52 protein-coding genes (1 of these 52 running past the window's edge) are annotated in these 57,671 nt (G+C 44.7%); 32 read left to right on the plus strand and 20 right to left on the minus strand.

The annotated features are described in order from the left end of the window. Window positions 1-211: 211 nt before the first annotated feature. The 3 genes from ACYVNW_RS16565 to ACYVNW_RS16575 are packed head-to-tail and all read right to left on the minus strand — an operon-like array spanning window position 212 to window position 3,157. On the minus strand, window positions 212-1,300 hold the full coding sequence (locus tag ACYVNW_RS16565) for an alginate lyase family protein (protein ID WP_460681030.1): 1,089 nt from the start codon (window positions 1,298-1,300) through the stop codon (window positions 212-214). A 14-nt stretch (window positions 1,301-1,314) separates the two neighbouring features. Beyond that, complete coding sequence (locus ACYVNW_RS16570) at window positions 1,315-2,523, minus strand: glycoside hydrolase family 88 protein (RefSeq protein WP_460681031.1); 1,209 nt, start codon at window positions 2,521-2,523, stop codon at window positions 1,315-1,317. A 10-nt stretch (window positions 2,524-2,533) separates the two neighbouring features. After that, complete coding sequence (locus ACYVNW_RS16575) at window positions 2,534-3,157, minus strand: NanQ anomerase/TabA/YiaL family protein (RefSeq protein ID WP_460681032.1); 624 nt, start codon at window positions 3,155-3,157, stop codon at window positions 2,534-2,536. A 284-nt stretch (window positions 3,158-3,441) separates the two neighbouring features. Here ACYVNW_RS16575 and kduI point away from each other — a divergent pair, with 284 nt between their 5' ends. From kduI to ACYVNW_RS16610, 7 genes are all read left to right on the plus strand, one after another. Beyond that, complete coding sequence (kduI, locus tag ACYVNW_RS16580; protein WP_460681033.1) at window positions 3,442-4,275, plus strand: 5-dehydro-4-deoxy-D-glucuronate isomerase; 834 nt, start codon at window positions 3,442-3,444, stop codon at window positions 4,273-4,275. Window positions 4,276-4,301: 26 nt separating this feature from the next. Continuing rightward, the gene (locus ACYVNW_RS16585; protein WP_460681034.1) at window positions 4,302-5,117 is read left to right on the plus strand and encodes an SDR family oxidoreductase; all 816 of its coding nucleotides are present in this window, start codon (window positions 4,302-4,304) and stop codon (window positions 5,115-5,117) included. A gap of 6 nt (window positions 5,118-5,123) precedes the next feature. Next, window positions 5,124-6,200 (plus strand): PfkB family carbohydrate kinase, encoded by a 1,077-nt coding sequence (locus tag ACYVNW_RS16590; protein ID WP_460681035.1) that lies wholly within the window; start codon window positions 5,124-5,126, stop codon window positions 6,198-6,200. Then, on the plus strand, window positions 6,197-6,856 hold the full coding sequence (locus ACYVNW_RS16595; protein WP_460681036.1) for a bifunctional 4-hydroxy-2-oxoglutarate aldolase/2-dehydro-3-deoxy-phosphogluconate aldolase: 660 nt from the start codon (window positions 6,197-6,199) through the stop codon (window positions 6,854-6,856). Before ACYVNW_RS16590 ends, ACYVNW_RS16595 begins: the two co-directional genes overlap by 4 nt. 30 nt (window positions 6,857-6,886) lie before the next feature. After that, window positions 6,887-8,239, plus strand: a complete 1,353-nt coding sequence (locus ACYVNW_RS16600) for an MFS transporter (RefSeq protein ID WP_460681037.1) — start codon at window positions 6,887-6,889, stop codon at window positions 8,237-8,239. An 86-nt stretch (window positions 8,240-8,325) separates the two neighbouring features. Beyond that, complete coding sequence (locus ACYVNW_RS16605; protein WP_460681038.1) at window positions 8,326-9,765, plus strand: phytoene desaturase family protein; 1,440 nt, start codon at window positions 8,326-8,328, stop codon at window positions 9,763-9,765. Between the two features lie 274 nt (window positions 9,766-10,039). Continuing rightward, the gene (locus tag ACYVNW_RS16610) at window positions 10,040-10,675 is read left to right on the plus strand and encodes a peroxiredoxin (protein WP_460681039.1); all 636 of its coding nucleotides are present in this window, start codon (window positions 10,040-10,042) and stop codon (window positions 10,673-10,675) included. Window positions 10,676-10,787: 112 nt separating this feature from the next. Here ACYVNW_RS16610 and ACYVNW_RS16615 read toward each other — a convergent pair whose 3' ends face one another. After that, complete coding sequence (locus ACYVNW_RS16615) at window positions 10,788-13,973, minus strand: S41 family peptidase (protein ID WP_460681040.1); 3,186 nt, start codon at window positions 13,971-13,973, stop codon at window positions 10,788-10,790. Between the two features lie 41 nt (window positions 13,974-14,014). Here ACYVNW_RS16615 and ACYVNW_RS16620 point away from each other — a divergent pair, with 41 nt between their 5' ends. Both ACYVNW_RS16620 and ACYVNW_RS16625 read left to right on the plus strand, forming a co-directional pair. Continuing rightward, window positions 14,015-15,310: a glycosyltransferase family 4 protein gene (locus ACYVNW_RS16620; protein WP_460681041.1), complete on the plus strand. Its 1,296-nt coding sequence runs from the start codon at window positions 14,015-14,017 to the stop codon at window positions 15,308-15,310. After that, window positions 15,303-16,058 carry a glycosyltransferase family 2 protein gene (locus tag ACYVNW_RS16625; protein ID WP_460681042.1) on the plus strand — a complete coding sequence of 252 codons (756 nt, stop codon included), beginning with the start codon at window positions 15,303-15,305 and terminating at the stop codon, window positions 16,056-16,058. The genes ACYVNW_RS16620 and ACYVNW_RS16625 overlap by 8 nt, the downstream gene beginning before the upstream one ends. On the opposite strand, the gene ACYVNW_RS16630 is transcribed toward ACYVNW_RS16625, so the two are convergent. The 10 genes from ACYVNW_RS16630 to uvrB form a co-directional block, all read right to left on the minus strand. After that, window positions 16,059-16,421, minus strand: a complete 363-nt coding sequence (locus tag ACYVNW_RS16630) for a DUF4870 domain-containing protein (protein WP_460681043.1) — start codon at window positions 16,419-16,421, stop codon at window positions 16,059-16,061. Window positions 16,422-16,517: 96 nt separating this feature from the next. Next, window positions 16,518-18,062 carry a SulP family inorganic anion transporter gene (locus ACYVNW_RS16635; RefSeq protein ID WP_460681044.1) on the minus strand — a complete coding sequence of 515 codons (1,545 nt, stop codon included), beginning with the start codon at window positions 18,060-18,062 and terminating at the stop codon, window positions 16,518-16,520. Between the two features lie 333 nt (window positions 18,063-18,395). Beyond that, window positions 18,396-18,890, minus strand: a complete 495-nt coding sequence (locus ACYVNW_RS16640; protein ID WP_460681045.1) for a hypothetical protein — start codon at window positions 18,888-18,890, stop codon at window positions 18,396-18,398. A gap of 8 nt (window positions 18,891-18,898) precedes the next feature. Continuing rightward, window positions 18,899-20,053: a zinc-dependent alcohol dehydrogenase gene (locus ACYVNW_RS16645; RefSeq protein WP_460681046.1), complete on the minus strand. Its 1,155-nt coding sequence runs from the start codon at window positions 20,051-20,053 to the stop codon at window positions 18,899-18,901. Between the two features lie 244 nt (window positions 20,054-20,297). Next, window positions 20,298-22,778: a YfhO family protein gene (locus ACYVNW_RS16650; RefSeq protein ID WP_460681047.1), complete on the minus strand. Its 2,481-nt coding sequence runs from the start codon at window positions 22,776-22,778 to the stop codon at window positions 20,298-20,300. Window positions 22,779-22,859: 81 nt separating this feature from the next. Continuing rightward, complete coding sequence (locus ACYVNW_RS16655; RefSeq protein WP_460681048.1) at window positions 22,860-23,159, minus strand: hypothetical protein; 300 nt, start codon at window positions 23,157-23,159, stop codon at window positions 22,860-22,862. A gap of 9 nt (window positions 23,160-23,168) precedes the next feature. Then, the gene (locus tag ACYVNW_RS16660) at window positions 23,169-23,423 is read right to left on the minus strand and encodes a DUF4834 family protein (RefSeq protein WP_460681049.1); all 255 of its coding nucleotides are present in this window, start codon (window positions 23,421-23,423) and stop codon (window positions 23,169-23,171) included. Between the two features lie 63 nt (window positions 23,424-23,486). After that, window positions 23,487-23,873, minus strand: a complete 387-nt coding sequence (locus ACYVNW_RS16665) for a hypothetical protein (protein ID WP_460681050.1) — start codon at window positions 23,871-23,873, stop codon at window positions 23,487-23,489. A gap of 27 nt (window positions 23,874-23,900) precedes the next feature. Then, window positions 23,901-24,563 carry a Uma2 family endonuclease gene (locus ACYVNW_RS16670; protein WP_460681051.1) on the minus strand — a complete coding sequence of 221 codons (663 nt, stop codon included), beginning with the start codon at window positions 24,561-24,563 and terminating at the stop codon, window positions 23,901-23,903. Window positions 24,564-24,648: 85 nt separating this feature from the next. Further along, on the minus strand, window positions 24,649-26,670 hold the full coding sequence (uvrB, locus tag ACYVNW_RS16675) for an excinuclease ABC subunit UvrB (RefSeq protein ID WP_460681052.1): 2,022 nt from the start codon (window positions 26,668-26,670) through the stop codon (window positions 24,649-24,651). 185 nt (window positions 26,671-26,855) lie between these two features. Here uvrB and upp point away from each other — a divergent pair, with 185 nt between their 5' ends. The 3 genes from upp to ACYVNW_RS16690 all read left to right on the plus strand — a co-directional run bounded on the left by upp (window position 26,856) and on the right by ACYVNW_RS16690 (window position 29,597). Then, window positions 26,856-27,503, plus strand: a complete 648-nt coding sequence (gene upp / locus ACYVNW_RS16680; RefSeq protein ID WP_460681053.1) for a uracil phosphoribosyltransferase — start codon at window positions 26,856-26,858, stop codon at window positions 27,501-27,503. Window positions 27,504-27,587: 84 nt separating this feature from the next. After that, entirely contained in the window at window positions 27,588-28,976 is a 1,389-nt protein-coding gene (locus ACYVNW_RS16685; RefSeq protein WP_460681054.1) for a TlpA family protein disulfide reductase, read from the plus strand. Window positions 28,977-29,159: 183 nt separating this feature from the next. After that, window positions 29,160-29,597 (plus strand): hypothetical protein, encoded by a 438-nt coding sequence (locus ACYVNW_RS16690; protein ID WP_460681055.1) that lies wholly within the window; start codon window positions 29,160-29,162, stop codon window positions 29,595-29,597. A 125-nt stretch (window positions 29,598-29,722) separates the two neighbouring features. Here ACYVNW_RS16690 and ACYVNW_RS16695 read toward each other — a convergent pair whose 3' ends face one another. Further along, the gene (locus ACYVNW_RS16695) at window positions 29,723-30,349 is read right to left on the minus strand and encodes a hypothetical protein (RefSeq protein WP_460681056.1); all 627 of its coding nucleotides are present in this window, start codon (window positions 30,347-30,349) and stop codon (window positions 29,723-29,725) included. A 200-nt stretch (window positions 30,350-30,549) separates the two neighbouring features. Here ACYVNW_RS16695 and ACYVNW_RS16700 point away from each other — a divergent pair, with 200 nt between their 5' ends. Further along, window positions 30,550-31,266: an Ig-like domain-containing protein gene (locus tag ACYVNW_RS16700; protein ID WP_460681057.1), complete on the plus strand. Its 717-nt coding sequence runs from the start codon at window positions 30,550-30,552 to the stop codon at window positions 31,264-31,266. A 29-nt stretch (window positions 31,267-31,295) separates the two neighbouring features. On the opposite strand, the gene ACYVNW_RS16705 is transcribed toward ACYVNW_RS16700, so the two are convergent. Continuing rightward, on the minus strand, window positions 31,296-31,505 hold the full coding sequence (locus ACYVNW_RS16705) for a hypothetical protein (protein ID WP_460681058.1): 210 nt from the start codon (window positions 31,503-31,505) through the stop codon (window positions 31,296-31,298). 72 nt (window positions 31,506-31,577) lie between these two features. Here ACYVNW_RS16705 and ACYVNW_RS16710 point away from each other — a divergent pair, with 72 nt between their 5' ends. The 3 genes from ACYVNW_RS16710 (at window position 31,578) to ACYVNW_RS16720 (ending at window position 33,889) form a co-directional block, all read left to right on the plus strand. Next, window positions 31,578-32,303 carry a YjjG family noncanonical pyrimidine nucleotidase gene (locus ACYVNW_RS16710; RefSeq protein ID WP_460681059.1) on the plus strand — a complete coding sequence of 242 codons (726 nt, stop codon included), beginning with the start codon at window positions 31,578-31,580 and terminating at the stop codon, window positions 32,301-32,303. Further along, the gene (locus tag ACYVNW_RS16715; RefSeq protein WP_460681060.1) at window positions 32,300-32,827 is read left to right on the plus strand and encodes a DinB family protein; all 528 of its coding nucleotides are present in this window, start codon (window positions 32,300-32,302) and stop codon (window positions 32,825-32,827) included. The genes ACYVNW_RS16710 and ACYVNW_RS16715 overlap by 4 nt, the downstream gene beginning before the upstream one ends. Before the next feature lie 210 nt (window positions 32,828-33,037). Beyond that, complete coding sequence (locus ACYVNW_RS16720) at window positions 33,038-33,889, plus strand: UDP-2,3-diacylglucosamine diphosphatase (protein ID WP_460681061.1); 852 nt, start codon at window positions 33,038-33,040, stop codon at window positions 33,887-33,889. A 25-nt stretch (window positions 33,890-33,914) separates the two neighbouring features. Here ACYVNW_RS16720 and ACYVNW_RS16725 read toward each other — a convergent pair whose 3' ends face one another. Next, window positions 33,915-35,435 (minus strand): ArnT family glycosyltransferase, encoded by a 1,521-nt coding sequence (locus ACYVNW_RS16725; RefSeq protein ID WP_460681062.1) that lies wholly within the window; start codon window positions 35,433-35,435, stop codon window positions 33,915-33,917. A 382-nt stretch (window positions 35,436-35,817) separates the two neighbouring features. Between ACYVNW_RS16725 and ACYVNW_RS16730 the strand changes: the two genes are divergently transcribed. The 13 genes from ACYVNW_RS16730 (at window position 35,818) to ACYVNW_RS16790 (ending at window position 49,199) form a co-directional block, all read left to right on the plus strand. Then, window positions 35,818-36,822 (plus strand): glycosyltransferase family protein, encoded by a 1,005-nt coding sequence (locus ACYVNW_RS16730; RefSeq protein WP_460681063.1) that lies wholly within the window; start codon window positions 35,818-35,820, stop codon window positions 36,820-36,822. 37 nt (window positions 36,823-36,859) lie between these two features. Further along, window positions 36,860-37,846, plus strand: a complete 987-nt coding sequence (locus ACYVNW_RS16735) for a DUF6427 family protein (RefSeq protein WP_460681064.1) — start codon at window positions 36,860-36,862, stop codon at window positions 37,844-37,846. 45 nt (window positions 37,847-37,891) lie between these two features. Further along, window positions 37,892-38,584, plus strand: a complete 693-nt coding sequence (gene purQ / locus ACYVNW_RS16740) for a phosphoribosylformylglycinamidine synthase subunit PurQ (protein ID WP_460681065.1) — start codon at window positions 37,892-37,894, stop codon at window positions 38,582-38,584. Window positions 38,585-38,589: 5 nt separating this feature from the next. Further along, complete coding sequence (locus tag ACYVNW_RS16745) at window positions 38,590-39,336, plus strand: type III pantothenate kinase (protein WP_460681066.1); 747 nt, start codon at window positions 38,590-38,592, stop codon at window positions 39,334-39,336. Further along, window positions 39,329-40,657 carry a hypothetical protein gene (locus tag ACYVNW_RS16750; RefSeq protein WP_460681067.1) on the plus strand — a complete coding sequence of 443 codons (1,329 nt, stop codon included), beginning with the start codon at window positions 39,329-39,331 and terminating at the stop codon, window positions 40,655-40,657. The genes ACYVNW_RS16745 and ACYVNW_RS16750 overlap by 8 nt, the downstream gene beginning before the upstream one ends. A 6-nt stretch (window positions 40,658-40,663) precedes the next feature. Further along, on the plus strand, window positions 40,664-41,239 hold the full coding sequence (gene lptC / locus ACYVNW_RS16755) for an LPS export ABC transporter periplasmic protein LptC (protein ID WP_460681068.1): 576 nt from the start codon (window positions 40,664-40,666) through the stop codon (window positions 41,237-41,239). 113 nt (window positions 41,240-41,352) lie between these two features. Continuing rightward, a complete protein-coding gene (locus ACYVNW_RS16760) occupies window positions 41,353-43,455 on the plus strand; it encodes a peptidylprolyl isomerase (protein WP_460681069.1) in 2,103 nt (700 codons plus the stop codon). 71 nt (window positions 43,456-43,526) lie between these two features. After that, on the plus strand, window positions 43,527-44,042 hold the full coding sequence (locus tag ACYVNW_RS16765; protein ID WP_460681070.1) for a DUF2480 family protein: 516 nt from the start codon (window positions 43,527-43,529) through the stop codon (window positions 44,040-44,042). 2 nt (window positions 44,043-44,044) lie between these two features. Then, the gene (locus tag ACYVNW_RS16770) at window positions 44,045-44,836 is read left to right on the plus strand and encodes a DUF3108 domain-containing protein (RefSeq protein ID WP_460681071.1); all 792 of its coding nucleotides are present in this window, start codon (window positions 44,045-44,047) and stop codon (window positions 44,834-44,836) included. A gap of 15 nt (window positions 44,837-44,851) precedes the next feature. After that, entirely contained in the window at window positions 44,852-45,415 is a 564-nt protein-coding gene (locus ACYVNW_RS16775) for a DUF3109 family protein (RefSeq protein WP_460681374.1), read from the plus strand. Window positions 45,416-45,472: 57 nt separating this feature from the next. Then, a complete protein-coding gene (gene rfbA / locus ACYVNW_RS16780; RefSeq protein ID WP_460681072.1) occupies window positions 45,473-46,342 on the plus strand; it encodes a glucose-1-phosphate thymidylyltransferase RfbA in 870 nt (289 codons plus the stop codon). Window positions 46,343-46,420: 78 nt separating this feature from the next. Then, entirely contained in the window at window positions 46,421-47,557 is a 1,137-nt protein-coding gene (gmd, locus tag ACYVNW_RS16785; protein ID WP_460681073.1) for a GDP-mannose 4,6-dehydratase, read from the plus strand. Window positions 47,558-47,576: 19 nt separating this feature from the next. Next, a complete protein-coding gene (locus ACYVNW_RS16790) occupies window positions 47,577-49,199 on the plus strand; it encodes a gliding motility protein RemB (protein WP_460681074.1) in 1,623 nt (540 codons plus the stop codon). A 110-nt stretch (window positions 49,200-49,309) separates the two neighbouring features. On the opposite strand, the gene ACYVNW_RS16795 is transcribed toward ACYVNW_RS16790, so the two are convergent. From ACYVNW_RS16795 to dxs, 3 genes are all read right to left on the minus strand, one after another. After that, window positions 49,310-49,699, minus strand: a complete 390-nt coding sequence (locus tag ACYVNW_RS16795) for a hypothetical protein (protein WP_460681075.1) — start codon at window positions 49,697-49,699, stop codon at window positions 49,310-49,312. Between the two features lie 253 nt (window positions 49,700-49,952). After that, entirely contained in the window at window positions 49,953-51,173 is a 1,221-nt protein-coding gene (locus ACYVNW_RS16800) for an erythromycin esterase family protein (protein ID WP_460681076.1), read from the minus strand. A gap of 81 nt (window positions 51,174-51,254) precedes the next feature. Further along, a complete protein-coding gene (dxs, locus tag ACYVNW_RS16805) occupies window positions 51,255-53,183 on the minus strand; it encodes a 1-deoxy-D-xylulose-5-phosphate synthase (protein WP_460681077.1) in 1,929 nt (642 codons plus the stop codon). 826 nt (window positions 53,184-54,009) lie between these two features. Here dxs and ACYVNW_RS16810 point away from each other — a divergent pair. The 3 genes in view from ACYVNW_RS16810 to ACYVNW_RS16820 are tightly spaced (at most 31 nt apart) and all read left to right on the plus strand, a layout consistent with a single transcriptional unit that may run on beyond the window. Further along, window positions 54,010-54,759, plus strand: a complete 750-nt coding sequence (locus tag ACYVNW_RS16810) for a segregation and condensation protein A (RefSeq protein ID WP_460681078.1) — start codon at window positions 54,010-54,012, stop codon at window positions 54,757-54,759. Window positions 54,760-54,790: 31 nt separating this feature from the next. After that, window positions 54,791-56,062 (plus strand): serine hydroxymethyltransferase, encoded by a 1,272-nt coding sequence (locus ACYVNW_RS16815; protein WP_460681079.1) that lies wholly within the window; start codon window positions 54,791-54,793, stop codon window positions 56,060-56,062. A gap of 16 nt (window positions 56,063-56,078) precedes the next feature. After that, window positions 56,079-57,671: the 5' portion of a PAS domain S-box protein gene (locus tag ACYVNW_RS16820; protein WP_460681080.1), read on the plus strand. Its footprint extends 1,539 nt past the window's final position; 1,593 of the gene's 3,132 nt are visible here — the first part of the coding sequence; its start codon is at window positions 56,079-56,081; its stop codon lies beyond the right edge, outside the window.

Here is a 57,671-nt window from a genome sequence, read left to right on the forward strand (position 1 = left end):
AATGGTACTGCCGTAACAGGTGGAAGAGTAGGTCGGCGCCATACCTTACAAACTAAACCCCCTTACTGAATAAGTATGGGGGTTTTCTGCGTTGTGGGGCGATGAGATGTTTCATAGAAAAAGGTGAACCAACACCGCCTATCTCAAATAGAGCCCAACAAAAAAGGGAGATGTGCATTTACATCTCCCTATTTTGTTGGCTTGTTGTTAATTATCGTTTGATTGTACTCAACAGGGCTTGCCACTGTTCATAAATATTGCCTCGAATGCTGGCCTCCTTAAGTACATCGGTGTATTTTTTGTCGAAATATGATGCTAAAGCCATAACCATTGCTCCGTTTTGAGGATTAAACGGTGTGCCTGCTTCATATCCTTTTTCGTGGTTTGCAGCGCGCTTACGGTCAAATTCCACCTTACTGTTTACAAACTCTGCATGTTGCTTTTTGCCGAGCATGTAAGGAATCATGAAATCAACAGACTTTTTGATGGAGGCACCTTTTGATGACGTATATTTAAAATAATTTTCTTTTGTAGCTCTATTGATGGTAGTTATCGCTGTTAGCAGCGGCTCCAAGTCGTAGGTATGATAGTGAAAGGCATCCCGTTCTTCAAAATCCAAACTTGTGCCATCTGCATTCAGGTTCACCTCAATTTGTTTCTTTAAAGCATCGGTTATAGTTACATCATATTTGTTTTGGTGTAAAGCATACGCAATCAGTGTGATGATTTTTATACGGTGAGAGTTCCAATTGTTAATGGCAGTTCCTTTGCTTCCTTTGGCATATTTGCTATTCACTTCACTATCAGCAATGCGGGTCAGCCACTCATCAACTAAGTGTTTCTCCTCGGGCGATACCTCTTTATATATCAGGTCATAGCCAACAAATAGAGCTTCTAATTTGGTTTCATCTATTGGGTCTCCGGTAGCCTCATTTACTTTCGCCCATGCTGTAAGATAAGTGATAGCTTTATCTAAGTACACTTTCTTCTCAGACAAGCGGTAGGCTAAAGCTAATGCATAAATTTTATCAGCATCCCTCACCGCTTTCAAACTGGCAGTTTTGGCCGGGTTACCTTCCAGCAAGCCTTGCGATGTTATTTTTGTAATCGGATTAGGTTCTTCCAGCAGTGCCTGGTCAGCAGTATGTTGGAAAGCTGTGTACAGCTTCGCCACCGCTGTATCTTTCCGGATGGCCGCTTTTAGTTTATGGAGTTCTTTGTTGGTTAGGCTCACTTGCTGCGCCTGAACACTAACCGTAAACAACAAACCAAAAGTGCTAAGCAGGTATCTTTTTTTCATAAAACATCTTACACCTAATTCATTACCACGGCTTGTTTATTCGCTAAACGGTGTTTACGCATCAATGCTTCTAAGTAGTAGTAATCAGCATAAATAATGGGCACATCTATTTCACTTTTTGCAGGTTTATGTCCGGTGCTGTGCAGTAGTAAAAAACCTTTGCTGCCACCCGGCGTAGCCTCATAGTTATTTTCCAGGCTTTTTACAATTTTATCAGCAGCAACTTTATAGGTTTTACCGTTTGTACTATAAGTGCTCAACTCATATAACGCAGCCGCAGCGATAGCCGCTGCCGATGCATCGCGCGGCTCGGTTGATTTATCAGGAACGCTGTAATCCCAGTAAGGTATCATATCTTTTGGCAGGTCTGGGTTGGTAAGTATGTAATGGGCAATATGTTCTGCTTGTTTCAAGTAAGCTTTGTTGTGGGTTTCGCGATAGCATAAGGTAAAACCATACAATCCCCAAGCCTGGCCACGTGCCCATGATGACTCATCAGCATAGCCCTGGTGGGTTTGACGATGCAATACTTTGCCAGTGGCCGGATCATAATCAACCACATGATAAGAACTGTAATCGGGCCTGAAGTGATTCTTCATGGTGGTATTGGCATGGGTAACCGCAATTTTATAAAAACTTGAATCACCGCTTAATTTCGAAGCTTCAAACAACAACTCTAGGTTCATCATGTTATCAATAATTACCGGGTAACCCCATTCGCGCCGGCCATCCCACGATTTAATGCAGCCCACATTTGGATTAAATCTCGTGCTTAATGATTTTGCCGCATTTATAATTACATCTTTATAGTGTGGATCGCGCGTTAACCGGTATGCATTGCCTGCGCTGCAATAGATCTCAAAACCTAAATCGTGCGTAGTTTTGGTATATTGCTCCTGTTCTATAGGGGTAGTGTATTGTTTGGCCATTGTTAGCCATTCTGGTTTTTTAGTAAATTCATACAAATACCACAGTTCGCCTGGAAAGAAGCCACTGCACCAATCGCGCGAATTAATCAGCACCAGTTCACCCTGGGTATTCAACGTACGCGGAACTACCAGATTGGATTTAGTAGCGGTTGTTTTGGCTGAGTCTACTTCTTTCAGCATCAGTTGGGTTTGCTTTTGGGCAAACGTATAAGCTTTACTGACATCAGGTTGTGCAAATGCATCTACGGTAATAGTGCTCAACAGGGCCGATGCAAACCAGTATTTTATGTTCATGAAAATATATTTAAGAAGCAACTTTAATTTTAACTACTAACTTTTTAACCACATCAAAGCCTTCCACTTTTATATTGGGCCGGTGCGCATCCTGCGGAAAAAATAGATAAAACGTTCCGGGTTGAGCTATATAGTAAGTGCCGGCATCACTGGTGTAATTCGCATTATCTTTAGCTGCATCATAAGGCACACTGATGTTAGCCTGAGGTACTGGGATAACGCCAATTTTTTCTTTGCCTTTAATTACATATTGCAGATCGATGTAATTTCTGTGCGATTCCCATTTGGCTTGTTCAGGCGTTCTGGATGGGTTTTCAGTAATCGATACGTAAGCACTATCACCCGCAATCGGGTATTTTCCGGGAGCCAGTTCTTCTAATTGATGATCACGCAAATAAGCGAACACCTTCTTCCATAGCGCCTCATTAGCGTGGTACTGCTGGTAAAATGTAATGGCATCTACACCTTTATATACTTGTAATGTATTGCCATTGCTCCACTTGCGGCTTTTTACCCATTGTTGGGCTTGTTTTAAAGTGGGGTTAAAGGCGGCATTTGATTGTGCTTTGGCCTTAAAGGTAATTGAGCCGACAATGATTACCGCAAGCAATAACCCTAATGATTTGTTTCTCATGAGCTAACAGGTATCTACACAGTACGCTTTTGTAAAAGCATACTTATTCTTGGTTAACCAAGTATACGCGCTAGTTTGATAAAACTCAACTCCCTTATTGACTATATTTACGAAAACGTTTGAATACTATAAGAAGAGTTAAAATATTAAAGTATGAATTGTAATTTAAGCTCCCTTCCCGATAACGTTTGCGTAGAAATAAAACGGGCATTGCTTTTGAATAAAGTGTGATAATTGTAGACTTGCTTTACCAAGATAAACTCTCATTCTTAAAAATTAACATATTGAAAGTTATACACAGCGTACATCCTGATGATTTTAAGGCCTACCCAACAGATGTTATCAGAGAGCGTTTTCTCATTGATAAATTGGTACAGCCTGAGCAACTGAATTGTACTTATACACACTACGACCGGATGATTATAGGAGCCGCTCATCCGGTAAACAATACCCTGCAACTGCCCAATTATTCTAACCTGCGCGCCGAATACTTTTTAGAGCGCCGTGAAATCGGAATCATTAATGTGGGAACGGGTGCAGGTAAAATTGTAGCCGATGGCCAAACGCACTCATTAAACAAGCTTGATTGCTTGTATATAGGTAAAGGTGTAAAAGAAGTTAGCTTTGCCAGTGCCGATCCCTTAGTACCTGCGGTGTTCTTCATCTTATCAGCACCAGCACATGCCAGCTACCCTACCCGGTTAATGTCCAACAATGAAGCCGCCAAGGTAAACGCCGGTTCACCTGAAACCGCCAATGCGCGTACCATTAATAAGTATATCCATCTGGAAGGCATACAAAGCTGCCAGTTGGTAATGGGGCTAACCATTTTGCACCAGGGCAGTGTGTGGAACACCATGCCGCCGCATACGCATGACCGCCGGATGGAGGCCTATTTTTATTTTGATTTGCCCGAAGGGCACCAAATATTCCATTATATGGGCGAAGGGCAGCAAACCCGGCATATATTAATGAAAAACTATGAGGCGGTAGTATCTCCGCCCTGGAGTATACATTCGGGCAGCGCAACGGCCAGCTACAGTTTTATCTGGGGTATGGCCGGCGAAAACCTGGATTACACCGATATGGATGCCTTAAGCATTTCAGATATTAAATAGGTTTTATTGATTTTCATTTCATCAGCGTGGAAAACAGATATTCATTACAGGATAAAGTAATTATTGTAACCGGTGGCACCGGTATTTTGGGCAATTCATTTATTAATGGCATTGTTGAGGCCGGTGGTACTGTAGGCATCTTAGGCCGTAACAAGGAAGTGGGCGAGCAGCGGGCGGCTGCCATTAATGCCAATGGCGGTAAAGCGCTGGCTTTAATAGCCGATGCCTTAAATGAAGAAGAATTAAAAGCAGCCCGAAACTTAATATTGGATACCTACGGCCGTATTGATGGCCTGGTTAACGGTGCCGGTGGAAATATGCCTGAAGGGGTGTTGCAGCCCGAAGAAGATATTTTTAGTATGAACCTGGAAGGCATGAAGAAAGTAATGGACCTCAATCTGTGGGGAACCATTTTGCCTACGCAGGTATTCGGCGAAGCCATTGCTAAAACAGGTAAGGGCAGCATCGTCAATATCTCTTCCATGAACTCTAAAAAGGCTGTAACTAAAGTATTGGGCTACAATATGGGTAAAGCCGCTATGGATTGCTATAACCAGTGGTTTGCTGTAGAGTTAGCTAACCGTTATGGTGATGCCATCCGGATGAACGCCCTGGCGCCCGGGTTTTTCTTAACCGAGCAGAACCGTAACCTGTTAACTAAACCCGAAGGCGGCTATACACCACGAGGCGAATCAGTAATCAGGCAAACGCCATTTAAACGTTTTGGTAGCCCCGATGAATTGATTGGCGCACTGGTTTGGCTGTTAAGCGACGCCTCGGCTTTTGTAACCGGCTCCATGATTTGCGTAGATGGTGGCTTTTCTATTTTTAGTGGTGTATAAAAAGTTTTGAGCGGTAAATCAATGGAGCATCCGGCAAATCAAAATTCGCAATTCAATAGCAATGGTAGCCTGAGCGGTAAAGTATTGTGTTTTGGTGAATTGCTGCTGCGTATCACGCCCGATGCTGATGGCGATTGGCTGCGGCAAAACAGCATTCCGGTTTTTATAGGCGGTGCAGAGTTGAATGTAGCTTCGGCGCTTTCATTATGGAATGTGCCTACCCGTTATTTTACCGCCCTGCCGCAAAATGGCATGTCGGCACAGGTAATAGATTACTTGAATGAAAAGGATATAGATCTATCGCAAATTTATTACCACGGCAAACGCATCGGCTTGTACTTTTTAACCAAGGGGCAGGATTTAAAACACGATGCCCTGATTTATGACCGTGCACATTCAGCCTTTGCCGACTTGCAGCCGGGCATGATTGATTGGGATGCAGTGCTTGACGGCGTAAGCTGGTTCCATTTTAGTGCCATTTGTCCGGCCATTAGCCAAAACATAGCTGATGTATGCTTAGAAGGCTTGCAGGCTGCGGCCCGAAAGGGTATTATCACATCGGTTGATTTAAACTATCGGGCTAAATTGTGGCAGTATGGTAAACAACCCAAAGAAGTAATGCCTCAGCTGACAGCGCACTGCGATGTGATTATGGGTAATATATGGGCGGCTGAACTGATGCTTGATGTGCCGTTAATGCCTGATATCCACGAATCCGGTCAGCAAAGTATTTACCTTAAAGAGGCACAAAAAAGCTCGGAACAATTGATGGCTGCTTACCCTAAATGCAAGGTGGTTGCCAATACGTTCAGGTTTGATGGGAAGCAGGAGATTAATTATTACACCGCCTTATACACCGGCGGTCAGCTGTATTCTTCCAAAACACATATAGCCACGCATATAGTTGATAAGGTAGGCAGCGGCGATTGTTATATGGCCGGATTAATTTATGGTTTTTACAACGGATGGCAACCGCAGCAGGTAGTTGACTTTGCCACGGCTGCTGCCTTCACCAAGCTGTTTGTAAACAGTGATGCTACTGATAAAACAGTTGAAGAAATACAAAAAGCCATTGAAGCATGAAAAACAAGCAGGAAATAGTAAGCTGTATTATTAAACAAGGCATGTTACCCTTGTTCTTTTATCCTGATGCCGAAGTAAGTGCAGATGTAATGCGTACTTTATATAAAGCGGGCATACGGGTATTTGAATATACCAACCGTGGCGAAGCAGCTTTGGCAAATTTTAAACAGCTGAAGCAATTGCAACAGCAGGAAATGCCCGATTTGCATTTGGGCATCGGTACCATCAAATCATTAGGCGAAGCACAGGCATTTATGGAAGCTGGCGCCGATTTCCTGGTGTCACCCATCATCAACCCGGAGGTAGCCAACCTGGCGCAATTGCATAACATGCTGTGGATACCGGGGTGCATGACGCCGACCGAAATTTTTACTGCCCAGCGCTATGATGCTTTATTAATTAAGCTGTTTCCGGCTAATATCATCGGGCCGGCGTTCCTTTCATCTATCAAAGAATTATTTCCCGGTCAGTTGTTTATGCCTACAGGTGGGGTAGAGCTGGAACAACAGAACATTGCTACCTGGTTTAAAGCCGGAGTATGCGCTGTGGGCATGGGCAGCAAACTCATCAGTAAAAAAGTACTTGAGGGGAAATTATACGACCAATTATATACAGATACACAAACGGCCCTGCAGTTAGTGCAGTCGGTCCGCTAAGTAACTGACTCTTATTTTATTAACCTGTTTATGAGTAATAACATCGGCCGATACCGCTGGATGATTGCAACTTTATTGCTGTTTTCAACCACCATCAATTACATGGACCGCCAGGTCATCAGCTACCTGAAGGAGTTTTTTAGCACCCCTGTAGCAAAAGGTGGCTTCGGCTGGACCAATAGTGAATATGCCAATGTAATTTCCTGCTTTACAGCTTTTTACGCCGGTATCACCATTGTGGCCGGTTGGGTAATTGACCGTATTGGTACTAAACTGGGTTTGGCGCTGTCGTTAATCACCTGGTCGGTGTTCGGTATAGCCAATGCCTTTGCAGGTAGTAGCGTGGGCGTGCACATGGTTATCCGCAGTTTATTTGGTATTGGCGAAGCAGGTAATTTTCCGGCCTCCATTAAAACTGTGGCCGAGTGGTTTCCTAAAAAAGAACGGGCTTTAGCTACGGGTATTTTTAACAGTGGGTCAAACATTGGTGCCATGTTAGCCTCGTTGTTTGTGCCCTGGTGCCTCGGTTATTTTGGCTACGCGCAGGGTTGGAAAATGGCTTACATCATTAGTGGTGCGGTGGGTTTTCTGTGGCTCATTTTCTGGTTCATGTTTTATAATCCACCATCTAAATCTGCCAGATTAAGTAAAAATGAGTATGCTTATATCCACAGTGATGATATCGCTATGCATGTGGCAGGATCTGAGGATGTGGCTGTACGCGAAAAGGTGTCATGGGGTAAGCTATTCGGCTACCGGCAAACCTGGGCCTTTTTTATTGGTAAGTTCTTAACTGATGGCATCTGGTGGTTTCTTTTATTCTGGCTGCCCGATTACCTGAAAAAGCAATTCGGCATGACCGGCCATGAGGTGATGCTGCCCACTTTTGTGGTGTATGGCGTAGCCATATTCGGCAGCGTATTTGGCGGCAGTATACCCATATTCTTCATCAACAAAGGCATGGAGGTGTATAAAGCCCGAATGACGGCCATGCTGATGATCGCTGTGTTACCGCTCGCTTTATTATCAACCCAATATTTTGCTAATGTGCAGCATTTTGGTAGCTCCGCGGTTTTTCTGGCAGTGGGTGTGGTATGCATCGGCGCAGCAGCGCACCAGGCATGGTCTGCCAATTTGTTCACTACCGTGTCTGATATGTTCCCAAAACGGGCGGTAGGCTCTGTGACCGGTATTGGTGGTATGGCCGGTGGTATTGGTGGGGTGCTGGTGCAAAAGGTGGCAGGCTATTTAACCGATGCCTACGCTGCGAACCCACAAACCGCTTATGAAATTATGTTTGTAATTTGCGCCTTAGCTTATTTAACCTCATGGATGATTATGAAAAGTTTGGTGCCACGTTTTAAACCGGTTACTGATTTGTAAACAAGCCTATAATTTAAATATCAATGCGCCGAAGCTAACTACTCCGGCGCATTTTTGTTAAGCCTGTAAATGCTTACCTTGCTGCTATGCCCTTACCCAAAAGAGATTATGATGCTGTAGTGGTTGGCTCCGGTCCCAACGGCTTGGCGGCTGCTATTGTATTACAGCAGCAGGGGCTGTCTGTATTGGTATTGGAAGGCGCTGACAAAATAGGCGGCGGACTACGTTCAGCCGAATTAACTTTACCCGGTTTCGCGCATGATATCTGCTCGGCTGTACATCCGCTGGCGGTGGGTTCGCCTTTTTTCAAAACCTTACCACTGGAGCAATTCGGTTTAAAATACTTGTATCCTGAAATTGATGCGGCACACCCTTTGGATGGTGGAGGGGCGGCTGTGCTCCGACGCTCGGTAATGGATACTGCCGAAGCTTTAGGCAGCGATAGCCAGGCATACAGCCAACTTATGCAGCCTCTGGTGAAAGACTGGCCACTGATTGCGCCCGATGTTTTGGGGCCTCTGCATTGGCCTAAGCATCCGCTGGCAATGGCCCGCTTCGGACTTCCGGCCGTTACACCAGTCACTTTATTAGCAAAAAGATTTAATACGGTTGAAGCGAAATCATTGCTGGCCGGTATGGCTGCACATGCCATACAGCCGCTAACAAATTTCACTACCTCGGCCATTGCCTTAGTACTGATGGCTAACGGGCATTTAGGCGGCTGGCCGGTGCCGCAAGGAGGTTCGGTAAGCATTGCCAATGCATTGGCTGGTTATTTCACTTCGATAGGCGGTAAGATTGAAACGGGTACTTATATTACTTCTTTACAGCAGTTGCCATCGGCACATTCTGTCTTGTTTGATGTTACCCCCCGGCAACTGCTGCAAATTGCCGGACACCGGTTTTCACCACTGTACCGCTGGCAATTGCAACGTTACCGTTATGGCATGGGTGTATTTAAAATTGACTGGGCGCTAGATGAGGCCATTCCTTTTACTAACCCCAATAGCCGCAAAGCCGGCACTATTCATTTAGGGAATACACTACCCGAGATTACTGCTGCTGAGCAAGCCGCCTGGAGGGGCAAGCACCCTGAAAAGCCCTTTGTACTACTGGCGCAGCAAAGTATCATAGATGCCTGCCGTGCACCTGAAGGTAAACATACCGCCTGGGCCTATTGCCATGTGCCTCACGGCTCGGTAAAAGATATGACTGATGCCATTGAACAACAGGTTGAACGTTATGCTCCTGGTTTCCGCGACCGCATTTTAGCCCGCCACACCTTCAATACACAGCAAATGGAAGAGTATAATCCCAATTATATTGGCGGCGACATTAACGGCGGCGTAATTGATGTACGGCAGCTCTTTACCCGCCCGGTGCTGCGCTGGTCGCCTTACCGTACGTCGGCTAAAGGACTCTATATCTGTTCTTCCTCAACGCCTCCCGGTGGCGGTGTGCATGGGATGTGTGGGTACTGGGCAGCGAAGCGGGCATTAAAAGAGGTTTTTGAGGTTAGGGTATAGTGGGGGATGCCTTTACTGCTGCTATCCGCATTGTGGGTATGTGCTGTTGTGAATGTTCGTTTACTTTTGATCAAGATGAAAGAATAACACAAATAACAGCACTAACCCAGCCAGCGGATAGCACCACTAAACAAATAAGAAAAATGAGTTCCACTTAACAAATAAAAGTCTACTAAAATAGTAGTCATTGAATAGAAGTCCTATATTTGCCTGCAGATAAATGCAAACATTTATCATCTTAAACCATTTTTTATCAAACCAAAACATTACTACCATGAGTTTACGATTAGGCGATAAAGCCCCCAATTTTAAAGCAAAGACTTCGGAAGGCGAAATTGATTTTTACGAATACCTGGGCGATGGCTGGGGTGTACTGTTTTCGCACCCGGCAGATTATACCCCGGTTTGTACTACCGAATTAGGCCGTACCGCTTCATTAAAAGATGAGTTTGACAAGCGCAATGTAAAAGTAGTGGCGTTAAGTGTGGATACGGTAGAATCGCACAAAGGCTGGATCAATGATATTAACGAAACACAGGGCGTTGAGGTAAACTTCCCCATCATTGGCGATGAAAACCGCGAAATTGCAGAGGCTTATGATATGATTCATCCCAATGCGTCATTAACGGCCACCGTACGTTCGCTGTTTGTGATTGCGCCAGATAAAACTATCAAACTAATTATTACCTATCCGGCATCAACCGGCCGTAATTTTCAGGAGATATTACGCGTAATTGACTCCTTGCAATTAACGGCTAATTACAGTGTATCTACCCCAGCCGACTGGAAAGATGGCGAACCGGTGGTGATAGCGCCAAGCATTAAAAGTGAGGACATCCCGGAAAAATTCCCGAAGGGGCATACGGAACTAAAGCCTTATCTGCGCATGACTCCGCAGCCTAATAAATAAGATATTTTTATTTTGTAGGTTAACAAAAGAGGCGGTTCGTTTATACGAACCGCCTCTTTTGATTATAAATGATGTTATTCTTCGCTGTCGCTCGGAATGACATACTGGAAATTTATTTCAATTGCTTCATAATTTCCTCAATGGCTCGTTGTAATTGCGGGTCGTTATCTTTTAAGCGGTCGGTAAAGGTGGTGGCTACGGCGATATCAGGAGTTACGCCGGTTTTCTCAATATCTTTCCCATCTAAGGTAAAGCATCCCCAGGCTGGGAGGCGTACTGTAGAGCCGTCTACCAGGCCTTTAGCGCTGGTGAAAATAATCCAGCGGTAGGTTTCCGTACCTATAATTTTGCCTAAGCCTAATGCTTTAAAGCCGGCAGCCGTCATTTCGGCATCACTTAATGATTGTTCGTTTACCAACAGAACAATTGGCTTGGCTGATGGGGCAAAATTTGGCTGCTGTGTGCGCTGCCCGCCACGGTACTGCCATTGCAGGTAAGGCCGTTGTGACAGCAATTGCAGCACGGCATCGTGCACATTGCCGCCGGTGTTATAACGTAAATCCAGTATCAAGGCATCTTTTTTATAAGCATCATCGGCCATATCTTCCAAAAAGCTTTCCAGCGAGGCGCCGCCCATATCTTTCATGTAAGAATAAGCAATGCGGCCCTTACTTCTGTCGGTTACCTCTTTGCGGTTACGGTCAATCCAGTCATCGTACAGGTTGCCTTTAAACTCTCCTACCGATTCGGGGTGAATGATCACCTTTACCTGTTGCCCATTACGGGTGAAGGTGAGTTCCATTTCCTGGTCTAACGAAGGTTTGGTAAAGTAGTAATTGCGGTCTTGCTGCGGGTCAACAGCTGTGCCGTTTACAGCGGTCAGTACATCGCCCGGTTGTACGGAGATGCCTTTCTTGTCGGCATTGCTCAGCTTCAATACCCGGCTAACCGTATAGGGTTTCTCGTTATAAAACTCAATGCCGGTCTCCATGGTTCGGTAGCGCAGGTTTGTACGCTCTTCGGCACCGGCCGAACTGAAGCCTTGGTGTGAGGAGTTAAGCTCGCCCAGCAAATCGTTTAATAACAAACGCAGGTCGGCCCGGTTATTCAGGTAAGGCAGATAGGTGGCATACTGGTCATGCATCTTTGTCCAGTTCACGCCATGAAAATCGGCATCGTAATAATTCTCATCCAAATCGGCCCAAGCCTCGCCAAATATCTGCCTGAACTCGCCGGCTAAATTGCGGTCAAATTTATAGCTGAGATCTATCTTATCCAGTTTGTTTTGATCCAGGTTCAATTTGTAAATGTTACCATTGCCCAGTACGTAATACTGCGTACCATTACCTGCCAGGTAAAAACCACCCATATCGCCACTGCCTACTTTTTCGGTTTTATTATTTTCAAATGGCTCAATAGTGGTACGGTAAATGGCACGCTTGCCTTCTATCTGGTCTGAGGTATAGTACACCAGTGTTTTCGTGCCTTTCTGCAACACATACGGGCTGGTTTGTGTGCCAAATTCAGGGCCGATGATTTCAAGGCGTTTCATTACGTCGGCCATATCAATAGTGAGTACGGGTGTCGGCTTGGGTGTGGGTTGTTCCGATAGCGGCTTCTTTTTAGCAGCTTTTACCTTTTGTGCCGAAACTTTACTGGCGCTGTCGGTTTTAGGTGCATCTTTAAACAATTCCCTGAACTTGTTTAGTTTAAAGTTTTCGTCAAATTTTTGCAGCGGCAGGCGGTAAATATGTGCACCCTCATTCCCGGTAGGATAACTGGCTTTGGTGCGCTGTGAACTGAAATATAAATACTTTCCGTCAGGCGACCAATAAGGATCGGATTCGGTTACCCCTGAGTTGGTAATGTTAATGGTTTTATTGCCGGCAATATCGTGCACAAAAATATCCTGCTCAAAGTTGCGGTAAGCCGTGAACAATATATATTCCCCGTTGGGAGAGAAACGTGGCGCTGAGTTTTCAAAGCCCCACAATTCATCTTTAACTACAGTTTTGCTGTTCAGCGTTTTCAAATCAATTAGGCGTACTTCATTACGACCGCTCAAATAAACGCCTTGCGTGCGCGCTTTATTGAAATTGAGCATACGGTTACTGGCTTTGTCGCTGGTAAGTTGTTTGGGCTTTCCGCTACCATCAGCAGCAATGGTATACCAGTTGGTAAAACCGCCCAGTGTTTGAGTATATAACAGCGTACGGTTATCGGCCAGCCATTTCACTTCGGTTACCCGCTCGCTGTTGCCGCGCTGTACTTGTTGAATAATTTTACCATCTATATCGCTCACAAACAGTTCGCCGTGCGATACGAAGGCCAGCTTCTTGCCATCTGCCGAAGCATCCATGGCTTCAATGCGACCAGCAATATCAAATTCCTGCTGCTTGGGCAGTACTTCGTTGCGGAAGATGGACAGGTTCAGTTTTTGTGCTTGCTTGGTAGCTACATCATATACATAAATCTGGTAATCTTTCTCAAACGCTACCTTGCTGCCGTCGGCGCTGACTACCGGGCGTTTAATAGAGGTATTGAAACTGGTAAGCTGTGTTTTTTGCCCGTTAGTAAACGTATACAGGTTGTACTCACTGTTGGCCTCGTCAGATACAAAGTAGATTTTTCCCTGGCGGTCAACCGAAGCCCAAAAGTCTTTGCCTATCCAGTTGGTGTATTGTTTGTAAGCGCCGGTTTTAGGGTTATACGATTGCACATCAGGGTTATAAGAACCCTTGTAATGTTTGCGCTGCAAAAAACGGTAGCTTTCCCAGGTGTTACTGAAGAATAGTTCGCCGCTTTGCGGATGCTCCACCACATCGTGTATGGTATTGAAATAATTGGGGAACAAGCGCATTGGTGTACCGCCGCTACGCCCCACTTTGTAGGCACTGAAACTATTGTACCGGCCAGAGGTAAAATAAACGGTTTTCGAATCCCAGCTCCAAGAATCTACCTCATCGCTGGATTCGTGATAAGTTAACTGTTTGATATTGCCGCCGGCTAAAGGCATTACATATACATCGTTGTTGCCAAACTGGTTAGAACTAAAGGCAAGCCATTGCCCGTCGGGCGATATATGTGCATTGGTTTCTTCGCCCTGCATAGCGGTAAGGCGTGTGGCTACAGGGTTGGCTACATCAGCCTTCCACAAGTCGCCTTCGTAGCTGAAAATTACGGTTTTACCATCGGGCGTTAGGGTAGGGTAAGAAGCAAAATACACTTCTCTGGATTGTGCTTTAACATGGCTGTTTAGCCACAGCGCCGAAAAAAGCAGTAAGTAGCGTTTTCTCATATTTAAATTAATGTATGGGATGAATAAAGTATTTTTGGCCCATGCTGAAAGTGGTGCATATCAATACCTATGATGGTAACGGCGGTGCCGGACGGGCCTGCCTGCGCCTCAACCGGGCATTACTCAGCCAAAATATTGATTCCAAAGTAATTGTCCATTATAAATTTGGTAAAAATGCGTCAATCGGTACTTTTAACCGCAATGCCCTGCAAAAAGCATGGACGGCCGGGCGGATTGTGCTGGAGCGTATCTTAGCCAAAGCTTACCTTAAGCCTGACAAGCGTACGCCCTTCTCATTCACCTGGTTTGGCCGTTCAATTATATATCACCCTGATGTGAAGGCAGCCGATGTAATTCATTTTCATTGGGTGAACCATAGTTTTTTAAACCCTGGGCACTTGGCCGAAATTGCGAAATTGAATAAACCTGTGGTGTGGACTTTTCATGACAGCAACGCTTTTACGGGCGGCTGCCATGTGCGCTATACTTGTCGCCATTTTGAACAGCAATGCGGCAACTGCCCATTGCTGAAAGCTGAAAACCCGACGGATGAATCGCACCGGATATGGAAGCAAAAGCACAACGCCTATCAGCGCTTGCCTTTTACCGTAATTGCGCCCAGTACCTGGATGCAGCAATCGGTAAGCGCTGCCAGCCTGATGAAGGGTAAGCCTGTAGCACAAATACCGAATACATTAGAAACAGATATTTTTAAACCGCTGGATAAGGAAGCAGCCCGTCAACAATTGGGTATACCGGCTGATAAATTTATCTATCTAACCGGCTTTATGCCCTCACGTAAAGATTTGCACAAGGGCGGTGCTTACCTGATGGAGAGCCTGCAATTGTTAAAGGAAAAGCTGGGTGCCGATGCTGAAAAGGTGGAGCTGGTGATCTTCGGTAACCGCAGCACCGAAAACCTGCCGGAATTTCCATTTGCTACCCAATTTTTAGGAACCATTAATAATGATGAGCAACTGGCTTTGTGTTACGCTGCCGCAGATGCTTTTTTGATTCCCTCACTGGAAGACAACCTGCCTTATACCGTGATGGAAAGCCTGGCCTGCGGTACGCCGGTGGTGGCTTTTACAACAGGAGGCATCCCTAATATGGTACAGCACGAGGTAAACGGCTACCTGGCCGCTTACCGCTCATCCGAAAGCTTTATGCAGGGGATGGAGTGGGTGTTCAGCCATACAGACACCACCCAGCTAAGGCAGCAGGCGCGGCAAACCGTTATGGAAAAATTCTCAGAAGAAGTGATTGCCGTGCAGCACATTCAGCTGTATCAGCAAGTGCTCAATGCCCAGGCACAAACAGGGGAGGTACATGTTTAACCCGAAGCTAAGCGTAATCACGGTAGTGTATAACAACGTGCGCGATATTGAGCGGACTTTGCAATCCGTCATCAATCAAACCTATACCAACATTGAATACCTGATTATTGACGGTGCCTCAACCGATGGTACGCTTCAAATCATTGATAAATACCGCTCAAAAATTGCTCGGTTAGTGAGTGAAAAAGATAAGGGTATTTATGATGCTATGAACAAAGGCCTGGCCTTGGCTACCGGCGATTATGTGCTGTTTATGAACTCAGGCGACGAAATTTACGCGCCTGATACCGTAGCACAGGTATTTTCCACCGAACCGGATGCTGACATTTACTACGGTGAAACCGAAATGATTAATGATGCTGGTGAAAGCTTGGGCCGCCGCCGTCACAAAGCGCCAGAGCAATTTACTTGGCGTGGCTTTAAATACGGCATGAGTATCAGCCATCAGGCCATTTATATCAGGCGTTCATTAACGCAGCCTTACCGCTACCCGCAGTACCAGCTGAGCGCTGATATCGACTGGATATTAACGGCTGCCAAGAAGGCCAAAAAGATTGTTAACGTTCGCCGCTATGTAGCTAAATACCTGGTAGGTGGAATGTCGAAGGCTAAACACAAGCAGAGCTTGCTGGAGCGCTTCGACATTATGAAGCAGCACTATGGGCTTTTGCCCACTTTGTTCAATCATGGGGTGATTGCCTTTAACCTGGCCTGGTACTGGCTGCTGCACAGGCGCACCAATGATTGATTAGATATCCTGAAACATACTTTCAGCACCCTGCCCTATGCCTGGCAGCGGTTTTTCTTCGCCGCGCGATGCGTTGACGATACCGATAATCATATAAACCAGGTACGCAATACTTACTATGTTAGATAAGGTAAGCAAGAACAGCATCCCGGTAATGGCAAACAGGATGCGTATGGCTAAACTCACCACAAATACCGCAATAAACAGGTACAGCGCCTGCCGCAGGTGATAGCTGCCAAAAGCAGTTTTGCGATCTTTGTGCATACCAAAAAATGCAATCAGCCAGCCAATAATGGTAATGTAACCAATAACGGCAACAGTTTTACCATCCCGGTAAGTTTGGTCAGGGCGAATAGGTTTCATAGTGTAAAGTATATCAGTAAACTATAATCGCAACAATGCAATGAAGCTGTTGTTTTAATGGAGCTACTGATATGAAACCTGTTAAAGGTGGCTCCTTTACTTCAGCCGTTCAGTTACCACATGGTAAGCAGGGTCTTCTACTATATTTACATCAATTACCGCTTCAGCGTTTTTGAGCAGTAAGCGGCAGTCGGGGCTTAAATGTTTTAAATGCAGGGTCTTGCCGGCTTTTTCGTAACGTTCGGTTAGCTTATTCAGGGCCTCAATGGCCGACATATCTGCTACGCGGCTATCTCTAAAATCAATAATCACTTCGGCAGGGTCATTCGCTACATCAAACTTGTCATTAAAAGCCGTTACCGAGCCGAAAAACAGCGGTCCGTAAATTTCATAATGTTTAATGCCGGCTTCGTCCATATACTTACGAGCCCTGATGCGCTTAGCGCTCTCCCAGGCAAATACGAGGGCCGAAATAATGACGCCAATCAAAACTGCCAAAGCAAGGTTATGTAGCCATACAGTAATCAGCGCCACCAAAATGCCTACAAATACGTCCTGCTTAGGCATTTTGTTAATAATGCTGAAACTTACCCATTCAAAGGTACCAACGGCAACCATAATCATTACCCCGGTTAAGGCAGCCATAGGTACACGCCCAATTACAGGTGCGCCCACCAAAATAATCAGCAAGATGGTAAGTGCAGCCACAATGCCCGACAGTCTTGCCCTTGCCCCGGCAGAGAGGTTAACCAATGTTTGTGCAATCATGGGGCAGCCACCCATGCCGGTGAAAAAGCCATTCAGTAAGTTGGCGCTGCCTTGGGCAATACATTCGCGGTTGCTGTTGCCGCGGGTGGCTGTCATTTCATCCACCAGGTTTAATGTCAGTAAGCCTTCAGTTAGGCCTACGGCGGCCATAATTAATGCATAAGGGAAAATTACCTGCAAGGTATGCAGGTTGAACGGTATTGCCGGAATATGGAATGGAGGGAAGCCGCCGCTTACAGAAGCAATATCGCGCACCATTTTGGTAGGAATGTTGAAACCCAGCACCAACAGAAAAACCACAATAATAGCCACCAGCGATGGCGGTACTGCTTTGGTAAATCGTGGCAGCAATACTACAATAGCAATGGTTAAAGCCACTAAACCGGCCATAATCAGCAGCGGTGTACCGTTCAGCCAGGTCACCTGCCCGTTCACCAGTGTTTTAAACTGCTCTAACTGCGCCATAAAAATAATAACGGCCAGCCCGTTCACAAAGCCATACATTACCGGTTGCGGCACCAGGCGGATGAATTTACCCAGTTTGAAAACGCCAACCAGCATCTGTATCACCCCCGCTAAGGCTACGGCGCCAAATACATATTCAATGCCATGGGTTTTCATTAAGGCTATCAGTACTACCACTGTAGCACCCGCACCTCCCGAAACCAAGCCGGGGCGGCCGCCAAACACCGATGTAACCAGGCCCATAATAAATGCCGCATACAAACCCACCAGCGGCGGAAACCCAGCCAGTATAGCAAATGACAACGATTCGGGAATCATGGTCATAGCCACGGTAAGGCCGGCCAATATTTCATTTTTATAATTAACTTTTTGCGAAAAATCGAATAAACGGAAAGCAGTGTTCGCCATAATGAACAATAAATAGTCAGGAAATAAGATAGTAAACCATAGAAGCACACCTCACCCTTTCAAGGATGAGTAATCAACAAAGAAAATGCTGAATTCAGGGCGGTGTAACCGGACTATTGTGAAACGTGTTTTTCATGCAGTAACTGCAAAAATAGTAAAATGAGGGAGAAGCCCGGCGAAGTTTGTTCTATGTGATTAAAATTTAGCCGGCTATTGGTATTTTGAACAGTTTAAAATTATCATTGCCACGCTGCCGCCCGCAATAATAAAAGTGAATAAAAAAGGCGCGGACAATCATTATCCGCGCCTTTCTATTCAACCCTAAATTGAAGCTTAATCAGCTTTCTTTTTCTTCTTTTTAAATAAAGCTACTACCGCAGCAGTAACCAGTACGCCGGTCAGCACTTTGGTGGCTAATCCTTTGCGGTCGTATTTTAAATCAGCCTTCCAGCCGCGCTCGGCAAATATATTGGGAACGTGGCCACGCTTTAAATCGTCTACAATGCCTTCAATTACATTTACACGGTCGGCCAGCAACAGGGGTAACCAGTGCCCATAGCTTGATTCGCTGTATTTAAAAGCATACCGCCTTAATTCGCCGCTTAAGCCGGTTGGCGGTACGGTATTGCCAAACACTGCAGGCAAATAGGGGCGTTCAATAGATTGAAGCACTTCTACGTCAGGCTGTTGCAGAGGCGGGCGCATCCAGTTAATGCGGTTATGGTCATCGCCGGTATAATGCTTCATGGGGTAGGTGGGCTCATTTTCCGGATCGGCATCAACGCCCCAACCTTTTATATGTGAATAATCATCAGTTGTATGTTCCATAGTCGTAATTATTTTCTGGCAGATGGTGGAATTAAAATGGTTTTGATACAGTCATCCAGCTTGGCCGAAAAGATGTGGTAGGCTTCGGCTGCTTCCTCTAAAGGTACACGGTGTGTAATAATTTCTTTAGGGTTGATGTGGCCGGCCTGTATATGCTCAATTAAACGTGGTAACAAACGCTTAACCGAAGCCTGATTGGCTCTGATAGTAATGCCTTTGTTAACTACGTTTCCAATAGGTATCAGATTATCAGTAGGGCCGTATACACCCACAATAGATACAATGCCGCCTTTTTTAACGCCGTTAATGGCCCAATGCAAAGCGGTAGCAGAACCGGCCTGCAGCAAGGTTTTTTTACCGGTAATGGTTTGCATGGCATTACCCGAGGCATCTCCGCCTACGGCATCAATACATACATCAGCCCCCAGCCAGTCGGTAGTTTTCTTCATGAACAATACCACATCCTCCAAGGAGCGGAAATTATAAACTTCGCACTGGGCATATTTTTTCACAAAGTCTAACCGGTACTCAATGTGGTCAATTACAATAACGCGGCCAGCACCAAAGAGCCATGCGCATTTGGCGGCCATAATCCCTACCGGACCTGCGCCAAATACCACTACGGTATCGCCTTTCTTAATGCCCCCCATTTCGGCTGCCTGATAGCCTGTAGGTAACACGTCGGTTAATAATACGGCATCATCAGGGTCCATTTCAGGCGGAATAACGGTAGGGCCCACATTAGCATAAGGTACCCGCACGTATTCGGCCTGGCCACCATCAAAACCACCTGCTGTGTGCGAATAGCCAAATATACCGCCTACGGCTGTAGCCTGCGGATTGGACTCGTGGCAGTTGCCAAACAAGCCTTGCTTACAAAAAGCACATTTGCCACAGGCAATATTGAATGGTACCAGCACATTGTCGCCCACCTTTACATTATGTACTGATGGGCCAATTTCTTCTACTACGCCCACAAACTCATGCCCGAAGGTTGAACCTACACGGGTATCAGGCACCAGGCCGTGGTACAGGTGTAAATCAGAACCGCAAATACATGAGCGGGTTACACGTATAATTGCATCTTCGGGATGCAGAATTTCCGGGTAAGGTTTTTGGTCGACGCGAACTCTGAACGGGCCGCGGTAATTCATTGCTAACATATATGGCTCCTTAATTTAGTTTCTGTTTAATACATAGCGAAAGCAATAAGGATCGGTGCATATAATTAAGTATCTAAGTATAATCTGCTTACACAGTGCTTATATAGAACCACATTACTTTGTTAGGGTTTTATAATTATTAATTTTTAGTTAATCGGAGAGGGGAAGGAGGGAATTGTTATTAACTAAAAAAGGCGCTGAAGTAATCAGCGCCTTTTTTAAACTGTAGTGTTAAAAATGACCTTTAATTTTTTACCACTACAGCTTGTTTCTTTTTATTTTCAGTATAAGCTACTGCAATCAGCAGTAGTACCAATATGGCCGAACCTGCTAAAGAGATGCCCTCGCCGGTGTAGTAAGAAGCCGGGTGAAAGATAAACTCTACTTTGTGGTTACCTACCGGTATAACAGCGCCGCGTAATACATAATCGGCACGGAAATAAGGTTTCTCCACACCATCAATGTACATCTTCCAGCCTTTATCGTAATAAATTTCAGAAAAAATGGCAATCTGATTGCTGGTAGCACCGGTTTGATATACCAGGTGATCAGGCGAGTAGCTAGTTAACTGAATAGTAGCTGTTGGGTTGAAAGCAGTTACTTCTTTACCAACAGTATTTTTGTATTGCTGATCAACAATGGCTTCTTCTTTGGGGTTAAATGCACTGATGGCCTGCATTTCTTCATCGGCATTTTTTGCAAACTGAACGCTTTTTACAAACCAGGCATGGCCGCAAGCCGTTTGGTTTTGGCGCATACCTGCCTGTTGTGTTTTAGGGTCGGCGGTGATGATATACTTGGTATTCAGCATATCCAGTACATCCTGATTAGTGCTCTTTGTAAATTGGTTTTCAATCAATTCCTGATAGCGCTTCAATTTAGCCGCATGGTAGCCACCAATAGATTTATGGTAATACGAGGTGCTCGCATTGGTGAACGGATCGCCCTGACTTAAATCCAGCACCCGAAAATCAGGGTCGCTGTCACGCATAATAAACTGATCTACTTCGCGCTGAGGTACGGTTTGCTGTGCGTCTTCTTTGGCCACAAAGTTCTCATCGTTCAGGTAGCGTTTGTCTACGCCGCCCAGGTCAATAATGGTAATTACCATCAGCAGTGCGGCGCCTACCACTACTTTTATTTTTTGCTTAATCAGCGCCCAGACAATACCAAACGCCAAGGCAATAAATATCAACGAACGAATAGCATCGCCGCGTTCCAAAGCAATACGATCTTGCACGCGGGCACTGTTAATGGTGCTGGCTAAACCGGTATCACCCTGAAAGAACTGCTGTGCCACACCGACGATGTAATTATCCGCATCCTTGATTTTAAAGCTTAAAAACAAGGTAGGTATAACTATTAACAGTAAGGTGATACCTCCGGTGATGTAAGCAGCAATTTTAAGTTTATCAAATACCACTTTTTTATCATGAGCAATTACAGCTTCATTTACCGCCAGTACCGCCAATATAGGTACACATAAACCGGCTACTGCTAAAATTGATTCAACCGCACGGAATTTGTTATATAGCGGGAAATAGTTGAAAAAGAAATCGGACAGCAGCGGGAAGTTACGGCCGAATGACAACAATATACTCATTAAAGTAGCGCCCAGTAACCACCATTTGTAACGGCTTTTCACAATCAGTAAACCGAATACGAACAGGAAGCAGATGGCAGCGCCAAAATAGTTAGGGCCTTCGGTAAAGGGTTTATCGCCCCAGTAAGAAGGAAAGTATTGCGCCACAAAGCCTTGTGCCTGGGCAGGGTCAATTCCTTTATCGGTTAAGGATTTAACGGCTTTTGAATCTTCGGCTACAGGTGTGCCGCTGCCGCCGCCATAAGCATTAGGCACCAAGAAGGTAAAGCACTCGCCGATACCCTGGCTCCACTGAAAGGCATAATCTTTATCTACGCCGCTGGCCGGCTCGGTGGTATGTTTAGTTAAATTAGATTTTCCACGAATGGATTCATTTCCATATTCATAGGTGGTCCATAACAACGCTGCATTTACTGACAATGCCAATACTGTAGCCGCAGCCAGGTAACCTACTGATTTAAAGAATACCGGAAGTGCCTTGCCTTTAAAGGCATGATATAATTCGATGCACACAAATATCAAGATAGCCAGCATCAGATAATACGTCATCTGGATGTGGTTACAACGAATTTCCATAGCCAGGAAGAAGGCCGTAAGTACCGCCCCGGTCAGATATCTGCCCCTGAATGTTAAAATAATGCCTGCAATAACCGGCGCAAAAAAGGCAATGGCGTAAGCCTGGTTGGCATGCCCTGCATCTATCAGGATAAAGTTATAGGACGAAAAAGCAAAGGCTAACCCGCCTGCAGCTGCCAGCCAGGGGTTAAGCCCTAATACGCAAAGCAGCAAATAAGCGCCCAGCATATACAGCAGCACCGTATCTACCGGGTTAGGAAATATAGTTTTTAAAGCCTGAACCACATATGTGGTTACATTGGATGGGAAGGGTACCCAGATTTGGTAAGCGGGCATGCCGCTAAACATGCTGTTAGTCCAAAGCGGCGCTTTGCCAGTTTTGGCCTTAACATCCATAATTTCTTTCTGGGTAGACTGCGCACGAATCACGTCGCCCTGGCTCAAGGTTTTACCCTGAAAAACAGGGGTAAAATAAAAGAAGGAAATGACAGCGAAAATGCCAACGATGAGCAGATGAACGCTATTGCGCTTAAACCAATTGTTCATTTAATTTCGGGAAAAAATAATTTAGTCCCCAAAAATAAAAAATTGCGCCGTAAATGAAACGAATATTTAAAGAAGTGAAAATCAGCAGTGCTTACCGGCCACACCTACCAAGTAATAAATTACACTCAGTAAAATTATTGATGATACATATACAATTTTAATGCGCTTTTCGCCGAACTCTTCACTGTTGCGGCGGATGGTGAAAAAGTTGTAAACAGCTAAACCTGCTAACGCTACCCAAAAAAACCAGTGGATATGATCACATTCTACACAAAGCTGTACTGCCAGCGCAAACACAATATAGTTAGCCGTAATTAACGATACCACCGCCTGGCTGCTGTAATGGCGGTTCTGAAATTTAAAAATATCTCCGGTTGACATTGTGTTGCTTTATTTTACTTCTTCGTAATCAATGAAATCACCCTCAGAATCGGGAACTGTACCTTTTTTAGACGGCGGAACATAATCCAAAGTGATTTTACCTTCAGGGCTTTTGTTAGGTTGGTGCTGGTATGAATTGGCGTTATGCTGTTGCTGCGCACGGTTTACCATCCCTTGAAACAGCATAGGCAAAAATAAGCGCACCAGGCTGCGGAGGATGTACAGTACACAGATAGATATAAGCAGAAAGCGGATAAGTAGCATTTTTGGTTATAATTAGTCAAATACTTAACACAAATATAAGCGTATAACGCTAAAAAAGTTTAATTATGATGTCATATCGCCGGTGTGCCTGTCGTGAAAGTGCAGCGCCAGCGCAAAGGCAATCAGGTAAGTGACCTGCTCGGCCGCTACCGGCCAGCTTTGCTTCACGGTAGTGCCAAACAATAATACGGCTATGAACAAGCCGCCACCTACCAAACCCACACGGCTCAATTTACCACCAATTAATATCAATACGCCTATAATGGCTTCAATAAAGGGTAAAGCATATAAAAAGGCGATGGTAAGCGCTTCAGGTAAAAAAGTATCTGCAAAACCTGCGGCTGATTTATGCACAAAACCGGCCAGATTGGGCAGGCGGATCAATCCATGCATCAGCATATCTATCCCCAAGCCAATCTTCAGGATATGTACAGGTTTAATTTTGTTCATATATGTAATGAACAGTAGAATAAGGATTTAGTTGTTGCTCTCAAAAACGGTATTGAGGTCTAATACAAAGCCAGGCAATACAGGGGTAGTAATCATATCACCCATAGTCATTAAACGTGATGGCTGATACTGGCCTTCATCATTCAAGGTGTATTTCAAAAAGGTTTTATCCTGAGGCGATACAATCCAGTATTCCAATACACCCGATTCTTCGTATACCTCGTACTTATTGCGTAACTCTTTTTGATTGTTGCCCGGAGACAAAATTTCAATCACAATATCAGGTGCTCCTACGCAGCCACGTTCATCAATTTTGTTTGGATCGCATATTACACATACATCAGGTTGTAATACTGTAATCACTTCATCGTCTGTAATTTCATCTCTTCTAATAAATCTTACATCAAAAGGTGCCACAAATACTTCACAACGTTTACCCATTAAATAATTACCTAATTGTAGGCTTATGCGTTGCGATATGCGCTGGTGTGTGGCACTTGGCGCAGGGCTCATCTTAAAGATTTTACCCTTTATGAGTTCTAAGCGTTCTTCAAAGGCCCATTTCAGGTAATCAGCGTAGCTGTAAGTCTTATTTAAATCTAAATCGGAGAACTGCATAAACAAATTTAGTATTTTGAGTTGTGATTTTTCGTTTAAAAAGAACACGTCATTACGAGGAACGGGCGCCATCTTTCTTCACCATGTTAACAGGGCGTATAGAGATGGCGCCCGTTCCTCGCAATGACGTGTTGAAGATAAGTTAAGTGCATCAGCCTTACTTCTCCGCCATCATTTTCTCCAGTGCATACATTTCGTCGCGCAGTTTGGCGGCTTGTAAAAAGTCCATGTTTTTGGCGGCGGCCAGCATGTCTTTACGTGTATTGTCGATGGCTTTTTTGAGGTCGTTCTTGGTCATGTACTGCACAATAGGGTCGGCAGCTACGCTGATTTCATCTTGTTCAACATACGGGCGCTGCACACCGCCTTTAAAATCAACCACCGAGGTTTGCTCAATAATGGCTTCTTTTGTTTTACCTACCGTTCTCGGCACAATGCCGTGGTCCTGGTTGTAGGCAATTTGTTTTTCGCGTCGGCGGTTGGTTTCATCAATGGTCACCTGCATGCTTTCGGTAATGGTATCAGCATACATAATTACCCGGCCGCGGTCATTACGGGCGGCACGGCCAATGGTTTGTATCAACGAACGCTCCGAGCGCAGGAAACCTTCCTTGTCCGCATCCAAAATAGCTACCAATGATACCTCCGGCAAATCCAAACCCTCACGCAGTAAGTTGATACCGATAAGTACATCAAACTCGCCCAGGCGCAGTCCGCGCAGAATTTCTACACGGTCTAACGTTTTTACCTCGGAGTGGATGTAGCGGCATTTGATGCCCAGGCGGTCCATGTATTTAGCTAACTCTTCAGACATGCGCTTGGTGAGGGTAGTTACCAGCACGCGGTCGCCCAGCTTAATGGTTTTGTCTACCTCATCCAGCAGATCATCCACCTGGTTAATCACCGGTCGTATCTCAATCACCGGATCCAGCAGGCCGGTAGGGCGTATCACCTGCTCTACAAACACACCGCCGCATTTTTCCATTTCAAAATCGCCGGGGGTAGCGCTTACATAAATGGTTTGCGGTGCCAGGCGCTCAAACTCCTGGAAGTTGAGGGGGCGGTTGTCCATAGCAGCCGGTAAACGGAAGCCGTATTCCACCAAAGATATTTTACGCGAACGGTCACCGCCATACATGGCACGTACCTGGGGTACAGTAACGTGGCTCTCGTCAATCACCATCAGGTAATCATCCGGGAAATAATCAAGTAAACAGAAGGGGCGCATACCCGGCTGGCGGCCATCAAAAAAGCGGGAGTAATTCTCAATACCCGAGCAATAGCCCAGTTCGCGTATCATCTCCAAATCGTAATTCACCCGTTCTTCCAGTCGTTTGGCTTCTAAAAAGCGTTTCTCGTCAATAAACTGCTGCTTGCGGGTTTCCAGTTCTTCTTGAATGGCCCAGATAGATTTGGTAAACCGGTCGCGCGGGGCCACGTACAGGTTGGCCGGGAACAGCACCATGTTCGGCATCTTTTCAATGGTTTTGCCTGATTGCGGGTCGAAGCTGCTTAGCTCCTCAATATCATCGCCATAAAAAGAAATGCGGTAAGCATAATCCAGGTAAGCAGGATAGATATCTACCGTGTCGCCTTTTACCCGGAAAGTACCGCGTTTAAAATCGGCAGTGGTACGTGAATATAAAATCTCCACCAGGCGGTGCAAAAAGGCGTTGCGGGTAATACGTGTGCCTACTGCAAAGCGGAACACCGAGTTGGCAAAATCCTCGGGGTTCCCCATACCATAAATGCAGGAGATGGAAGATACCACAATAATATCCCTCCGGCCCGACATTAAGGCCGAAGTGGTACGCAGACGCAGCTTTTCAATCTCGTCGTTAATCTGTAAATCCTTTTCGATATACGTATTGCTGGAAGGAATGAAGGCCTCCGGTTGGTAATAGTCGTAATAAGAAACAAAGTAGTTTACCGCGTTTTCGGGGAAGAACTGCTTAAACTCGCCGTATAACTGGGCGGCCAGCGTTTTGTTGTGGCTGAGTACCAGGGTAGGGCGCTGGGTTTGCTCAATGATGTTGGCTACAGTAAAAGTTTTACCGGAGCCGGTTACCCCCAACAAAGTCTGATAATTTTCGCCTGCCTTTACACCTTCTACCAACTGGCGGATGGCTTCGGGCTGATCGCCGGATGGCGTATATTGAGAATTGAGTTTAAAATTCATGCTGCCGAATTTACAATGCATGGCAGGCAGGAGAAGCCAGTGGCTGATTTCTCCTGCCTGCCATTGATAATTTGAAAATTATACTTGTGTTTGAAACGTTTAGCTGTAGTAATAGTTTAAAAAGAGCCTATATTTATACAGCGCGCTATATACAAATATACGCTAAAAATTTTAGTACATCAAGTATGATTTTTGTTCTGAATGCCCTTAATACCGTTGCCAACCAGTACCTGGCCGAACTGCGAAATGTAGATACCCAGCAAGACCGCCAGCGCTTTCGCCTCAACCAGGAACGCATAGGCGAAATACTGGCTTACGAGATTAGTAAAACGTTTACCTATGAGCCTGCCGAAGTGCAAACTCCACTCGGTGTAGCCGAAGTAAACCTGCCCACCGAGCAGCCGGTGCTGGGCGTAATTTTACGCGCCGGGCTGCCCCTGCATACCGGTATGCTCAACTTTTTCGACCAGGCTCCCTCTGCCTTTGTAACCGCCTACCGCAAAAGCCACAAGCAAACCGGCACGTTCAGCATTAAGGTAGACCATATCTCCACGCCCGACCTGAGCGGTAAAATCTTCATCTTGTGCGATACCATGCTGGCCACCGGCCAGAGCGTGGTACGGGTATGCAAAGAGTTGCTGGCGCAATATGATATCAAAGCCCTGCACATTGCCGCCGTCATTGCCAGTGCCGAAGGCGTGGAGCATGTAAAAGCTCACCTGCCCATGGCCCATTTATGGATTGGCGCGGTAGATGAGGAGATGACCACGAAGGCTTACATTGTACCGGGGCTGGGTGATGCAGGAGATTTGGCATTTGGGGAGAAGGTGTGAGGATTGTTTTGGGATGTTGGGCTTTGATATGCAAACAATTATGTAACTTAACCTGCTGCTATCAGCTTAATATCAACCAAGCCTATGAATTATCTTCTCAAACTTTTACTGTTATTATTCCCGGGTACAATTTTGGCTGCTGAAACAGTACCTGTTATCATCCAGTTTAACCTGCCGGCCAATGGTAAGGCGGTATTAACTTATGCCGACAGCATGTATGTGGAGAAGGCCGTTGCTTTTTATAACCCGGCCAAACAGGATTCGGCGATATGCAAACGATTGGACTTGACTGAAAATACTTTTCTTCGGTCGGGATATGCTTTCATGAAAAATGGTAAGCTGATGGGAACCAACGACTATTTGCTGCGTTTATCGGCAGATACAGTGACGTTGAAGTTAGATAAGGATTATAAATTAATCACCTGTGATGCGCATGCGCTCATCGTGAACGATATCATTAACCTAACTAATTTGTTCACCAATCCTTCTTTGCATTTACCTGCCGGGCAATCATCCGAAACATGGTATGCTGGTTTGAAGCAAGGCTATGAGGCAAACCTTCAGATTATAGATAAACTACGCTCACAGGGCGCTTATAATAATTTTACTCTTGATGCATTAACCCGATTTGCGCAGGCTGATTATTATAATCAGTTGTTTACTGCGGCTGTGAACCATAAACATTTAGAATGGGGAGTTAGAGCAGCCAAGGAATTTGCAGTCCACACATCAAATTTTCAGCTGCTGCATTCAATAATCACATTAAATGCCTTTATGAGTTACATAAGGTATCAAATTGAACAGGATGGATTAAATGCTGAAACCTTGGGTCTTGATTTTGACTACGCTATCCGTGCCGGGTGGAATAAGGATATCACCCTCGGATTTCTAAACCGGCGCATGGAATTCTACAGTCCAAAATCCGATGCACAGTTTCAAAACTGTTTCAACCGGTTTAAAAATTATGCAGGTATATCGTACAACGTTCAGGTAGATAGTTTAAGGCGCATTTATTTCCCGGTTGTGAAAAATCCGCAGCAAGTTTACCTTATTGATAAAGCCGGGCGCAAGCTAAGTTTAAAGGAAGTGATTTCTCGTTATCCGGGCAAAGTAACTCTTATTGATTTTTGGGCCAGTTGGTGTGCGCCCTGCCGTCAGGAAGCGCCTTTGTTTGAAGTTGCCAAAAAGAGGCAGCAGAATAAGCATATAAATTTTGTGAGCATCAGCCTGGATGAAGACGAAAAGACATCAGCTTGGTTAAATGCATTAAAGCAAGATAAGCTGATGAATGCTTCCAATCATTACAAATTGCTTGCACCAAAGCGGTCAGTATTATTTCAATCATTTACTGTACAAAGCATTCCTAGATATATTATTGTTAATTCATCAGGGAAGATTTTGGATAGTAATTTCAGCCGGCCATCGGATAAAGATTATGAGGTAAAGCTGGCTAATATCCAAGTGAAACTGTAGGTCAATGTATATTGCTTACAGCGGTTTGCCTACCCAGTCGCTTAATTAGGTGTCTTTGATATATTGACGATTTCAATCGCAGGTATAAAATTTAATTCAATTTTACACAGCAATACACATAACTGCCTATAACTTAAAGTTAAAAGTTGCGTAATAGTAAGAACACTAAAACCCATTTCTTTTATGAAAAATGTTATCACTACTCACGGAAAGCGCCCGGTAAACGTGCTTTCAAAAGTTGCTATTGTGTTTTCATTGGTTGCATTAAGCTTTGTGGTCTACAGTTTTACGTATGTAAAGCCAGCATCGCGTTTGCACGTTAAAGTGGTTAAAAGTATAAAACAAAAAAAGGCTATCCTTTACTGGTTCCAAATCCCCACCGATGCAGGAACAATTACAGTTGAGGGTGTGTATCGGGCAACCGGTGGTACCCTAAGTGGCGTATCCTGCTACCCCGACCCAGAACATACTACAGGTGTTTCGGTAAGTGGTACCTTTACTGCACCAGTAGATGGCTATGCTAATCTGAGCGGGTATATAACATATAATTCGTCGTCATACCCCGTTTCAGGCGATTATGAAGTATTGAACTATAATCCGTGTATAACGCCTGCACCATAACTATTTACTATCCATAATTAAAAGGCCCGGTTATACAACCGGGCCTTTCTGCGTTTTTATAAAAAGCTGATGGTATATGCTTACTGTGTACAGCGCAGCCATAACCCATGCAACTTTACCTCTTTTTACACCTGGCAATAATACAGCGCCTCTAAAAACTTAGTTGGTGCTGCTTTTTCATTTTTATCAGTTTTCAGCTCCTTAATTACACCACCTACACGTAATGGTTGTTCAGGCAGCTTTTGCTGGCCGCGGGCGTGGGCAATCAGAAACCGGCCATCCATGCGTTCATCGTGCAGTTCGTATACATCATACTTGTCCAAAATGGGCACCATCATCATCGTCATTACGCTGCCAACCATAATAGGTATAATAATAAATCCCTTAAAATCAGTGGAAGTATCTACCCGCCGGGGGATACCCGTAACTACGGCGCTTGCCGAAACCGGTGCCTGTTCGGCGGCTTCAGCTGGTGATAAAAACAAAGGTAAATGCTGCTCAAATGCACTTTTCAGGTCCGGCGACAGCGAGTAGATCACTTGCTCCTGCCCAACGGTGTTCAGTTCCGTTACCGACATGGCCAGGTATAACGCCATTTGCTGCTTATCAGCAAATACGCCGGCCACCTTGCCCAGTTCGGGTGTGGTAATAATGCCATCATTGGCTTTGGTAAAAAAGTTGAAAAAGTGTCCGCCGTTATCTAAGGCCGCTAAAGCTTCTTTGGTATTTTGAAAAGGGGTAATGGCTTGCATAATGTTGAATAGACTAAGCGAATATGAAAAAGTTACAATCATACCAATGCCTTAGTATAATATCTGATATTGAATTTCAATATGCTGTAAATTATTAATTTAATTAATAGGCTTCGATTGGTTTTAGGTTGCGGGAGCATAAAACTAAAAGTATTGACAAGCGTTTAATGAGCATCATTATTTATAAAACGCCTTCCCTCATGAAAAAAATCTTTACTATTTTGTTTGGATGTACAATTATGGCTTTAGCCAGTTGTAAAAAAGATAAAGGAGAAACTCCGGTTACTAAAATTGATATTGATCAAACAGCCGTAACTATGCATTACGATGAGCAGCACCAGTTTGCATTAAGCTCAAATACTACGACTATGCCAACGTCTGCTTCCTGGAGTTCGAGCGATACCACCGTAGGTACCATCAATTCGAAAGGACTGTTTAGTGCAAAAAAAATCGGGACTACTACCATTACCGCCGCAGGTGCCGGCTATACACTTACTGCAGCAGTTACGGTAGCGCCCTATTACAATTTATTTCAGGAACCTTATGCCGTATTAGGAACAGATTCGGTTACAGTAAGAACTAAAGAAGCCCGCAAATTTGCCGGCAAGCTTAATCTGGGGGTTTCTAGCTATGAAGAAGATGTACTTATCAGTTATTATGGCGAAAATGCCAATGTTAATTTGGTGCAATATGGATTTGTAAATAATAAACTGAATAATACAGCAGTTGAATTGGTAACCAACAATGATAAATCTTATGTTGATAAAGTAATGACTTTCTTTAAAGAAAGATATGCTCCATATCCTAATTCAACCAACACTAAAGTGCTTGCAAATTTTAAAGGAACATATTATCCTAACGAAAGGATTTCGGTTAATGCTTCTTACAGTCCAACCGCAATAACTATCAATTATTAATTAATGGCCAAAAAACATCAGTAGTTTACCTAAAAAACCTGCTCCTTGTTCTTCGAAGTTTCCAACCTCGAAGCCTTATACGGGTAGATTGCATCTGCATTTAAATAAACACTGACACGTTTACGCCACTGCTGCGCCTGCTGCGTGGTGCTGCGTAGTGCTGCGCCTGCTTCAGGGTGCTGCGCCTGCTGCGTAGTGCTGCATATGCTGCACCCGCTGCACGCAGCAACTTGGAGCAAGTAAGCTATTTGCCTGGCAACCCCTTTCTGAAACCTGTTGTTCAATCCCTTTTCGCTCCCTACCTTTGTGGCATGTCTGCCGAAATATTGCACCCCTCATCCGCCACCAAATACCAGCACATCTTCTTCGACCTCGATCACACCCTTTGGGATTTTGACCGCAACGCCGAAGAAACCCTACTGGAATTGTACGACAGCTATCAACTAGAGGATTTGGGGCTAAGTTCAGCTACAGACTTCATCCGTACCTATACCCGCAATAACCATCAGTTATGGGCCGATTACCATTTGGGTAAAATTGATAAGCAAACCCTGCGCGAAACCCGGTTCAAAAAAACATTTACGGACATGGGCCTGGCACCTGAGCTTATCCCGGCAGCATTTGAAGATGATTATGTGCGCATCTGCCCTTACAAAACCAATTTGTTTCCTGATGTGCACGAGGTGCTCGCTTACCTACAGGGTAAGTATACCTTGCATTTGATTTCCAATGGTTTCAAGGAAGCCACTACCGTGAAGGTGAATAATACCGGTTTGGCTAAATATTTTGAGAATATCATCATTTCCGAATTGGTAGGCGTAAATAAACCTGATAAAGCCATTTTCACCCATGCGGTTAATTTAGCTGGTTCCGAAGTGCACCAAAGCCTGATGATAGGCGACAGCCTGGAAGCCGATGTATACGGCGCACTCAACTTCGGGATGGATGCCATCTACTTTAACCCCGCCGGACTGGAAAAGCCTGCCGATGTACCCTTGCAGATAACTGCGTTAAAAGATTTATTTTTATTGCTATGAACATAGCTGCCGAAAAGAAAGCCTTTGATATCCTGCTGGATGAGTACCGCCGCCGGCTGGATGCCATTCCTGATGAGCGCTTTGCTGAAACGCCGCCCATCGGAGGGTGGTCGTATGCCGAAGTGTACAACCATATTTTGCAGGCCGATTTGGGTTCATCCATCGCTATGCAAAAATGTATGCAGGGGAATACCAAGCCGGTTAATAAAAAACCGAACCTGATGGGGCGCCTGGTGCTGCTGTTCGGGCTAATGCCCAGGGTACAGGCTCCGCCAGCCGTAGCGGCCGCCATTCCGGCTCGTAAAATCGATAAGGAAGAAGCCCGTAACCTCATTGTGAAATGCCGTAAGCGCATTGCCGATTTGATGCCCCTGCTGGAAGAATATTCGCCTGCCTGCACTATTCCGCATCCCCGCTTGGGTAACCTCAATGCAGCCCAATGGCTTAAATTTATCCGTATACATACGGCGCATCACCTTAAGCAGTTAAAGCGCATTGATAAAGCTTTCGGCAGTACGCTATAAATTTAATAAAGCATTAATATTCAGTTTATTTAGGTGTGCTATTTTGGTTGGAAATTAAACAACCATGCATATCGAGTCGGTGTATGCAATTGTAGCATTGCTGCTGTTGCTGGGCATATTTTACATGAGTCCGTTTGAGCCGCAGGTAGAAGAGGCCGAAGACGGTGACATTTAGCCCAACCGCACCCGATGCCGGTGAACACCAACAGCATGCCGAAACGCGAAGTTGAAATTGTAGTAATTTCTGATGTACACCTGGGTACTTACGGCTGCCATGCCAAAGAACTGCTGCGCTACCTCAAAAGCATCAAGCCTAAAAAAGTAATCCTGAACGGCGATATCATTGATATCTGGCAGTTCAGCAAATCTTACTGGCCCGAAGCACACATGAAGGTGGTGCGCCGCATTCTCAAATTTGTAACCGAGGGCATCCCTGTCTACTATTTAACCGGCAACCACGATGAAATGCTGCGCAAGTTTGCCGATTTTGATTTGGGTACTTTTCAATTACTCAATAAACTGGTATTGCCCATTGATGGTAAAAAAGCCTGGATATTTCATGGCGACGTATTTGATGTGACCATGCAGCACTCCAAATGGCTGGCCAAATTGGGCGCTATTGGGTACGATAGCCTTATCGTTCTGAACAGTATGGTGAACTGGGGCCTAACCCGAATGGGGAAATCCAAAATGAGTTTTTCACAGCGCATTAAAGGCCGGGTGAAAGAAGCCGTAAAGTTTATTAACCACTTCGAGCAAACAGCAGCCGATTTGGCAGTGGATAAAAAGTATGATTATGTACTCTGCGGCCACATCCACCATGCCGAGATACGTACTATTACGGCTACCAACCAGTCGGGAAGCGTGCTCTATCTCAACTCCGGCGATTGGGTGGAAAGCCTCACCGCCCTCGAATACCAAAACGGTACCTGGACCATATTCAAATATCGCCCCGAAGATTTTATGGCCGAGCCTGAAGATGACGCCGGCAGCGATGAGGATTTGGATCAAAAGCTGGATGTAAAAACACTGCTCGAAAAATTTAAAGAAGAACACCGATAGGCAGCCGGCTACAACAAATAGCTAATCAGGGTAAAAATTTATTGCGCTGCTGTTGGTATTGCTCTTTCAATATGGCCGAAGGCTGATACATCACATAAACGTGCATGCCATGCTCGCGCGCAAGGGGGCGCTGTAACGTGCCTGCATCAGTTATGCCATTTGCTAATGCTGATATTTCCCCTTTTCCTTTCCGGCTGAAATAAATTACATAATCTGCCTTTAATTCCTTCGGCGACCACATAATGAAGCTGTTATCGGGGGAGATGACAGGAAGTTTGTCAGCGCCATAATAGCTGATGGCGCCAGTGACCGGATATTGTTCGGTTAAAATTACAGCATGTTTGCGCTGTTCGGCGGTTAACAATGAGCCAGCTTTGTTAGCTAGCTGTGCCAGTTCGCGCCAGCCCAGCATATCGGCATAAAATTGTGGGATGGGGTGTGCTTTTCCGTCTTCCCATATCAAGGGTTGCGTAATGTGGGTATAGGTACGCATCAATTTAAAATAATACAGCATCCCGTTAAACGGAAGTATCGGAATTACAGCCGGCAGGGCGATAAGCGCAGGTAGCGCAAGCACGGCGAAAAAGCAATAGCGAAAGAATGCTGCACTGCGTTTTAACATTTCCTCCCAACAAACACTTCCGGCCGAAAATAACAATGGGAAGGCACCTAATCCATAATAAATTTTTCCTTGCAATATAAATAACGTTATAGCAGTGAACACAAATGCCCAGGCGATAAAACGATAATTGATATGTTGCTTGCTAAAAAGTAAATACCCCAACCCGGCCAGCCATACTGCCACGGCCGAACCATGCATGAAAAAGAACTGAAACAAGTAATCGCTGATGCCTTTATATCCTTGGTGACTTTTTACAATAGATACATACCGCAGTACAGGAAAATGATGCTGTATTTGCCAAAGGATGTTAGGTGATACAAAAAGTAAACATATCAACACAGGCATCAGCAAGTTACTTAACTGTATTTTTTGGCGGCTCTTAGTAATTAGAATGCCTATACCTATAGCAAAGGCATAAATCAGGATAGTGTACTTATTCAGTATTCCTAAACCTAACAGGATCGCGCAGCTGTAAATAAAATTTTGTTTGCCTGTTTGTATATAGCGCAGCAGGCAAAAGCCCATAGCCGTCCAATAAAACTGCTCAAATGCCACCGGTTGTAAAAAATACGAGGTAGCCAGGTAAGCCGGAGAGTACAGCATAGCGGCCCCTGTTAGTGTAATAGCCAGCTTTTTGCCGCCTAAGTTATAAGTGGCTAAGCCGGTAAGGTACACCGTAGCTGCCGAAAACAGGGTGGGGAAGATGCGGTAAGCAAAAGCAGATTCTTCAAAGCACAACCTTGAAAAAGCGGTAATGAACCCAATAAGAGGCGAGTTGTCCAGATAACCCCATTGCAAGTGCTTGCTGAGTGCGATGTAATAAAGTTCATCAGCGTGCAGGCCGTAGTTGGCATTGGCGGCAAAATGCAGCGCTAATTTAGCTAAGGCAAAACCGGTAATCAGCAGCTGGTAATTTTTAGGCATCCCAGTTTTGATGGTAAATGATGGTTGTGTTTTGTTTAATGATAGATTTATGAAAAGACAATTATTGCAGAAGCTTGTTTATCGGTCCGCTATGATTTTATGTGTCGTTAAAAATATTTCAAAAAAGTTAAAACTATGTCACAGCGCTGTGGTTATCTATATACAAACAACGACAATAATACATATCAAAGATATTTAGTTGCCGGACTCGAAACGGACGGTAACTAATTAAAAGCCCACACCTCAAGGAGGCGGGCTTTTTTTATGCGTTAAGGTTTGGGTATTAACGAACATGCACAGCTGGGCATGCTTTTGCTTTTAGTTGTAGGTTTAGTTACATCCCGAAATTCTTCACTAAATTGCCGCCGAAATCCTTCCGCCTATGAAAATACTATTTGCCATACAAGGCACGGGCAACGGCCACATCAGCCGGGCGCGCGAAATTGTGCCGCTGCTGCAGCAATACGGCGAGCTGGATTTAATGGTGAGCGGCACCGAAGCAGAAGTATCATTACCGCACCCCTTAAAATATCAAAAGCATGGCTTTAGCTTTGTATTTGGCAAGCGTGGCGGGGTAGATAAATGGGCCACCTATAAGCTCATGAACCTGCCGCAGTTATGGAAGGATATACACAGCCTGCCCCTGCACGATTATGATTTAATTATTAATGATTTTGAACCGGTAAGTGCCTGGGCCTGTAAGGTGCAAAAGCTGCCTTCTGTGTCATTAAGCCATCAATGTTCATTCGTATCACCAAACACGCCCCGGCCCCGTAACTGGAATTACGCCGAATGGCTTTTTAAATATTATTCGCCCACTACCTACCATGTAGGTTTTCATTTCGAGCGGTATGATAATTTTATTCATACCCCGGTGATCCGCAGCGATATCCGCCGCCTGCATCCTCAAAATTTAGGGCATTACACCGTATACCTGCCCGCTTATGATGATAAAACTTTAGTAAGGCACCTGAGCCAGGTAAAAGATGTGCAATGGCAGGTGTTTTCAAAACGTCAAAAAACTGCTTATCAAACCGAAAACGTACAGGTATTGCCCATCAGCAATGAGGGCTTTAATACCAGTATGGCCAATTGTGCGGGTTTGCTTACAGGCGGTGGCTTCGAAGGCCCGGCCGAGGCACTCTACCTGCAAAAAAAGGTGATGATGATACCCATGAAAGGGCAGTACGAGCAGCAATGCAATGCCCTGGCAGCTTCTAAGCTGGGTGTAACCGTGGTAGAGGAAATTACACCTTACTTTGCCGGCCACCTTAAACGCTGGATTGCCGATGATACCCGCATAGAAGTAAATTTTCCGGATGAAACTGCTGCCATTGTAGAAAATTTGGTGAGGCAATATGCCAGGCCGCAAGCTGTTTGGGGGTAATGCGTTTTTTAAGCATATTTGCGGCTGTTAATTTTCTATGATCGGTATTTTTCGTGCCTACAACCCTTTAACGCTGATATGGATGGCGCTGCTGCTGTTTGTGTTGCGTGTGGGTTATGCTTTTCAACTGCCCGATCAAACCCACTTTGTACTGCTCGAGCCTTATGTGCAAAGTGTATTTCCTTTAAACTATCATAACTTTTTATCGCCGGGTGCTAATGTGCTGGTGGCAGCTCTCGTCGTATTTATTCAAGCCGTACTGCTTAATTACCTGGTTAATTCCAATAACCTGTTGGGTAAGCCTTCATTTTTGCCGGGCCTGATGTACATCACCGTAACCGGTTTGTTTACTGATTTTCTGGTGCTGAGTCCGGCGCTCATCTGTAATTTCTTCCTAATCTGGATGATGTTTAAGGTTATCAACCTGTACAAGGCCGAAGATGCTAAGGCTCTGAGTTATGACTTGGGCTTGTTGGTAGCTGCCGGAACGCTGATCTACTTTCCTTACATTTATCTCATCATTTCCGTATGGATTGCCATTGCCATCTTTCGCCCGTTCGACTGGCGCGACTATATGGCTTCGCTCATCGGTTTTGCTACCGTATTTTTCTTTTTGGCCGTATTTTATTATCTCAATAATCAACTCAATAGCTTTTATAAAATTTGGTTGCCGTTGGGTACCAAATTCCCGAGCACGGTTAAAATTGATTATTATGATTACCTGGTATTGGTGCCGGTGCTTATTATTTTATTTTTAGGCACGTTTAAACTACAGGAAAACTTCTTTCGTAGTTATGTACTTATCCGTAAAGTATTCCAGTTGCTGTTCTTTATCTTTTTGATAGCAGGTGCATCGTTTTATGTAAAATCCCGGTTTGCGCTCAGCCATTTTGTGCTGTGTGCCGTACCGGTAGCTATATTTTTTTCTTATTATTTTTTGTACGCCGGCAAAAAGTGGGTGTACGAGTCGCTGTATATCATATTGATAGCGGCTATAATTTATTTTCAGTTTAACACTTTTTAACTTTTGCATTCGTTGAGGTTGAATGTGTTATGTTAGTTTTGTAGCATGAAATTTGGTGTAGTAATTTTCCCCGGTTCCAATTGTGATGAGGACATTATATATGTACTCGAAACCATACTTAACCAGCAGGTGGTGCGCCTGTGGCACAAAGACCATGATTTGCAGGGCGTTGATGCCGTAATATTGCCCGGAGGTTTCTCCTTTGGCGATTACTTGCGCTCAGGCGCTATTGCGCGTTTCTCGCCTATTATGCAGGAGGTGGTGCAGTTTGCAGCCAAAGGCGGTTATGTGTTCGGCATTTGCAACGGTTTTCAGATTCTGGCCGAAGCTGGCCTGGTACCCGGAGCGTTACTGCATAATAAGCACCGCAAGTTCATTTGCAAAAATGTGTTCCTGAGAGCACAAACCAACAATTCATTACTCACCTCGCAGCTGGATTTAGAGCAGGCTTTGAAAATACCGGTGGCCCATGGCGAAGGTAACTACTTTGCTGATGAAGATACCCTGAAGGCGCTGAATGACAATGACCAGATTTTGTTCCGTTACTGTGACGAGGCCGGTAATATCACTACCGAAGCCAACCATAACGGCTCCATTGAAAACATTGCCGGGGTATGTAACATCAAACGCAATGTTTTCGGTATGATGCCTCACCCTGAACGTGCTGCCGATACCTTATTGGGTAACCAGGATGGCTTGGGTATTTTTGAGTCGATATTATCTATAGTACAGGCCTGAGCACGATGACCAACCTGGTGGTTGATGTAGGAAATACACATACCAAGCTGGCAGCATTCAGGCAGAATGAACTATTGCATACTGCCCGCTTTGAAAGCCTGACCACTGCCGAGATTAACCATTGGATTAACAGGTATGGTGCCGGGCGGGTTATTGTATCTTCGGTAAAAACCAATATTGATAACTGGCAGCAGGATTTACAGCCGCAAATACCGGTAATTGTATTTAACCGGCAAATGCAGGCGGGCATCCATAATCATTATGGTACGCCTGAAACACTCGGGCTCGACCGCCTGGCAGCAGTAATAGGTGCCAGTAAGTTATACCCCGGGCAAAACGCATTGGTGATTGACGGCGGCACCTGCATTACGTATGATTGGGTAGATGCTGAAGCCAATTACTATGGTGGCAGTATATCACCGGGTTTAAATATGCGCTATAAGGCATTGCAGCATTATACAGCGGCCTTGCCGCTGCTAACTGCCGATGGTAACGAATCCGCAGAATTCGGAACCGATACCGTGAGCGCCATACGAACTGGCGTGCAAAATGGAATTAAATATGAGCTGGAGGGATTCATCCGCACCTTCAGCGAGAAAAAGCCTGGCGGGCTAACCGTGATACTGAGTGGAGGAGATAGCCTTTTTTTTGATACTCTGCTGAAAAATAGCATCTTTGCGCCCTCAATTGTACATGATCCCTACTTGGTTTTAAAAGGATTAAACGCAGCGATACAAGAGCATAATGATTAATTATACCAGACTTTTACTTGTTTTATTATTGATTGGCGGCGCCCTGAGTGCTTCTGCACAATCAACCGCTACCAACAGCTCTCCGTACTCGCGCTATGGGCTGGGGCTGCTGAATGATCCTACCACGGCACAAACCCGTGGCATGGGTGGCCTTGGCGTAGCTACCAACCAAATTGGCGGTTATAGTACCATCAATATGGTAAACCCTGCCGCTTATACCATGTTTGGGCGTTACACTGTAATTGATGTAGGTGTAGCCAGCAACACACAGCTTTTGAGCCAAACGGGCGTAGCTAAAAATCAGGCCAATTCTAACTTCAGGTTAAGCCACTTCGCTTTTGGTGTGCCCATCAGCAAGCGCTCTGGTTTAAGTTTTGGTTTATTGCCTTACAGCGAAGTAGGGTATAACAATACAACCACTAAAATTCATCGTTCATCTGGCATAGCCGGCCAAACCGATACTACTGTGAACACCGTTTACTCTGGTGACGGCGGTTTGTCAAAAGCTTACATTGGTTATGGTTTCGGCATCGGCCCTCACTTAAGGTTAGGTGGTAACATCTCTTATATTTTCGGTAACCTGCATAATTACGGCAATATCGAGTTTCCTGATTTAAGCAGCGCTTACAATAGCCGTGTAGAACAAAGCCAGGCCATTGGCGGCATTAATTACGATTTTGGTGCCCAGTATTCTGTTGATTTTGGCGAAGCCAAGCACTTAATATTCGGTTACTCTGGTTCGGCCAGCACCAAACTCAATTCACGCCAGGATTACATTACCAGCCAATACCTGCGCGATGCCAGCGGTAACGAAAATATAGCCATTGATACGCTGGTAAACTCACAAGGCGTAAGTACTAAAATCAAGCTGCCTCTAATTCAGCACTTTGGTATCACTTTCCAAAACGACCGCAGGTTTTTGGTAGGTGCTGAGTATATCACCAGCAAATGGTCTAACTACAGCATTGGTGGTGTAAACCAAGGCTTGCAAAACAGCGAAGGCTATCGTATAGGTGGTCAAATTACCCCCAATATTGATGCCTTGCGCAATTACTTTGCCCGTATGGATTACCGCCTGGGTTTCAAGTATGATAAAACCAACCTGAACATTAACAGTACCGATATTAAAGCTTATGCAGCTACGTTTGGCTTGGGTTTCCCGCTGCCGCGTAACAGTAACGCTTTTTATAAAATCAACTTCTCGGCCGAATTTGGTAAACGCGGTACGCTACAGAATAACCTGGTTGAAGAGAAATTTATCAACCTGCATTTAAGCTTTACTTTAAACGATTTGTGGTTCATCAAATACAGGTTTGATTAATAGCTGATGCAAAGCTCGTCTTTATATAGAATTTGGGGAATAGCACTGCTTACAGCAGTGCTATTTTCGGCTTGTGAAAATGATATGAAGAACCTGCAGAAAATCTCTAACCAGGAAGGAAACAAATCTTATAACCAACATATTGGTGTCGATGTCATCTTTAGTGATTCGGCTCACGTAAAAATGCACCTGACTACGCCGCTAATGCTGGAATATGCCAATGCAAAATCACCCTACCGGGTAATGCCTAAAGGTGTTAAAGGCGTGTTTTACGATGATAATTTGAAACCTTCGAGCACCATCGTAGCCGACTCGGCCATCAACCGCGAAAAGGAACAACGCATAGAGCTTTACAAAAATGTAGTGGCTACCAATATCGGCGGCGATGTATTTAAATCTGATGAGCTGATTTACAATCAGCAAACGCATAGGGTATATTCGGGCAAACCGGTAGTGATTACTACAGCTGGCGGCAACGTAATTCATGGGGATGGCCTGGAGACTAACGAAAGGTTTTCGCCGTGGACCGTAACCAACACCAAAGCGAAAATTTTGGTTGACCAAAACCTTTCGCAGCAATAGCTGTTTTGGCGCGTAAAATTTTGTTTTATAGAATTTTATTAAAAATTGTATCTTGCGCCCTCTTTAAACAAAAAGGAACTATTTACAGCACTTTATAGCACATTATGGGATTGATGAGTTTTTTGCGTGAGCGGATGGGAAAGATCTTGGTGATCGTCATCGGCCTTGCGCTTTTTGCTTTTATTGCAGGAGAGGTAATTACTTATGGCAAATCATTTTGGAATGGTGATGCCAGCACTGTGGGCGTTATCGGCGGCGAAAAAATCGGTTACGATGAGTACAATCAGAAAGTAACTGATGCTACCCGTAATTTTGCACAACAGTATGGGCAAGCAGTACCTCCACAACTGGCCGGCCGCATTCAGGAAGAAACTTGGAACCAGTTAATCAGCCAAAGCATTTTAAAACGCGAAATGGAGAGACTGGGCTTAACTGTAAGCACCAACGAAATTCAATCTATGATTAGCGGCCCTAACCCCGAGCCACAGATTGTGCAGTACTTCGGCGACCCTAAAACTGGCCAGGTAGATAAAAACCGCCTGAACCAGATTTTAAGCCAGGTGCAAAACGCAAAGCCAACTGATGAAATCAGCGTACAGTGGAATAGCTTGCTTACGCCGATGATTGAAAACCGTAAAGCCAACAAATATGTAGCTTTAGTGCAAAACGGCTTATACGTAAACGATCTGGAAGCCAAGGATGATTATATGGCTAAAAACAAGCTGGCCAATTTCAAATACATCACTCTGGATTACGCTTCTATTCCTGACAATAAAGTTGAGCCTGCTAACAGCGACTACCAGGAGTATTACGACGCACACAAAGGCATGTTTAAAAACAGCCAGGAACTGCGTAGCTTTGATTATGTGGTATTCAATGGCGCAGCTTCAAAAGCAGATACTGCTGCCCTGAAAGCACAGATGGATCAGTTGGCTTCACGTTTCAAAACTGATAATAACGATTCGCTTTTTGTGCAAATCAATGCAGATACTAAAACTCCCGCTACTTACCAGAAGAAAGGTGCTTTAGGCCCTCAGCTGGATTCAGTAATGTTTACTGCGCCTAAAGGCTTTGTATATGGCCCTTATGTAAGTAACGGTGCTTATAAAATTGCAAAACTGATTGATAGCCGTACAGAGCCGGATTCAGTAAAAGCCCGTCATATCCTGATTAACCCTGCTACTGCCGGTGGTGTTGACAAAGCCCGTGCGAAAGCAGATTCACTGGAGACCCTGATTAAAGGTGGTAAATCATTTGCTGATTTAGCTAAAACCTATTCTGAGGATAAAGGCTCTGCCGAAAAAGGTGGTGAACTGGGTACTTTTGCCCGTGGCGCAATGGTGCCTGTTTTTGAAGATGCAGCCTTCGGCGGCGCTAAAGGCGAATTTAAAATTGTAACTTCTCAGTTTGGTGTACATCTTATTCAAATTGAAGATCAAAAAGGCGCTTCAAAAGTAGCTAAGGTGGCTATAGTAGATAAGCCAATAGCGGCCAGCAGCACTACCCAGTCTGCGGCATACAACAAGGCGCAATCTTTCATTAGCCAGGTGAACGGTAATAACTTTGCCGAAGTAGCCAAAAAGAATGGTTATGCCGTTAAAAAAGCTACCGATGTATCTGGTTTAGCCGATGCATTGCCAGGCTTGGATAACGCACGTAAAGTAGTAAGATGGGCATTCAAAGATGCTAGTAAAGGCGATGTATCTGACCAGGTATATGATGCCGGCGACCAGTATGTGGTAGCTGTGCTTACCCAGGTTAAGCCACAAGGCCAGCTGGATTTAGATGAGGTAAAAGAGCAAATTAAACCGGAAGTTATTAAACTGGTTAAAGCCAAGCAGCTTTCAGAAAAACTGCAATCTGCACTTAATGGCGCTTCGAGCATTGAGCAGGCTGCGCAAAAAGCAGGTGTAAAAGTTAACCCGGTACAAAACGTGGTATTTGCCAACCCGGTAATTCCGGGTCTGGCTTTAGAATATAAAGTAATCGGTACCATATTCGGTTCGGCGGTAAACAAATTATCTAAACCGGTAGCCGGCGATCATGGTGTATACGCTTATGTGGTTGAGAGCTTTGTAAACCCGGCACCATTAACCAATACGGTTCGTGAGCGTGAGCAATTGCAGGCCGCAGTAGCCCAAAGAGTAAACAGCCAGGTATTTGAGGCCCTGAAAGATAAGGCCAATGTAAAAGATTACCGCGTTAAATTCTTATAACCAATTTTAAAGTAATTTTGCATCCGGAAACAGCGTTATAGTTGTTTCCGGATTTTTTATTTTAATACCTTATGGATATTCAGGAAAACATTATCAATAAAGTAGCCCAAAGCGGTTTGCTCACGCTGGACCCGGCCTCGTTTTACCCGGCCGGCGAGCGGGTGATTTACGATATAAAAGACAATCTGTTTCATGGCCTGATTTTGCGCGAAAAGGATTTCCGCGAGTTTGTAAAGGGGCATGACTGGTCGCAGTACCAGGGTAAAAATGTAGGTATTACCTGTACGGCAGATGCTATTGTACCTGCATGGGCTTACATGCTGCTGGCTAACCGCATGGCGCCTTACGCGAGCGAGGTGGTATTTGGCGATGCTGAAGTACTGGAAACCGTATTATTTGAAAAAGAAATGGCAAAAGCTGATTTTGAACAATACCGCGACCAGCGCATAGTGCTCAAAGGCTGCGGCGATACACCGGTGCCGGTATCAGCTTACGTAGAGTTAACCAAGCGTTTAACACCGGTTGCCAAAAGTTTAATGTTTGGCGAGCCATGCTCTACCGTGCCTATTTATAAACGTAAAGATTAAGAATGAATAGAGTTCAATATAGAATTTTATTGTTTTTTGCTTTAACTGCATTAAGTGTTCAGTTATCATTGGCCCAAGAGCTGGTTAAAAGAGCTCAACCCGTATTTCAGGCGGGCGAGCAATTAAACTACCGGATGAAATACGGCTTGTTCACTGCCGCCGAAACGCATTTGCGGGTAGAAGATTCGCCAGTTAATTTCGACGGACATCCGGCTTACCATATTATTGCCGATGGACAAACTGCCGGCACATTTGATGTGTTTTATAAAGTGCGTAACCGGTATGAAACCTGGATTGATAAAAATACCCTGCTGCCTTACCAATACACTGAAAACAGGCATGAAGGTAGCTGGAAGCACACCGACAAGGTTACGTTTGACCGTTCTGCCAATAAAGTAACCAACAAGAATGGTACTTATCCGCTTGGGGCTGAGGTATTCGATTTTCCGTCGGCGTATTATTTTGCCCGTACATTGGATATATCAAAAATGCGCATCGGCGAAAAGTTCGATTTGCGCTATTTTTTGGATGGTGAAACCCATACGCTTACGATCACTTATTTGGGTAAGGAGAAGGTAAGCTGTCCACTGGGTACGTTCAATTGCTTGAAATTTAATCCCACTATTATTCCGGGCCGCATTTTTAAAGAGAAGAGCAAGCTTTATCTTTGGATTACCGATGACGAGAACCGTATTCCGGTGAAGGCGCACGTAGAAGTAGTAGTAGGTAGCCTTACTATGGAGCTTACCAATGCCAAAGGCTTAAAATATCCGTTAAACCCCCTAAATAAATAATTATAAACTGCAATGATGATTGAGGTTGGAAGCGTGCTGGTGCATGAAGATGTAGTAAGCGAAAACTTTGTATGTAATTTGAACCGCTGCAAAGGCGCCTGCTGCCTTGAGGGCGATGCCGGAGCTCCGCTGAACCATAATGAACTGGGCATACTTTCAGAAATTTATCCTAAAGTAAAACCCTACATGACGGCTAAGGGCATTGCCATCATTGAGCGCGAAGGCACCCATGTAACCGACTTTGACGGCGATTATACCACTCCGTGTGTAGATACCAACAAAGAATGTGCTTATGTAACCTGGGAAAACGGTATTACCAAATGTGCCATTGAAAAAGCTTGGGAAAATGGGGATGTCAACTGGCGCAAACCCATCTCATGCCATTTATACCCCATACGTATTACCAATTACCCCGAGTTTGAGGTATTAAATTACGACCGCTGGCATATTTGCAGCCCGGCCTGTGCTTTTGGGGATGAACTGAAGGTACGTGTGCACGAATTTTTGAAAGAGCCCCTGATACGCAAATACGGCGAAGCCTGGTACAAGGAATTGGAAGAGGCGGTAGCTGCAATTTAATTCTTTTTCCTATTTTAGTGTCGTTCAACAAAAAAGTCACACTAAAATTCTATTGTTGTGAAAGGAATTATCTTGGCCGGAGGTTCCGGCACCCGTTTGCACCCGCTCACGTTGGCGGTAAGCAAGCAATTAATGCCGGTGTATGATAAGCCGATGATCTATTATCCATTATCGGTATTGATGCTGGCCGGTATCCGCGAAATTCTGATTATTTCTACTCCGCACGATATGCCGCAGTTTCAGAAACTGTTGGGTGACGGCTCGCGCATTGGCTGCCGCTTTGAGTATGCGGTTCAGGAAAAACCTGATGGGCTGGCGCAAGCCTTTGTTATAGGCGCCGATTTTATTGGCACCGATAAGGTGGCGCTCGTATTGGGCGACAATATTTTTTACGGTGATGGCTTATCGCACCTCTTGCAGGAAAGCAGTCAGCCTGATGGAGGCATTGTGTTTGCCTACCAGGTATCAGACCCTGAGCGTTATGGCGTGGTAGAGTTTGATGAGAACAAACAGGTAATTTCGATTGAGGAAAAGCCTAATGAGCCAAAATCAGACTATGCCGTACCAGGCTTGTATTTTTATGATAACGAGGTGGTAGAGATTGCCAAAAGCATCAAACCATCGGCCCGCGGCGAATATGAGATTACTGATATCAATAAAGCTTATTTAGAAAAAGGTAAACTGAAAGTAGGTATTTTGAGCCGGGGCACAGCCTGGTTGGATACCGGTACTTTTGCATCATTAATGCAGGCCGGCCAGTTTGTGCAGGTAATTGAGGAACGCCAGGGCATCAAGATTGCCTGTATAGAAGAAATTGCCTACCGTATGGGCTTTATCGACAGAGATCAACTGCAGGCTATTGCCGAACCATTGGTAAAAAGCGGTTATGGCGCATTTTTACTTAAAGTGTTAAAGCAAAAAATATAAAACCCTGTAAAACGCAGGTCAGGTATTTGGAAATAATGGATAGCTTTGCCCCAATCTGGCAATAGTACCAAGGTGAGTATGAAGAAAGCTTTAATTACAGGAATAACAGGGCAGGACGGCGCATATTTAGCTGAATTTTTGTTGAAAAAAGGGTATGAGGTACACGGGCTTAAACGCCGCTCATCATTGTTCAATACCGACCGTATTGACCATTTGTACCATGACCCGCATGAGCCGGATGTAAAGTTTAAACTGCATTATGGCGATTTAACAGATTCTACCAACCTCATCCGCATTGTGCAGGAAATACAACCCGACGAGATTTACAATCTCGCTGCACAAAGCCACGTAAAAGTAAGCTTCGATACGCCCGAGTATACTGCTAATGCCGATGGTATTGGTACACTGCGCATTCTGGAAGCTGTACGCATTTTGGGCTTAACACAAAAAACCCGCATTTATCAGGCTTCAACCTCCGAATTGTACGGTTTGGTGCAGGCCGTGCCACAATCAGAAACTACACCTTTTTATCCGCGCTCGCCATATGCGGTAGCTAAGTTATATGGTTACTGGATTATTGTTAACTATCGCGAAGCATACAACATGTATGCCTGTAATGGTATTCTGTTCAACCACGAAAGCCCTGTAAGGGGCGAAACCTTCGTAACCAGAAAAATTACCAGGGCGGCAGCCAAAATAGCTTTGGGCTTGCAGGATTGCATGTACATGGGTAACCTGTCAGCACAGCGCGATTGGGGCCATGCCAAAGATTATGTAGAAGCCATGTGGCTGATGCTGCAGCAGGAAACTGCCGAAGATTTTGTTATTGCTACGGGTGTAACCACAACCGTGCGCGACTTTATCCGCCTGGCTTTTGCCGAATTGGGCATCGAAATTGAATTTAGTGGTAAAGACGAGCAGGAGCGGGGCGTGATTATTGATGTGGATGCCGACCGTTTAAAAGAACTCAACATCAACGCCGAGAACATAAAGTTTGGCCAAACCGTGGTAAGGATTGATCCTAAATACTACCGTCCTACCGAGGTGGAATTGCTGATTGGTGATGCCACTAAAGCGTATCAAAAGCTGAACTGGACACCCAAATACGATTTACAGGCATTAATAGCCGATATGATGAGCGCCGATTTACACTTGATGCAAAAAGATGATTACCTGCAAAAAGGCGGCTTTACTACACTTAACTATTTTGAATAGTTAGTTTTAACACAACCCTATGAAAAAAATTTATTTACTCATTTTACTGGCGCTGGCAAGCGTTGGTGCCGGCTATGCACAATCGCTCTACCAGCCGTACTCTTACCAGTTTTACCAAAAGCTGAACAGCGATTTGTACTCTACCCAAACCCGGATGCATACCGCATTGAAACCGTTTTTTGTAGATGATACTGCGGTAGTTGCACATTACAATCAACTTATGGGTATGGGTGTAGACAGCACCGGCCACCGCAGTTGGTTTCACCGTAAACTTTTTCAAGAGCACTTAATTGATATTAAACAAAAAGGTGAATACACCTTTTTTGTTGATTATCTGCCCGATCTTACCGTAGGCCGCGATTTTTCGGGTAAACGTACTACTTGGCTCAACACCCGTGGTTATCAGGTGGGGGGTACCATTGGATCCAAGTTTTACTTTTATACCAGCGGGTTTGAGAACCAGGCAGTATTTCCTGAATACTATACCACTTATGTAAATCAAACGGGTATTGTAAGTGGTCAGGCTTATGACCGTAACCCCACCAAGCGTACCAAAGACTGGTCTTATGTAACAGCCATTCTTTCTTACACCCCGGTAAAATATTTAAATATTACTTTAGGGCAGGATAAAACATTCATTGGTGATGGTTATCGCTCCATATTATTATCAGATGTATCTTCGCCTTATCCGTTTTTACGCTTAACCGGTACCTTAGGCAATGTAAGATATATGGCCATGTGGAACTATATGGTTGATCCCCGTGCTCCGCGATTTTCTTACCAAGATGGCTATCGTAAAAAATGGGGTGTATTCCATTACTTAGATTGGAACGTAAATAACCGCCTCTCTTTAGGCTTTTTTGATAACGTAACCTGGGCTGATAAAGATAACCAGGGTAACAAGCGTGGGTTTGAATTTACTTATGTTAACCCTTTTGTGTTTTTGCGCCCTTTAGAAGCTTCGGTAGGTTCGCCGGATAACGCATTATTAGGTTTCACAGGTAAGTACAAAATTACTGATGGTATTACTGCTTACGGTCAGTTTGGGCTGGATGAATTCGAAGCTAAAAACTTCTTCTCCAGCAATGGCAGTTACCGCAACAAATACTCCTATCAAATTGGTTTCCGCGGCGCTAATTTATTTAAGGTACGCAGCTTAAATTACCTGATAGAGTACAATGCTGCCAAACCTTATACTTACTCAGAACAAACTTCTATCAACAATTATTCAAATGATGGTGAGCCATTGGCCCATCCATTTGGGGCTAATTTCAGAGAAGTGGTGGGCCTGCTGAATTATACTTACCGGCGGTTTGATTTTAGCGGCGAGGTGGATTATGCCCGCTACGGCTTAGATCAGAATGGCCTCAACTACGGTAAAGATATCTTTCAGGTATACTCATTGCCTGCCAAAATTTTTGATAATCGTATTGGGCAGGGCCTAACTACCAATATGGTATATGTAGAGGGCAAAGTAGCTTATTTGCTTAACCCTAAATACAATTTACGTTTGGAGTTAGGCGGTATCATCCGCAGCGAGAAGAATGCGGCTTTTAATGATAAAACAGCCATGATCACTTTTGGTCTGCGCAGCTCATTCCGTAACCTATATATGGATTTGGCCAGCTACCGCAGTCATTAAGAGTAATTAGTAATATAAATAAAAAGAGCGCTCATTGGGCGCTCTTTTTATTTATAGTCATCTTGTTTAAAAGCAGCTTAAGTGATTATAGTAACAAGTGATTGCTGCATTTAATGCCGACTCACCACAGCCATATTGTTTCGCCCGAAACGGCTAAGTTCTATCACCGGACTTTGATTTGACGGGATATGGCTTGGGCAAAATAAAATCAAAGTGTTTTCATAGCCTAATTGCAAATCAACTCCCCAAAGGGTAAGATGCTCATCATTACGGGCGATGCCTTCAATTTCATCATCAATAAGATAAAAATGAAGCTGATCTATGAAATAAACTGGGGCATAAAACAATAGCTTACTACACGGAATATTTAAGCTCATATAGCGATAAACCATCTGGTGGGCAAGCCGGATGATTTCCTGTACCCTTTGTTTATCTAAAATTAAATCTCCTTCTACACAACTCATTTTACATTCAAAATATACACCACTTGTTGCTGTCAAATCAATTGAGAAAACGCTAAATCATTAATATTTAATTAATTGACTTGCTTTATTTGAAATGGATTAATGTTATTGCTTATAAATGCAACTCATTAAATAGCTATCCCAGCGGTTCCAACGTCGGCTAAATTGTATGTGTATACGTAAATGCAGCCTGAGATGTTACCTGGTGTATCACACTTAATGCGGTTAATAAGCCCTGTGAAGCAGTTTGCAGGCATGCAACAATTAAATTTGAACAGAATTGAAGTGTTTAGTTAGCTCTTGGAGGATAAGCTTTTCGGATGAAAAATAACCCATCAGCTACCTTGGGTAATATCATAGGCATAAACACATTGCCCAGCATCCGGCAGGTAATCGTTTCATTACTATCTAATAATTTTCGTGCTTGCCTTAAATTAGTAAAAGCGTAATCAATAGGTGCCTGTCCGGCAATATATTCATAACTATCAGGGGCAGGTCTTTTAAGTTTATGGGTAATTAAAGAACCTGCTTTGCCTTCATAGCTGGTAAAACCTATGGTATACAATTGTTCATTAAGTTTCTTATGCAGGCGATCGCCCATAGGAATGAAGTCTGCAAATTCTTTGTATTTAATCTGCGTTGGGTTGTAAATGATGTGTGAAGTAGCGTTCCAACAAATTACTTTTTCATTGGGGTACTGTAAATTGATTATGTTAAATACATTATCAGCCATTACACTATCGCGGTGATTTTTATCTGCATAGCGGTGGTGTGCATCATTGATTATGTTCATCAACACCATTTGCCAGTACCGGCTTTCACTTTGAATTGCGGGCGCTGAATTACCTGCTGCTTTAATAATACGCCTGCACATGGAGGCTAAAGTCAATGTATCGGCTGGCGAAGGCTTCTTATAAAAATTTGAGTACTTAATTTGTTGTTGCAATAGGATAGTAAAAGCAGGCCAGCTGGCATTTTGTAAAATGTTTTGTGCGTTAATTTTCTGCAGATAAGCAGTAAGTTCTTCTGCTAGATATTGCTTGGACAACTGCCCGCTAAACTGGCAATCAAACCCGGTTACTTTTAGCGGGTGAGGTGTTGCTAAAGTACTAAGCAGGTAGTTTTCCAAATCAGTAAGGCTGGCATTGTCCCAAATACCGAATACTGCTTTTTTGAGTATGCCACCGGTTTTATGTTGAGCCAGAAGTTGTGAGGCTTTGCTGCAATCATAAAAACCACTTTCAAAGGCCAGTACATTGAAGCCTAATTGCTCATGCAGGTATTTAATCAGCTGTACTTTGGCATCAAAGGTAGCGCCATCAAAGTGCGTTTGCTCACCCAATGAGACTACGGTAACCCCTTTTAAGGGTTCTCTTAAGACAGAAAGGTTGGTAAACTGCCCGGCCACGTCCGCCGATATGGGAACAGTAACTTCTTTAATCCAATTGGATTGGGCGTTGCAAACGAAAAAGCAACCCCAAAATAAAAGTGTAAATAAACTTTTAAGCATACCAAGCCTTATGTTGGGCCTAATATGGATAACATGCGCTATGCATGCAATAACTTAACAAAAATTAACAATATGAGTGGTTTACGAAGCAATAATATGCGCACGCTGACTAATGCCAAAAGCTTTTACTCTTGCAGCAATGCTTTGAGCATCGTAGCCGCAAGCTGCCCATAGTTCTGGCTGCTCACCCTGTTCAATCACCAGGTCAGGGATTCCCAAGCGCACAACTTCGGCGCTGTAGTTGTGGTCAGCCATCCATTCTAAAACAGCGCTGCCCATGCCGCCTTCCAGGCACCCATCTTCTACAGTTATGACTTTGCTGTATTTGGTAAATACTTCGCGCAGCAGATCATCATCAAGCGGTTTAACAAAGCGCAGGTCATAATGAGCAGGGTAGTAACCTTCCTGGTTCAGCGCATTCACTGCTTTTACAGCTTCGTTGCCAATAGCGCCAATAGTAAGTACTGCTATTTCTTCGCCATCGCAAATTTTGCGGCCTTTGCCTATAGTGAGGGCTTTAAAAGGACGTTGCCAGTCTACCATTACACCATTACCACGCGGGTAGCGTATCACAAACGGGCCCGCATCCGGCAATTGAGCAGTATACATCAGGTTGCGTAACTCTTCCTCATTCATTGGGGCTGATACCACCAGGTTAGGAATACAACGCATGTAAGCCAAATCATAAGCGCCATGGTGCGTAGCGCCGTCAGCACCGGCAAAACCGGCACGGTCAAGGCAAAATACTACGTTTAAATTTTGAATAGCTACATCATGTATCACCTGATCATACGCCCGCTGCATAAAGCTGGAATAGATATTACAGAATGGTACCAGGCCTTGTGTAGCCAAGCCCGCAGAAAAAGTAACCGCATGCTGCTCGGCAATACCCACATCAAAAGCGCGGTTAGGCATGGCCTTCATCATTAAGTTCAGAGAGCAGCCGGAAGGCATAGCCGGTGTAATGCCCATAATTTTAGAGTTCTGCTCAGCCAGTTCAATAATACTGTGGCCAAATACATCCTGGTATTTAGGCGGCTGCGGCTTTTCGTAAACTGTCTTTTTGATCTCGCCGGTAATTTTATCAAACAGGCCCGGCGCATGCCATTTAGTTTGATCTTTCTCGGCCAGGGCGTAACCTTTGCCTTTTACGGTAATACAGTGCAATAACTTGGGGCCGGGTATATCGCGCAAATCGCGCAGCACTTTAGCCAGGTGCTTTACATCATGGCCGTCAATCGGCCCAAAGTATCTGAATTTAAGTGCTTCGAAAAAGTTGCTTTGTTTGAGTAGTGTACCTTTGATGCTTTTCTCAATTTTCTTGGCAATCTTAAATGCATCAGGCCCTACGGCTGATAACTTGTTGAGCACGTAAGCAATATCATCCCTGAAACGGTTGTACGATTTAGAGATGGTAATATCTGTTAAATATTCTTTCAGCGCCCCTACATTAGGGTCAATGGCCATATTGTTATCATTCAAAATCACCAGCAGGTTGGTGTTTTCGATGCCGGCATGGTTGAGTGCCTCGAAAGCCATCCCAGCCGTCATGGCGCCATCACCTATAACGGCTACATGCTGGCGGTCATCCTCACCTTTGTAATGTGAGGCTACTGCCATGCCCAAAGCGGCAGATATAGAAGTAGAAGAGTGGCCCACACCAAAAGTATCATACACACTTTCCGAACGCTTAGGGAAACCGCTCAATCCATCCAGCAGGCGGTTGGTATGAAACTGGTCGCGCCGGCCGGTGAGTATTTTATGGCCGTAAGCTTGGTGGCCTACATCCCACACCAATTGGTCGTAAGGGGTATTCAGCACATAATGCAGTGCCACGGTTAACTCTACCACACCCAAACTGGCGGCGAAATGGCCACCGTTTACTGATACCACATCAATAATATACTGTCGTAACTCGCGGCAAACTTCTTCCAGTTCTTCTTCCTTCAGCTGCCTTAAATCAGCAGGTGAATTGATACGTTGCAACAGGTCGCCGGCGGGTACTTGCATGGATGTAAACTAATGAGTAAAATTAACTTACAAAGTAAGGAATTTTTGTTGGTATATGTAATGACAAGTTAGGGGGAATAATTGTTTGAAGTACTGCTGCTATTCGCTGGTTTGAGTTTGTGCTGTTATGATTGGCAGTTTACTTTTTGCTTGATCAAAAAGTAACAAAAAATCAAGTACAGCCCCATTGGGCTTTTTGCCGCACGAGGCCTGCCCTGCAAAGGCGGTCAGCACCACAGGCTGTTTAGTGTTTGCGTATGTGCGGCTTGTACTTTAATGAGTATCAGTGCAAGCACTAAAAGGCCTCTCCCTTGCGCACAAGGCCACCATGTGCTGCCCGCCTTTCGCCCAAAGCTGAGGGGCTGACGGGGAAATGAGAGTCAAGAGCAAAGAGCCAAGAATCAAGAAACAACTCAACTGATATCACACGCATCACCATCACGTCATTGCGAGGTACGAAGCAATCTTTCAACGCCCGACTAAGACAAGGTGCATAGAGATTGCTTCGTACCTCGCAATGACGTGGGGGATAATAGAAAAGGCATAGCGCATTCTGTTCATTCTTAAATCCTGTAAATTCTGATTTAGACCACTGCCACCACTGCACATCAATACCCTCAACCTGTGGCCTTGGCTTTTTCGGCCACCACTATAGGCAGCCCACTCACTGCACACCTCAAAGAAAAGTAACATCCACTGCCTTTCATAATCAACCAACTTTAGCCTCATGAAACACTCAAGTAACCTATACATAGTTTCCACCACATAACTTAGATAGCGCAAAAACGCAGCAATTACCATTCAAAACCCTTAAATTTGAATTATCATGTCGGATGCGCAATTCGAAATCAGGCTGCCGCAATTTGAGGGGCCGTTTGACCTTCTACTGTTCTTTATCGAACGGGATGAGCTGGATATTCATGATATCCCGATTGCCCGCATTACCGATGACTTTCTGGGCTACATTCGCCAGATGAGCAGCTTGAACATTGAACTGGCCAGCGAATTTATCTTGGTTGCCGCTACGCTTATGCGTATTAAAGCCAAAATGCTGCTGCCCCGCTATGATGCCGAAAACCCGGAAAACGAGGCTGATACCAAAGAGGAACTGGTACGCCGGCTGATTGAGTACAAAAAGTTCAAGCTGCTGTGCGAAGAGCTAAGGCCTTTCGAGGAGGAGCGGCTGAAGCAGGAGCGGCGCGGAAATATCACAGCCGATTTGCAACAGGTGGAACAGGTGGCAGTGCCGGGCGAAGAATTATCAGAACTCACCTTGTACCGCCTGATGCTGGTGTATGAGCGGCTAATGAAAAAGTACCAAAGCCGCAGCCAAACGGTTACCCATACCGTAGTTCAATATCCTTATACCATCGAGGAGCAAAAAAAAATGGTAAGTCAGCTGCTGGAAATCAACAGTCGGCTGGATTTTAGTGCCATTGCCAAAAGCTCAGAAAACAAAGTGCATTTTGTATATAATTTTTTAGCTTTATTAGAAATGCTGCAACAGCAGCTAATAGAAATACAAGTAGGTTTAGGGTACAATAATTTTTGGGTAATGGCCAAGCCAACACCCTGATTTTACCTACCTTAGCGCCGTAATTGACATTATGAAAAAAGACAAACTGATTTTTAAGTTATTGGAGGAGGAACAGCAGCGCCAGGAAGAAGGCCTGGAACTGATTGCTTCTGAAAACTTTGCCAGCAAGCAGGTAATGGAGGCTTCCGGCTCGGTAGCAACCAACAAATACGCCGAGGGTTTACCCGGCAAGCGTTACTACGGCGGCTGCCAGATTGTAGACGAAATTGAGGTAATTGCCATTGAGCGCGCCAAGCAATTGTTTAATGCCGAGTGGGCCAACGTGCAGCCGCACTCAGGTGCACAGGCCAATGCCGCGGTAATGCTGGCTTGCCTGCAACCGGGAGATAAAATATTGGGTTTTGATTTATCGCATGGAGGGCACTTAACCCATGGTTCAGCGGTTAATTTTTCAGGTAAACTGTATCAGCCATTTTTTTATGGGGTAAAGCAGGATACCGGCCTGATCAATTATGAACAATTAAAAGAAGTAGCCCTGCGCGAACGCCCTAAAATGATCATTTGTGGCGCTTCGGCTTATTCGCGCGATTGGGATTATGCTTTTATACGCCAGGTGGCCGATGAAGTAGGCGCTTTGGTACTGGCCGATATCTCGCACCCGGCCGGACTAATTGCCCGCGGTTTATTGACTGATCCGCTGCCGCACTGCCATATTGTAACTACTACTACCCATAAAACCCTGCGCGGCCCGCGTGGCGGCATGATTTTACTGGGTAAAGATTTTGAAAACCCATGGGGTTTCAAAACACCTAAAGGCGAAGTGAAAATGATGTCGGCCCTGCTGGATGCTGCTGTATTCCCTGGTACGCAGGGTGGTCCGCTGGAGCATATCATCGCTGCCAAAGCCGTAGCTTTTGGCGAAGCCTTAAGCGATAGCTATATGAAATACGCCGTGCAGGTAAAACTGAATGCTCAAGCCATGGCTAAAGCATTTATTGACAAAGGTTATAACATCATTTCGGGCGGAACAGATAACCACCTAATGCTGATTGATCTGCGTAATAAAAATATATCGGGCAAAGCGGCTGAAAACGCGTTGGTGAATGCTGATATTACCGTAAATAAAAATATGGTTCCGTATGATGATAAGTCACCGTTCGTAACCTCGGGCATACGTGTAGGTACCGCAGCCGTAACTACCCGTGGCATGAAAGAAAAGCAAATGGAGCAAATTGTTGCTTTAATTGATGATGTACTCACCAACCCTGAAGACGAACATTCTTTAAAGAAAGTACGTAAACATGTACATGCCTTAACGGAAAAATTCCCGTTGTATAAATAAAGAGCAGAGAGATTCAGTGAGCAGTAGTATTCCATATCCTATACCCGACAATGAGGCTGATCGCTTAGCTGCGCTTAGGTCTTATGAAATATTGGATACCTTTCCGGAGGAGGAGTACGATGCGATTACGCGTTTGGCATCTTACATTTGCCAGGTACCATTGGCGTTCATTACGTTTATTGATGATGACCGCCAATGGTTTAAATCTAAAGTAGGCATACCGGTTGAGGAAGTGCCGCGCGCACATTCCATGTGCAAATACACCATTTTAGACGATATACTGGTAGAAGTAGCAGATACTACGCTCAATAAACTTTATGCGGATAATGAACTGGTAACCGGCCAGGCCGGCATCCGGTTTTATGCCAGTGCCCCACTGGTTGACCCCGACGGTTATCGCTTGGGCTCACTTTGCGTTTTTGATCAAAAGCCCAAAAACCTCAGTCCCGAGCAACGGGATGCACTGCAAACCTTAGCCCGTGAGGTGATGTCTCACCTGGCGGTGCGAAAGCAAAAGCGGGATCTGGAAAAAAGTTTAAAGCAGCGCGAAGACTTTTTTAACCTGTTTAATAATTCTTCTGAAATACATTTTGTAGCCGGTGCTGATGCTAATATAGAAATCATCAACAATGCGGTATGCGATATTTTGGGGTATCATCCTCAAAAAATCATCGGCCATTCCCTGTGGTCTTTTGTTGTCGGGCACAATCGTGAGCAATATGTGCCGCTGATTGAGAAAGCTGTAGCCACCCAGCAACCATTTGAATTGGAAACCGCTACCACTACTTCAAGCGGCGAGGTAAAATGGTTAAGCTGGACAGGCATTTATAAAAATGATAAGTGGTATGCCAGCGGCCGCGACATTACCGAGCAAAAGCAATTGGCTGCCGAGCGTGAACAGCTTTCGCTGGTGGCCAGCAAAGTGAGTAACGGTGTAGCCATTACCGATGCCAACAACCGTATTGTTTGGATCAACGATGCTTTTGCTGACATTACAGGTTATTATTTTACTGATGTAGCCGGCAGGCAAATGGCCGAGGTATTAGGCGGCGATTATGAAGATGCAGCTATTTTAGAGAAAACCCAGTCACTGATTAAATCCAACAAAGCATTTGAAATTGATTTACGCATTAGGCGTAAGGATAATGAACTGGCTTGGATATCGGTGATTAACTCTGCAGTTTTAGACCACGAAGGGAATATCAGTAAGTATATCAAAGTAATTATTGATATCACTGCCCGTAAACATGCCGAGCAGGAGCTGGAAACACTTTCGTTTGCCGCCCGTAAATCACCCAGTGGAATTCTTATTCGTGATAACGACAGTAACGTGCTCTGGATGAATGAAGCCCTGGAAGAAATGACGGGCTACACTTTGAAGGAAATGAAAGGCAAGGCTTTTGGTAAGTTAATTACCGGGCCCGATACCGACTATAGGGTATTTGATGCTGCACGTAAAGCGATTGCCGAAGGCCGGCCTTATGATGTTGAAATCAAACTCTATCATCGTAATGGCAAGCCTATTTGGGCACATGTAAATAACAGTCCGCTGGTAAATGAGGCAGGGCAAATTGACCGGCAGGTAGGAGTGCTGGTTGATGTAACAGAG

Source organism: Mucilaginibacter koreensis, assembly GCF_054783355.1.

Excerpts from the sequence above, each read along its gene's own strand:
- ACYVNW_RS16695 (WP_460681056.1), bottom strand. The coding sequence starts at position 30,349 with ATGCAAGCCATTACCCCTTTTCAAAATACCAAAGAAGCTTTAGCGGCC.
- ACYVNW_RS16765 (WP_460681070.1), top strand. The coding sequence starts at position 43,527 with ATGGATATTCAGGAAAACATTATCAATAAAGTAGCCCAAAGCGGTTTG.
- ACYVNW_RS16615 (WP_460681040.1), bottom strand. The coding sequence starts at position 13,973 with ATGAGAAAACGCTACTTACTGCTTTTTTCGGCGCTGTGGCTAAACAGC.
- ACYVNW_RS16605 (WP_460681038.1), top strand. The coding sequence starts at position 8,326 with ATGCCCTTACCCAAAAGAGATTATGATGCTGTAGTGGTTGGCTCCGGT.
- ACYVNW_RS16645 (WP_460681046.1), bottom strand. The coding sequence starts at position 20,053 with ATGTTAGCAATGAATTACCGCGGCCCGTTCAGAGTTCGCGTCGACCAA.
- ACYVNW_RS16735 (WP_460681064.1), top strand. The coding sequence starts at position 36,860 with ATGATCGGTATTTTTCGTGCCTACAACCCTTTAACGCTGATATGGATG.
- uvrB (WP_460681052.1), bottom strand. The coding sequence starts at position 26,670 with ATGAATTTTAAACTCAATTCTCAATATACGCCATCCGGCGATCAGCCC.
- ACYVNW_RS16660 (WP_460681049.1), bottom strand. The coding sequence starts at position 23,423 with ATGCTACTTATCCGCTTTCTGCTTATATCTATCTGTGTACTGTACATC.
- ACYVNW_RS16650 (WP_460681047.1), bottom strand. The coding sequence starts at position 22,778 with ATGAACAATTGGTTTAAGCGCAATAGCGTTCATCTGCTCATCGTTGGC.
- purQ (WP_460681065.1), top strand. The coding sequence starts at position 37,892 with ATGAAATTTGGTGTAGTAATTTTCCCCGGTTCCAATTGTGATGAGGAC.
- ACYVNW_RS16720 (WP_460681061.1), top strand. The coding sequence starts at position 33,038 with ATGCCGAAACGCGAAGTTGAAATTGTAGTAATTTCTGATGTACACCTG.
- ACYVNW_RS16700 (WP_460681057.1), top strand. The coding sequence starts at position 30,550 with ATGAAAAAAATCTTTACTATTTTGTTTGGATGTACAATTATGGCTTTA.
- ACYVNW_RS16610 (WP_460681039.1), top strand. The coding sequence starts at position 10,040 with ATGAGTTTACGATTAGGCGATAAAGCCCCCAATTTTAAAGCAAAGACT.
- ACYVNW_RS16730 (WP_460681063.1), top strand. The coding sequence starts at position 35,818 with ATGAAAATACTATTTGCCATACAAGGCACGGGCAACGGCCACATCAGC.
- ACYVNW_RS16815 (WP_460681079.1), top strand. The coding sequence starts at position 54,791 with ATGAAAAAAGACAAACTGATTTTTAAGTTATTGGAGGAGGAACAGCAG.
- ACYVNW_RS16635 (WP_460681044.1), bottom strand. The coding sequence starts at position 18,062 with ATGGCGAACACTGCTTTCCGTTTATTCGATTTTTCGCAAAAAGTTAAT.
- ACYVNW_RS16790 (WP_460681074.1), top strand. The coding sequence starts at position 47,577 with ATGAAAAAAATTTATTTACTCATTTTACTGGCGCTGGCAAGCGTTGGT.
- dxs (WP_460681077.1), bottom strand. The coding sequence starts at position 53,183 with ATGCAAGTACCCGCCGGCGACCTGTTGCAACGTATCAATTCACCTGCT.
- ACYVNW_RS16715 (WP_460681060.1), top strand. The coding sequence starts at position 32,300 with ATGAACATAGCTGCCGAAAAGAAAGCCTTTGATATCCTGCTGGATGAG.
- ACYVNW_RS16685 (WP_460681054.1), top strand. The coding sequence starts at position 27,588 with ATGAATTATCTTCTCAAACTTTTACTGTTATTATTCCCGGGTACAATT.
- ACYVNW_RS16600 (WP_460681037.1), top strand. The coding sequence starts at position 6,887 with ATGAGTAATAACATCGGCCGATACCGCTGGATGATTGCAACTTTATTG.
- ACYVNW_RS16665 (WP_460681050.1), bottom strand. The coding sequence starts at position 23,873 with ATGAACAAAATTAAACCTGTACATATCCTGAAGATTGGCTTGGGGATA.
- ACYVNW_RS16565 (WP_460681030.1), bottom strand. The coding sequence starts at position 1,300 with ATGAAAAAAAGATACCTGCTTAGCACTTTTGGTTTGTTGTTTACGGTT.
- ACYVNW_RS16620 (WP_460681041.1), top strand. The coding sequence starts at position 14,015 with ATGCTGAAAGTGGTGCATATCAATACCTATGATGGTAACGGCGGTGCC.
- ACYVNW_RS16760 (WP_460681069.1), top strand. The coding sequence starts at position 41,353 with ATGAGTTTTTTGCGTGAGCGGATGGGAAAGATCTTGGTGATCGTCATC.
- ACYVNW_RS16570 (WP_460681031.1), bottom strand. The coding sequence starts at position 2,523 with ATGAACATAAAATACTGGTTTGCATCGGCCCTGTTGAGCACTATTACC.
- ACYVNW_RS16655 (WP_460681048.1), bottom strand. The coding sequence starts at position 23,159 with ATGTCAACCGGAGATATTTTTAAATTTCAGAACCGCCATTACAGCAGC.
- ACYVNW_RS16750 (WP_460681067.1), top strand. The coding sequence starts at position 39,329 with ATGATTAATTATACCAGACTTTTACTTGTTTTATTATTGATTGGCGGC.
- ACYVNW_RS16625 (WP_460681042.1), top strand. The coding sequence starts at position 15,303 with ATGTTTAACCCGAAGCTAAGCGTAATCACGGTAGTGTATAACAACGTG.
- ACYVNW_RS16690 (WP_460681055.1), top strand. The coding sequence starts at position 29,160 with ATGAAAAATGTTATCACTACTCACGGAAAGCGCCCGGTAAACGTGCTT.
- ACYVNW_RS16710 (WP_460681059.1), top strand. The coding sequence starts at position 31,578 with ATGTCTGCCGAAATATTGCACCCCTCATCCGCCACCAAATACCAGCAC.
- ACYVNW_RS16725 (WP_460681062.1), bottom strand. The coding sequence starts at position 35,435 with ATGCCTAAAAATTACCAGCTGCTGATTACCGGTTTTGCCTTAGCTAAA.
- ACYVNW_RS16575 (WP_460681032.1), bottom strand. The coding sequence starts at position 3,157 with ATGAGAAACAAATCATTAGGGTTATTGCTTGCGGTAATCATTGTCGGC.
- lptC (WP_460681068.1), top strand. The coding sequence starts at position 40,664 with ATGCAAAGCTCGTCTTTATATAGAATTTGGGGAATAGCACTGCTTACA.
- ACYVNW_RS16745 (WP_460681066.1), top strand. The coding sequence starts at position 38,590 with ATGACCAACCTGGTGGTTGATGTAGGAAATACACATACCAAGCTGGCA.
- ACYVNW_RS16640 (WP_460681045.1), bottom strand. The coding sequence starts at position 18,890 with ATGGAACATACAACTGATGATTATTCACATATAAAAGGTTGGGGCGTT.
- upp (WP_460681053.1), top strand. The coding sequence starts at position 26,856 with ATGATTTTTGTTCTGAATGCCCTTAATACCGTTGCCAACCAGTACCTG.
- ACYVNW_RS16595 (WP_460681036.1), top strand. The coding sequence starts at position 6,197 with ATGAAAAACAAGCAGGAAATAGTAAGCTGTATTATTAAACAAGGCATG.
- ACYVNW_RS16775 (WP_460681374.1), top strand. The coding sequence starts at position 44,852 with ATGATTGAGGTTGGAAGCGTGCTGGTGCATGAAGATGTAGTAAGCGAA.
- gmd (WP_460681073.1), top strand. The coding sequence starts at position 46,421 with ATGAAGAAAGCTTTAATTACAGGAATAACAGGGCAGGACGGCGCATAT.
- ACYVNW_RS16630 (WP_460681043.1), bottom strand. The coding sequence starts at position 16,421 with ATGAAACCTATTCGCCCTGACCAAACTTACCGGGATGGTAAAACTGTT.
- ACYVNW_RS16770 (WP_460681071.1), top strand. The coding sequence starts at position 44,045 with ATGAATAGAGTTCAATATAGAATTTTATTGTTTTTTGCTTTAACTGCA.
- ACYVNW_RS16670 (WP_460681051.1), bottom strand. The coding sequence starts at position 24,563 with ATGGCGCCCGTTCCTCGTAATGACGTGTTCTTTTTAAACGAAAAATCA.
- ACYVNW_RS16800 (WP_460681076.1), bottom strand. The coding sequence starts at position 51,173 with ATGCTTAAAAGTTTATTTACACTTTTATTTTGGGGTTGCTTTTTCGTT.
- ACYVNW_RS16810 (WP_460681078.1), top strand. The coding sequence starts at position 54,010 with ATGTCGGATGCGCAATTCGAAATCAGGCTGCCGCAATTTGAGGGGCCG.